Below are 57671 nucleotides of genomic sequence, written 5' to 3' on the forward strand. Positions count from 1 at the left end.
CCTAAACAACATTCGCGAAAGCAAAAAAGTTTGGAGCAACAGTGGCGCAATCATTCAGGATTTAGGAGACGGAATCTTAAACTTAGAATTCCAATCTAAAATGAATACAATTGGCGGCGACGTTCTTGCCGCAATCAATAAAGCAATCGACTTATCTGAAAAAGAATATCAAGGTTTAGTTATTGGTAACCAAGCAGCGAATTTCTCTGTTGGAGCTAATATCGGAATGATTTTCATGATGGCAGTTGAGCAGGAATACGACGAATTGAACATGGCAATTAAATTGTTCCAAGACACCATGATGCGTGTTCGTTACTCTTCTATTCCAGTTGTAGTGGCGCCTCACGGAATGACTTTTGGAGGTGGATGCGAAATGAGCTTACATGCTGATAAAGTGGTTGCTGCGGCAGAAACTTACATGGGATTAGTTGAATTTGGTGTTGGAGTTATCCCTGGCGGTGGTGGTTCTAAAGAAATGACTTTAAGAGCTTCAGATTTATTCCGCAAAAATGATGTGGAATTAAACGTTCTTCAAGAGTATTTCTTGACAATCGCTATGGCTAAAGTTTCGACTTCTGGTTATGAAGCTTTTGACACTGGACTTTTACAACATGGAAAAGACGTTATTGTAGTCAACAAAGATCGTCAGATTGCTGAAGCTAAAAAACATGCTTTGCTAATGGCAGAAGCTGGTTACACACAACCAATCAGAAGAAACGATATTAAAGTTTTAGGAAAACAAGCTTTGGGTATGTTCTTAGTAGGAACAGATCAAATGCAAGCTGGAAAATACATTTCTGAGCATGACAAGAAAATCGCTAACAAACTGGCTTACGTAATGGCTGGTGGTGATTTATCTGAAGCAACTTTAGTTTCTGAACAATATTTATTAGATATCGAACGTGAAGCTTTCTTGAGTTTATGTACAGAACGTAAGACTTTAGAGAGAATCCAGTACATGTTGACTAAAGGAAAACCGCTTCGTAATTAGCATTGAGTATTAAGATTTGAGTATTAAGATTAAAAGAATTATGCATCAATTTGAAAAGTTGAAAATCTGGCAAAAGGCTATGGATATTGTAGAAAACGTCTACAAAGTTTGTGCAGAATTACCCTCAAATGAAAAATTTAACTTAATAAGTCAAATAAAAAGATGTGCAGTATCTATCCCTTCAAATATAGCTGAAGGTTCTGGTAGAAATTCTAATAATGAGTTTGCTCATTTTTTAGGAATTGCAAATGGTTCAACTTATGAATTAATCACTCAATTAATGATTTCAAAACGTTTGAAATTAATAGCTGAAGAAAAAATATCAACTATAATAAATGAATTAGTAGAAGTCAGCAACATGAATTTTGCGCTTCAAAGATCTCTAAAAAAATAATAACTATATCGATTGGCAGTCTTAATACTTAATACACCAATCTTAATACATTTTATAAATGAAAACAGCATATATAGTAAAAGCATATAGAACAGCAGTTGGAAAAGCTCCAAAAGGTGTTTTTAGATTTAAAAGACCTGATGAATTAGCTGCAGAAACGATCCAGTTTATGATGGATGAACTGCCTAATTTCGATAAAAAACGTATCGATGACGTTATGGTAGGAAATGCCATGCCGGAAGCGGAACAAGGTCTTAACGTTGGACGTTTGATTTCTTTAATGGGATTAAAAGTAGAAGACGTTCCTGGAGTTACAGTAAACCGCTACTGCGCATCTGGATTAGAAACTATTGGAATGGCGACTGCTAAAATCCAATCAGGAATGGCAGATTGTATCATTGCGGGTGGTGCAGAAAGTATGAGTTATATCCCGATGGGAGGTTACAAACCAACTCCGGATTATAAAGTTGCTGCAGCGGGTCACGAAGATTACTATTGGGGAATGGGCTTAACTGCTGAGGCGGTGGCTAACCAATACAAAATCTCTAGAGAAGATCAGGATGAGTTTGCTTACAACTCCCACATGAAAGCGTTGAAAGCGCAGGCAGAAGGAAAATTTGACAAACAAATCGTTCCAATTACTGTTGAGCAGACTTTCATCAATGAAAATGGAAAAAAAGAAACTAAGTCATACGTTGTAAATAAAGACGAAGGTCCAAGAGCAGGAACTTCTAAAGAAGCTTTAGCAGGTTTAAAACCGGTTTTCGCTGCTGACGGAAGTGTAACTGCAGGAAACTCTTCTCAAATGAGCGACGGTGCTGCTTTCGTTTTAATCATGAGCGAAGAAATGGTAAAAGAATTAAATCTTGAGCCAATTGCACGTTTGGTAAACTTTGCTTCTTCTGGTGTTGAGCCAAGAATTATGGGTATCGGTCCAGTAAAAGCTATTCCAAAAGCCTTAAAACAAGCAGGATTAACATTAAACGATATCGAGTTAATTGAGTTAAACGAGGCTTTTGCTTCACAAGCTTTAGCAGTAACCCGCGAATTAAACATAAATCCAGAAATCGTAAACGTAAACGGTGGAGCAATCGCTTTAGGTCACCCTCTGGGATGTACAGGAGCTAAACTTTCTGTTCAGTTATTTGATGAGATGAAACGCAGAGGTAATAGATACGGAATCGTTTCTATGTGTGTGGGTACTGGGCAAGGAAGCGCGGGGATTTACGAAGTGTTGTAATAAGTAGTATTAAGTAAAGTATACGTCCAGTTTGGTCATTGCGAGGAACGAAGCAACCTCGCTAACAATTGCGCAAAGCAAGTGTGGTTGCTTCGTTCCTCGCAATGACAAGATTGAGCAAAAACAAAATATAAAAAAACATAATCATGGCAGATACAATCGAAAAAAACGTGACTCGTGGTGGTCAGTTTTTAGTTAAAGAAACAAAATGCGAAGATATCTTCACACCAGAAGATTTCTCAGAAGAGCAGTTAATGATGCGTGACTCTGTAAAGGAGTTCGTAGACAAAGAATTATGGGCGCACAAAGATCGTTTTGAGAAAAAAGATTATGCGTATACAGAATCATCTATGCGTAAAGCTGGTGAACTAGGACTTCTGGGAGTTGCAGTTCCAGAAGAATACGGCGGATTAGGAATGGGATTTGTTTCTACAATGTTGGTTTGTGACTACATTTCTGGAGCAACAGGTTCTTTCTCAACTGCTTTTGGTGCTCATACAGGAATTGGAACTATGCCAATTACACTTTACGGTACTGAAGAACAAAAGAAAAAATACGTTCCGAAATTGGCTTCTGGAGAATGGTTTGGAGCTTATTGCTTAACTGAACCAGGCGCAGGATCTGATGCTAACTCAGGAAAAACTAAAGCAGTTTTATCTGATGATGGAAAGTACTACTCTATTACAGGACAAAAAATGTGGATTTCGAATGCAGGTTTCTGCAGCGTTTTCATCGTTTTTGCTCGTATTGGAGATGATAAAAATATTACAGGTTTCATCGTAGAAAACGATCCTTCAAACGGAATTTCTATGAATGAAGAAGAACATAAATTAGGAATCCGTGCTTCATCTACTCGTCAGGTTTTCTTCAACGAAACAAAAGTTCCGGTTGAAAATATGTTATCTGAAAGAGGAAACGGTTTCAAAATTGCAATGAATGCTTTGAATGTTGGTCGTATTAAACTAGCTGCAGCTTGTTTAGATGCTCAAAGAAGAGTTACTTCTGGAGCTGTAAAATATGCTAACGAAAGAATTCAGTTCAACACTTCTATTTCATCTTTCGGAGCTATCCGCTCTAAATTAGCTGAAATGGCAACTAATGCTTACGCTGGAGAGAGTGCCTCTTACCGTGCTGCAAAAGACATTGAAGACAGAATTGCTGCTCGTGAAGCAGAAGGAACTTCTCACCAAGAAGCTGAATTAAAAGGTGTTGAAGAATATGCTATCGAGTGTTCTATCTTGAAAGTAGCGGTTTCTGAGGACGTTCAAAACTGTTCTGACGAAGGTATTCAGGTTTTTGGTGGAATGGGATTCTCTGAAGATACTCCAATGGAGAGTGCCTGGAGAGATGCTCGTATCGCTCGTATCTACGAAGGAACAAACGAAATCAACAGAATGCTTTCTGTAGGTATGTTGATCAAAAAAGCAATGAAAGGACACGTTGATTTACTTGGACCAGCAATGAAAGTTCAGGAAGAATTAATGGGAATTCCATCTTTTGATACGCCTGATTTCTCTGAATTATTCTCAGAAGAAAAAGTAATCGTTGCTAACTTGAAAAAAGTTTTCTTAATGGTTGCCGGAAGCGCTGTTCAAAAATACGGTCCTGAATTAGATTCTCACCAACAATTATTAATGGCTGCTGCTGATATCTTAATCGAAATCTACATGGCTGAAAGTACTATTCTTAGAACTGAGAAATTAGCTAAAAAAGAAGGTGAAGATAAAGTACAAGAGCAAATCGCTATGGCAAAATTATACTTGTACAAAGCGGTGGATATTGTAAACTTAAGAGGAAAAGAAGGAATCGCTTCTTTCTCTGAAGGCGACGAACAGCGTATGATGTTAATGGGACTTAAACGTTTCACTAAATACACTAACCTGCCAAACGTAGTGGCATTAAGAGAAAAAATCGCAGAAAAATTAGTTGCAGAAAATTCATACTGCTTCTAATATCAAAATAGTTTTTAGCTTTTAATTTGTTTAAACCCGCACAAGTCCGAAACTGTGCGGGTTTATTTTTTTATCAATTTTTGAAAGCCGTAAAAGCATTACACGCAATATTTTTGCAACGATTTGCAAAATATTCGTTAAAATTAACTTTTCGAAGCAGGCAGGATAGTAAATCTTAAATTCTAATGTTTTAAATTTAGCGTTCTAAAACTTCAAAAAACATAAAATGAAACAAATTAACCTAATTGCACTTTTATTTTGCTGCATCTTATCCACAACAACTTTTGCGCAGAAAAATAAAAAATTCGACATTATTGCTTATTACACAGGCGATTCTCAATTAATTGACCAATATGAAGTCAGTAAATTAAATCAAATTATTTTTAGTTTCTGTCATTTAAAAGATGGAAAACTAAGTGTAGACTCTGCTAAAGATTCTCTTACTATTAAACACTTAGTATCTTTAAAAGCTAAAAATCCACAATTAAAAATTATTGTATCACTTGGCGGCTGGGGAGGCTGCGAACCTTGTTCAGATGCATTTTCAACCGCTGAGGGACGTTTGAAATTTGCTAAATCTGTAAAAGAAGTAAGTGATTATTTCAAAGTAGACGGTTTAGATTTAGACTGGGAATATCCTTCAATCGAAGGACTTCCGGGACATTTATACCAAGCTGCTGATAAACCTAATTTTACTGAATTGGTAAAAATATTACGTTCTACTTTAGGTAAAAAATACGAATTGAGTTTTGCTGCAGGAGGTTTTCAAAAATGTTTAGACGAATCTATCGATTGGAAAGCTGTTGCTCCATTTGTAAACCGTATCAATATTATGAGTTATGATTTAGTAAACGGATATTCAAAAGTTACTGGTCATCATACACCATTATACAGCACAAATCCTAAAGAAGAATCTACAGACAGAGCTGTTGAATTTTTATTAAAACAAGGCGTTCCGGCTGAAAAATTAGTAATTGGAGGCGCATTTTATACCAGACAATGGAAAAATGTAGAAAATATCAATAACGGATTGTATCAGGCTGGAGAGCATTTTCAAGGTGTTGATTTTAAAAACTACGCGACAACTTATACCGAAGCTAATGGCTGGAAATATTTCTGGGATGATAAGGCAAAAGCTCCATATTGGTATAATGCACAGACTAAAACTTTTGCTACATCTGATGATCTTAAATCCATCAAAGCAAAAACTGAATATGTAAAAGAGAAAAAACTGGGAGGAATTATGTTCTGGGAACTTACTCTGGACAGTTTCCGTAACGGAATGGTCGATGAAATTTATAAAGTTAAAACGGCTAAATAAGTTTTTGAAAAGCAGATAAAAAAAGGCAGTTATTTAAAATAACTGCCTTTTTTTATATATCAAGAGATTTTATTGGATTTTAGATTTATCTAATTCGCCAATAAACGGAATTGCTTCCAGAATTTCAGATCGAATTATGGTTTGAAGATATACTTCTAACTGAATAAATTTAGCAGCATTTATACTTCCAATCGCTTTCTTTGCTTTTCCATATGTTTTACTATACAACTTTTCATAATCTATGTGATTTTTTAAAGTTGCTTTTGCCAATTCATCTGCTTTTGCATCAGTAAGCGTTTCATAATTAGCTGCATAATCATTAATTAATTGAAATTTAGTCTGACCAAGGGCTTTACGCTGTACTTCATAATCGTCATATACTTTTGTAAAAGCTGCCGATTGTGCATCAGACAAATTCATATATTGTTTTACGAGATCACTTTTTGATTTTCCGTAAAGACTTTGTAAAACATCTACATCTTCTTTAAATGAAGACTGTGCATAAGATGAAAACGCGGCAAGGGCCATAATAAAAATAAGACTTAATTTTTTCATAGTTTCAATTTTTAAATTTGTTTCTAAATAATTATGCATTCAAAATATATTGTTTTTAAAATCGTAATTCATTTCAAAAGAGTTTTATAAAGCATAAAAACTATGCAGATGTTATTTTTTATTTTCATCTGTTTTTGGGGCGCTTATTTCGCCATCATAAAAAATTGGCGCGCGATTATTACTATTTACCGAAAGTGAGGTGCCTCCATTATAAAAAATAGTAAACATCAAATCGTAAACATCATCTTTACCTTTAACAGAAGCCTTAATAGTTGTGTTTTTCTTCTTTTTCTCTACTTTAATATTTTCGGGTATTCCTTCAAATTTAATTCCGCCGTCGCTTCCGTATCCTACATTATAACCCCTTCCAAAAAACGGAAGATCTGCAGTAGTTTTTTCGGTATTAAACTTTAAAAAATACATATTATAGTCTAGATTAATGAGCCTTCCTCCTTGCGGGGTAAGCTTTTGAGCCTCAAAAACAAAATTTTTAGAATCAATAAGCGCTTCAATTTCTTTTTGCTTTTGCGCCTCACGTTCGGCTTTTAATTCTTTTTTCGTTTTTTCCTGAGCAAAGGCAGAAAAATTCAAAAAGGCAGATAAAACGAGTAAAATGAATACTTTATTTTTCATATCAATTCAATTTTTATTACTTAAAAACAGAAGTTTACTTTTTGGTAAATCTCATCATGGCAATATCTCCCGAAATTAAATTCAGCGTTTTACCATCATCTGTTATATCATAAGAAGTTATTTTTTGAAGCGTGCTCATATACGTCTGCTCGCCCTGCTGTCCGTTTAGGCACATCATTTTTGTCATTGCCATTGGCTGTGTAAAATCTATTTTGTTTCCGTCTACAACCAATTTACCTGTATAGTTATTACAACTGCTATTGCCGGAAACCTGATTGTCTTTTGTATTAAAAGTAATAGTAGGCTTTTTATTGGGATACAAACCATCAAAAGTAATTCGCGGTCCGGTAATAAAATTTAGTTCCCAGGTTCCATCAAGTTTTGAAACGGCATCTGTTTTTTTACATTTAAAAACATTGCAGGAAAGCAATATTGAACTAATAAAAACGAGAGTAAAAATCTTTTTCATCATAACATTAAGAATTAAATATGAATGAATTAGGAAAGTTAGTTTTCAGAAAATATCTACAAAAACTATCACGAATTTAAGCATATTTTTTGGCTTTTGTGCTCAATCAATCTTAAATTATAAAGTATAGTTTGACTTTTTTTTAACTTTTAGAGTTAAACTATTCCGTTATTTTATGTTAAATTTACTTAATCTTTAATTTAAAATGCCCGTATTTATGAAAAAACTAATCGTATCTTTCGCTATAATTACAGCTTTAATTGTTGGCTGTAAGACAAATACAAAATCAAACGATGCAAAAACCATAACGGTTGCCTTAGAGCCAAAAAGTAACAGTAAAGTAGCAGGAACTGCTGTTTTTACTGAAAAAAACGGCAAGGTTACCTTTACTGCAAAAATGACTGGACTAGAGCCGGGAGTTCATGCAATACATATTCACGAAAAAGCTGATTGCAGCTCTGCTGATGGAAGTTCTGCAGGCGGACACTGGAATCCTACTTTCAAAAAACATGGAAAATGGGGTGTTGGAGAATATCACAAAGGTGATATTGGAAACTTTACTGCAGATGCAAATGGTAACGGATCTATCACATTTACTACAGACGAATGGTGCATAGGATGTGAAGATGAAACTAAAAATGTACTTAACAAAGGTTTAATTGTTCATCAGGGAACTGATGATTTTACTACTCAGCCAACCGGAAATGCCGGCGGACGTGTAGCCTGTGCAGGGATCATTAAATAAGCAAAAATTTACAATAACCACTATTTTCACAAAAATCTAGTGGTTATTTTATTTTAATATATTCTGTAACAAGAAAAAGATATAGCTTTGCAGCTATAAATTTAATGCAATGATTAACCCATCAGCACACGGCTGGATAGATAAATTTTTTAGTGAGCAGAAGTTTTCAGAGGCCATACCTTTTGAAACTACAGATTCTTTTTACTATAAAGTGAGAGAAACAGGGTTTATTTATGGCCACATCATTGCTATTGATTCTCAAATTCCAATTCCTATAAAAGGCTGGTTTAAAACCGAAATTTCTAAAGTTGCCTTATTAAATACACTTTACCATGTTTTTTGTTTAGAGAAAAGAAGCTCTGAACCCAACAATTTTATTACCGAAGTTGTAAAGTTCTATAAACAAATGAACCCGGAAGGCTTTAATTTGTTTAAAATTCTGCTTCCAAAAGACAGTCCTTCTCATTCATTAGAAAGCATAATTGATGAAAGAGTACAGACAAATGACAGTATTATAAGCAAAAACTTTTCGCATTTAGTAACCAATGCACTTTTGTTTATTGATGTTCTGGCTTTCAGACAATATTTAGAACATGGTGAAATTCCAGAAAAATATTTAAAACGTATTGAGGAAACCGTTCTGGGCATAGTAGGTTTGGCTTTAAAAACCAAAACTATAAAATCGCAGCACGACGATTTATTAATTAAACTTTTTGAAGCTTCTATTCGTTATTCTAAATTTTCAAAAGTTACTGTCGAGACTTTAGAGACTTTACAATTGGATTATTTCAAAAATAAATTAGAACATTATTACCTGATTGATATGGCCGGAATGGCTTTATGGAGTGATGGTGTTGTTGAAAATGAAGAATCGTATTTCTTGTATTCCTTAGGTTCTACAATGGGTGTTGGCGATGATTTTGTAACCAAAAGTATTGACACAACACATACTTTTATTACAACACATAAAAAGAAAATTCCATACTTTAATTATTCAAATCCGGTTAAGCATTTCTACGATCAAATGACGCACAGCGTTGTAAAACTGATTATAAGAAACAAAAACAGATTGATTAAAGAAATTGTTCAAAGTAAGGAATTAATGGTTTTACTGGCCTACTCTACAACAAGAGATTTAGATGCAAAGGAAAAGAAAAAGGTCAAGAAACAACTTTTAGACATCTGTAAAACAATTCCGTCGCTCACTATATTTTTACTTCCGGGAGGAAGTTTATTACTGCCGATTTTAATTAAGTTTATACCAACCATGTTACCATCTGCATTTAATGAAAATCTAGACGAAAACGAATAAAAAAAATCGCCCTTTTGAGGCGATTTTCTTTTTATATTAAAGATCAAGCTGATAAACCTGATCTAGTTCTTCATTTGAACTAATGGTAACATTTAAATCGGTTACAAAACCAGAATTTAATCCGTAAACCCATCCGTGAAGCATTAAATCCTGACCGCTTTTCCAAGCTCCCTGCACAATCGAAGTTTTAGCTAAATTGTAAACCTGCTCTTTTGCATTGATTTCAACAAAAGCATTAAAACGCTCAGTTTCGTCAGTAATTGAATTTAAATATTTGTCATGCAGACGGTATTCATCTTTAATATGACGAAGCCAGTTGTCGATAATTCCAACAGACTGCTGTCCCATTGCTGCTTTTACACCACCGCATCCGTAATGTCCGCATACAATAACGTGTTTTACTTTTAAAACGTTTACAGCATAATCCAGTACACTTAACATATTCATGTCTGAGTGAACTACCATGTTAGCAATGTTTCTGTGAACAAAAACTTCACCTGGTTTTGCTCCAATAATTTCATTTGCAGGAACACGGCTGTCAGAACATCCAATCCATAATAAAGGCGGTGATTGTCCTTTAGCTAAATCAGCAAAGTAATTCGGGTCTTTTGCTAAAGAATCTTCAACCCATTTTTTATTGTTCTCTAGTATTTGTTCATAAAACTTTCTCATCCTTTTTTTTGTTTTTTTGGAATTATCAATGCTTAAGCATATCAAAAACACCTTTAATTTTTGTAAAGTTATTTAAATTTTGATAGTTCTCAAACCTGATAAATATCTTTATTTATATAATTTGTTTTAAAAACCTTCTTTAACTTCTTCTTTTCTTACAACTTCTCTTTTTACAATATCATAATAATGCTCTATTGTTACATGATTATTGTTTTCCGGAGTATTTTCTAATTCGTAAGCTTCTTTAAAACCAGTCAGTTTTACCTTAATGTTTTCGTCGACTGCACGGGTTTCTTTAAATTCACGAATTAAATCCAGAACATCGTGTGCAATATACTCTGTATCGTGAGCATTAATAACCACTTTTGAATTTTCAGGAATTTCGCTCAATGTTTGTTTTATCGCAGCTTTGTTTAAAAACGAAACTTCCTGCGCTAAATCGATATGAATAATATCACCGTCTTCGTATTCTTCTTTCTTGAAGTTATACGCACGTTTTAAGTTTCCTCTTAAAACAAAGATGATACTAATAACAATTCCTAACGCAACTCCTTTAAGCAAATCTGTCGCAACGACAAAGACCAAAGTTGCAATAAAAGGGATAAACTGGTATTTCCCCTTTTCCCAGAAATGCATAAAGGTTGCTGGTTTTGCTAATTTATATCCAACTAAAATTAAAACGGTTGCCAAAGTTGCCAATGGAATTTTATTTAAAATTACCGGGATAGATAAAACGCTTATTAATAAAAGCACACCATGAATAATGGTTGACATTTTTGATTTTGCACCTGCATTATTATTGGCAGATGATCTAACAACTACAGATGTCATTGGCAGTCCTCCTAAAAGTGAACTTATAACATTACCAACACCTTGCGCCTTAAGCTCAATGTTTGTATTTGTATAACGTTTTTGGACATCCATTCTGTCTGAAGCTTCAATACATAAAAGTGTTTCAATAGAAGCAACAATGGCAATTGTAACAGCTACAACCCAAACCTGCGGATTTGTAATAGCAGCAAAATTTGGCGTAACCAGAATAGACTTGAATTCATCAAAAGATTTTGGAACAGGCAAAGAAACCAAATGTTCTTTTGCAATTGCCAAGGAGCTTCCTGTAGATATAAAAAATTCGTTTAACAACACTCCTAAAATTACAGCAACAAGCGCACCCGGAACTAATTTCAATCTCTTTAAAAACGGAACTTTGTCCCAAGAAATTAAAACCGCAAGTGAAATTGCCGAAATTAAAACAGCACCTAAATGAATGTGATTTAAAACGTCAAAAAGAAATGAAAAGGAGTTGCTTCCATCGTTTTGAATAAAAGCCTGATCACCTTCAAAATCAGCATCGTAACCAAAAGCGTGCGGTATTTGTTTTAGAATAATAATAATTCCAATACCCGCCAGCATTCCTTCGATTACGTTGGTTGGAAAATAATTGGATATACTTCCGGCTTTTAAAAATCCTAATGCTAATTGAATTATTCCTGCAATAAATACAGACAATAAAAACACATCAAAAGCGCCAAAATCAGTAATAGCGGTTAATATAATAGCTGTTAATCCAGCTGCAGGTCCCGAAACGCTGATGTGTGACTGGCTTAAATAACCTACCACAATACCACCGACAACACCTGCAATAATTCCAGAAAATAACGGCGCTCCAGAAGCCATTGCAATACCTAAACACAATGGAAGAGCCACCAGGAAAACCACTAAACCTGAAGCAAAATCAGATTTAAGGTTGGCAAAAAGATTGATTTTTTTTGTCATAATACAATACTAAAAATGAATACATTAAAGACCGGCCGTATTTATTTCAAATACAGCATCTTTCAAATAATCGGAAGTATTATGCTAAATTGGGAGGTGGAGCAAATATGCTCGGAGAAATATTATCTAGTTTTACGATGTTTTCAGAAACAATCGTTTTCTTTTCAATGTAAACCGGTATCAGCACTTCATGTTCTAAAACAACAGGATGCACAATATTTTTAAGTTCTTTATGAACTTCTTCTTCAGTAATACTAAAAGACACGCAGGTATTATTCCCTTTCTTTATCGCCTGAACAATTGTCGGGGTCGATAAGAAGGCAATAAATATGAATAATAATATGCGTGCAAGTATTTTCATCGAAACAAAAATAGCGTTAAACAAATAAAATCAAAGCCGGAAGGCAAAATTTTTATACAATTTTAACAAAAATAAAAAAGCAGAATGACCAAACTTGATCATTCTGCTTTTTAACACATTAACAAACAACTTATTACAAGCTTTCGTCTAACCATGCATTCATCATCCAAATGGTTTTTTCCTGCTCTGCAATAAAGTCACTCATCATAGAATTCGTACCTTCATCGTTAATTTCATCAGATTTTTTCAAAATTTCTCTTTCAATTTTCAATAAATCCGATAATGAATTTACAATTAAGTGAACTGCTTTTTCGTCGTTTGAAATATTTTTTCCAACTGTTAATTTGTTGTTTTTAATATAATCTTCAAAAGTATGTAATGGAGTCCCGCCAATTGTCAAAACTCTCTCGGCAATCATATCAATTTTTAATTGTGAATCTGTATATAACTCTTCAAATTTTACATGAAGATCAAAGAAACGTTTACCACGAATATTCCAATGAATTCCTCTTAAATTTTGATAGTAAACTTGAAAATTTGATAATAACACATTTAATTCTTCTACTAACAATTCTGACTCTTTTACAGGTAATCCTAAAATATTTGTTTTCATAATCTTGTATTTTAATAACTAAGTTACTACAAATTTAAAGTAACTTGATTAAAAAAATTATAAAAAAAAATTATATTTACCTATTTTTGCATCAAAAATTACTATCAAAATGACGATAACTCAATTACAATATGTATTAGCTGTTGCAGAGCATAAAAACTTTACACTTGCCGCCGAAAAGTGTTTCGTAACACAGCCAACATTAAGTATGCAGATTCAAAAAATTGAAGAAGAACTTAATATTTTAATTTTCGACAGAAGTAAAAAACCAATTCAGCTTACAGACATTGGACAAAAAATTGTAAATCAGGCTAAAAATATTGTAAACGAAGCTGACCGAATCAAAGATATTGTAGAACAGCAGAAAGGTTTTATTGGCGGAGAATTTCGATTAGGAATTATACCTACTATTATGCCAACGCTTTTACCAATGTTTTTAAATAATTTCATTAAAAAATATCCAAAAGTTAAGCTTTTAATTGAAGAGCTTAATACAGATGAAATTATTGTAAAATTAAAAAACGGTCATCTGGATGCTGCCATTGCTGCCACGCCTCTTGAAGATGAAAAGATAAAAGAGATTGTTTTGTATTTTGAGCCTTTTGTGGCTTATATTCCGGAACATCATCATAGTTTTCAAAAAGAAGAAATTGAAGTTGCCGATTTAAACATTAATGAAATCCTGCTTTTACAAGACGGACATTGTTTTAGAGACGGAATTTTAAATTTATGCAAAAACGGCACTGATATCGACCAAAACAATTTTCAGATTCAAAGCGGCAGTTTTGAAACTTTAATAAAATTAGCCGATGAAGGTTTGGGCACAACGTTACTTCCGTACTTGCACACTTTAGACTTAAAAGAATCCGATAAACTAAAATTACGAAACTTTAAGGAACCAAAACCTGCCCGAGAGGTAAGTTTAATTTACCCAAAGAGCGAATTAAAAATGCAGATCATTGATGCCATTCGATCTACAATTGCCGGTGTTGTAAAAGGCGCTATTGTTTTTCAGAATGTGCAGATCATCAGTCCGCTGCAAAAAAAGTAATCATAAAAAAAGGAGCCAAATTGGCTCCTTTTTTTTATACTTTAATTAGCTGTAGACTTGGTTTTAATTCTGGTTTTTCGATTACAAAACTTAATAACCATTCTTGTAATTGTTCCATTTCGTAAGGCAACAGTGTTTTGATAGCTTTTTCTAACTCTTTGCAGAAAAGTACCGGATCGAAACTTACTCTTTCAAGTATTGATTTTGTGTAATCAAACATCATTTTTGACATAATAAAATAAGATTTTTGGGGGTTATCTATATTTTTAAACTCGCAACAAATGTAAACAAATAACATTCACAGACACTATTTTTAACTTATTTTTTTAAAAATTTTAGCAGCGAATACGTTTTCTTAATGCGTTTAAATCAATATAGAACTATTCTAAATAACTCACTTAAACCTTTTTAAAGGCTCTAAACATTTCTCGTTTTCCCGGAGGCCCTGCCAATTTTTCGACCGTAAATCCAACAGAAATCATACTTCTTTTAACAACTCCACGAGCTGCATAAGTAACAAGAACTCCATTTGGTTTTAAACTATTGTACATTTTTTGAAAAATTTCAGTACTCCAAAGCTCCGGCTGAACACGATATCCAAAGGCGTCAAAGTAAATCAAATCAAAAATTTCTAAATCGTTTATTTCATCAAAAAATTGTTTCCTTTTGGTTAACGAGAAACGGCTGCTAATTTCTATTTTTTCACCCCATTCTGATTTATGCATTTCTTCGAAAATATTACGAAATTCCAATGCTTCGAGTTCTTCGACATAATTCATAGCCAAAACTTCTTCTGCATTTACCGGATATCCCTCTACTCCAACATAGTCAATTTTTTGATTTTTATTTTCAGACTCCAAAAAAGTAATAAAAGCGTTTAGCCCAGTCCCAAAACCAATTTCCATTATACTTACCGGATTGTTCTCAAATAGAGAAAGTCCATTCATTATAAATACGTGTTTTGCTTCCTGTATTGCACCATGTTTAGAATGATAACTTTCATTCCACTCTTCCAAATGAATTGTCGTTGAACCATCTAGCGTTTTAATTATTTCCCTTTTCACAATTTTCGAATTTTACAATGGTGTTTTATTGATTTTGAGTTTATTTTATCAGTCAAATTTAATTAAAACAAATGCGTAAAGCCTTAAAAAAAGACAGTTTTTTCATAAATTCTTTATAAAACTCCGCTAAAATTTTAGGTTTATTGTAAGATAAATAAATCTCAGTCAAATGCAGGAATTAATGCAGTTTTACCAAGTAAATTATATATTTTTCCGTAATTTTGCATTCAATAAAACCTATTCTTCATCAGATCATTACGTTAGATTTTCATCTGAAAGAATACAAAATAGATAAAAACTTTACATAATTATGAGTACAACTCAAACAAGCAAAATTGAAATCAGAAAAGCTGAATCGTCTAAGATAAGCTCTGTAGACTTTGAAAACTTAAGCTTTGGTGCTGTATTTACAGACCATTTATTTGAATGTGATTACAAAAACGGACAATGGCAGACTCCGGTCATTAAGCCTTATGCGCCTATTTTAATGGATCCTTCTTCTAAAGTCTTTCATTATGGTCAAGCAATTTTTGAGGGAATGAAAGCTTATAAAGATGAAAATAATGATGTTTGGTTGTTTAGACCTGATGAAAACTACAAACGTTTTAACAATTCTGCTGTTCGTATGGCAATGCCAGAAGTTCCGGAAGATATTTTCATGGACGGTTTAAATGAATTATTAAAAATTGACCAAGAATGGATTCAGAGAGGAAACGGAGCAAGTATGTACATTCGCCCTTTTATGATTGCTACAGGACCTGGAGTAATTGCTAATCCTTCTGACGAATATAAATTCATGATTTTACTTTCTCCTGCAAAAGCATATTACGGAGGTGAAGTAAAAGTTATTATTGCTGAGCATTACAGCCGCGCTGCAAATGGCGGAATTGGTGCTGCAAAAGCTGCAGGAAACTATGCTGCACAGTTTTACCCAACTAACTTAGCAAACAAAGATGGTTTCCAGCAAGTTATCTGGACTGACGATGCAACTCATACAAAGTTAGAAGAAGCTGGAACAATGAACGTTTTCTTCAGAATTAACGATACTTTATTAACTGCTCCGACAAGCGAAAGAATTTTAGATGGTGTTACCAGAAAAAGTTTAATTGCTATGGCAGAAAAAGAAGGATTAAATGTTGAAGTTCGTCCGGTAATTGTTTCAGAACTAGTAGAAGCTGCTAAAAACGGATCTTTAAAAGAAATTTTCGGAGCCGGAACTGCCGCTGTTATCAGCGTTATTAAAGGCTTCTCATACAAAGATGAGTATTTTGAATTAACTCCAATCGAGAATTCATATGCTTCATTCTTAAAAGAAAAATTAACAAGTCTTCAAAACAAACTTTCTGAAGATACTTACGGATGGACAGTTAAAGTTCAATAATCCATAATTAGTTAAAAATATAAACCCGACAGATTTTAAAAATTTGTCGGGTTTTTTATTTTACAACAACTTCGAAAAGTCAGGTTTAAAATAATTTGGACCTTTCATTACTTTTCCGTCTTCACGATAAATAGGCTGTCCGTCCTCACCTAACTTACTCATATTACTGCGTTGGATTTCATCAAAAACAGCTTCAATTTTATCCTGTAAACCATGTTCAATGATAGTACCGCATAAAATATACATCATATCCCCAAGAGCATCAGCAATTTCGACTAAATCATTATTTTTAACCGCTTCAAGATATTCTTCGTTTTCTTCTTTCATTAAATTATAACGAAGCAGTTTTTTAGTTTCTCCCAAATCAGCAATTGGAGTCTGGCTGTGTCCTATTTTAAAAGCAGTATGAAATTCAGTAACCGCATCAAGTTGTTTTTTCATGTTTTTATTCTATTAAATGAGACGGCAAATTAGCAGCAAATCGTATACAATTCTCTAAATTTGTCAAAAATAATTTTTAACTATGTTTAGTCAGGGACAATTAATATTCGGAGTTTGTTTTTTTATTGCATTTGTAATCGTTATGATTTTTGCTTACCGCAGAGATCTTAAACTTCATAAAGTTTTTTACAAAGGAAATTATAAGGTATTATTAGTATTTCTGCTTTTTATTGCCCTTTTGTTTGTCATCAAAATATTTTTAAAAAGATAACAATCTATTATTTAATTTTTAGTTATTAGTTTAGTCTCCCAATAAAATTTATAACTTTACGAAAAACCTGCACGATGAAGATTTTAAAATACTTATTTCTTTTACTATTATTAAGTTTAGTTGCCCTAACCGTTTTTGTTGCTACCCAAAAAGGAATTTTTTCTGTAGAAAGAAGCAAAGTCATCAATTCGCCAAAAGCTGCTGTATATAATTATGTAAATGATTTTAGAAATTACGAAGATTTTGAATCGTGGGCAGTTGAAGATCCAACATTACAATTTACTTTCCCAAATAAAACTTCCGGTAACGGAGGTTCTTTTTACTGGTCTGGCGAAGAAGGAACAGGAAACGCTGTTACCCTAAAAACAAAAGATGGGGAAAGCATTGAGCAAAAAATGAAATACGACGGTACAGAAGCTGATGTTACCTGGACTTTTAAAGATACTTTAGCAGGAAAAACAAAAGTTACCTGGAAAGCAAAAGGAACAATGAGCTTTTTATTTAAAGTTTATGCAGCTTTAAACGGCGGTTCTGATAAAGTTATTGGAACTATTTATGAAAAAAGTCTTGCCAACATCGACAAGAATCTGGATTACGAAACTAAAACATATGCCATACAGGTTAACGGAGTAGTAAAGAAAACTGAAACTCCTTATATCAAACAGACTTTTACAAGTGAAATTCCGAAGATTAATAAAAATGCCCGAATTGTAATTCCAAAACTTATTCACTTTAGCGAAACTAACGGCTTAAGCACAAGCGGGAAACCTTTCATTATCTACCATACTTATGATACTGCAAAAGGACTGGCGAAAATTTCTATTTGTTTACCAATAAACAAAGAAATTTCTATTAGTTCAGGAAGTGATATTTTATCTGGAAAACTAAACGCTTTTGATGCTGTAAAAACTACTTTAAAAGGCGATTACAGCCATACAAATGAAGCAATTGCAAAAACTACAGCTTATATTAACAATGAAAAAATAATCCCTGAATTAAGCTGGTCACATCTGGAAGTTTTAGAAGCAAGCAGACTAGATGTAAAAAGTCCGTCTAAATTAATTACAGATATTTATTTCCCAATTAAACCAAAAGTGGTTCCTGCTGCGGTTACCACACCAGATTACTCAACAGAAACAGGAACCGAAACTGCTCCGGCAAAACCAGCGGTGCAAAAACCTGTTACACAAAAGCCAGCAGCACCTGCAGCGACTACTCCAGCCGCAAAACCAGAAGAAGAACAGTCTGAATTTTAATTTTTTTTAAGGTTGATTAAACCTTTTGTATAAATTGTATTCTAACTGATTATAAAGTTTGATAAATCAAGAAGTTTGATCGACGAGAAGGAATTTATACAACAATTATTAGATCCTAAAACGCAGAACACAGCGTTTCAAAAACTTATATCTGATTATCAAAAACCTTTGTATTCTCATATTCGAAACATTGTTTTGAATCATGATGATACAGATGATGTTTTGCAGAATACTTTCGTAAAGGTATTTCAGTACTTAAAAAACTTTAAGGGAGAAAGTAAACTTTTCTCGTGGATGTATCGAATTGCAACAAACGAAGCGTTGACTTTTTTAAATCAAAAAGCAAAATTAAAAGGCATAACTTCTGAAGATTTACAAAATAAAACTATCGACAATTTAAAGTCTGATGTTTATTTTGACGGCGATGAAATCCAGATCAAACTTCAAAAAGCAATTGTTACACTGCCCGAAAAGCAACAATTGGTTTTTAAAATGAAATATTTCGAAGAATTAAAATACGAAGAAATCGCAGAAATTTTAGGAACGTCAGTTGGCGCCTTAAAAGCATCTTACCACCATGCGGTAAAAAAAATTGAATTATATGTTACGTCAAATTAAACCTTTTATAGCTAATATTATCTTATAGACATTATGAAAGAATTTAAATTAGAAAACGAACCGAAAATAGCAGCTGGATTTAAAACTCCAGATCATTATTTTGATACTTTTTCGGCAAAAGTTTTAGAACAGATAAATGAAAGAGAAGTAAAAGTAATTCCTCTTTATAAACGAAAAAAAGTCATTTCGATCGCAGCGGCGGCCGCAATTTTTATTGCCTTTATGATTCCAACTGCGAACCATTATTATAAAGCATCAAAAGAACTCGACGAAGCAACTTTAGAAACTTACCTTGCTTATCAGTCAAATTTAAATCAATACGATTTAATTAAAGAATTAGACACAAAAGACATTGACAAACTAAATAAAAATGTTGCATTAGAAGAAGAAACCTTAGAGGATATTTTAGCAACAAATCCAAATATTGAAAATTTAATTTCTGAATAAAAAACAAAATTATATAAATATGAAAATCAAAAATATATTAACGGTAGTTCTGTTTTTAGCGACTTTATCATTTTATGCTCAAAGTGATAAAATCGATGAAAAGCGAGAAAAAGTTAAAGCGTTTAAAGTTTCATTTTTGACAACAGAACTTGAGCTTACTTCGACAGAAGCAGAAAAATTCTGGCCAATTTACAATGCATACGATGACAAACAGTTTGAACTGCGTCATGATAAAATGAAAACGTATCTGCGTAAACTGGATGACGATAATTTGAATTCTCTTTCAGAAAAAGAAGCGGTAGTATTGCTGTCACAAATTGAAAGCACAGACAAAGAATTATATCTTTTACGCGAAAAATTCATGTCAAACCTAAAAAAGGTGCTTCCGGCAAAAAAGATATTAAAGCTTAAAAAATCTGAAGATGATTTTAATCGAAAATTGCTAAAGCAATACCGGGATAAAGCAGGCAAAAATTAATTGCCATTACAATACAACAGCGATAAGAACCCTATATAATAATACTTACTTTATTATTTAGGGTTCTTGTTTTTTTATTTAAAGTTAAGACGGACAACTTTGTTATATCCGGCTGCAATTGCAGTATTTCTATTTACGAAACGAATCGTAAAAAACTTTGAATCTGTAGAAAGCTGTGTCCAGTTTTCTCCTCCATTTTGAGAATATTGTATCCCCTCAGAACCTACGCAAATGATTTCTCTTCCATTTCCTCCCGGAACATACTGTACACATGATGCGTAACCAAAGCCCATTTCCTGCCCTATCAGCTCCCAGGTTTTTCCGCCGTCTTTAGTAAAAGCTTTATTATTAATTTTACTATTTGGTTTATCATAATCTCCTCCTGCAATAAATCCTTGCTTAGAATCGTAAAAATCTGCTGTAAAAATACCGGTCATTTGTTTGCCCTGAACAATTGGAGTTTCAACCACTTTCCAGGTTTTTGCTTTATCAGGAGAATAAAAAACACGTGCTTTTTTTCCTCCCGAAACCAGCCAGGTATCATTTCCTTTTATCACTATATTAGTATTACTTGCAGCAAAAGCGGCTTCACCGGCTGCATTTGTCGGCAGTTTATCTGACAATAATTTTGTCCAGGTTTCTCCACCGTCACGCGTTACAATTACTGAAAAAGTATCTTCTGTTGGATCGCCAATAGCAATTCCTTCTTTATCGTTCCAAAACTGCATACTGTCGTAAAACACCTTTGGGTTAACTTCTTTATAAACCAATTTAACTTTATGGTCTTTTTTGGAAACAGAATATAGGAGTGCTGGATTTGCAACACTCAGCAAAAAAATATCTTTAGAAGTTTGTGCAATGCTTCTAAATTCTAATTTAAGCGTGTCACGGTAAATATGCTCTTCAAATTTTTCTTTTTTATCTAAATCATAAAATCCAAAACGAGAGTTATCTCCGCCATACCAAACTTTATTTTTGTCTATTACAATTGCTCTTATACTAATTCTATCATTAAACAAAGTATCAATTGTCATAGAGGTAAATCCGCCGTAAAATGCTTTTTTACTGTTGTAATTAAATGAAGTAAAAGACATTAACAAAACAAAAAGACCACAAAATAAAATCAGTTTTTTCATATAAATTAAAATTTGTTTCATGCTAAAATACGATTATTTATAACATCTCAAATAGGTTTCCTTTTTTTTCAGAAAATAATAATTTTCAGACCTTATTTGTTCAATAAAATCAAGTCCAAAATTCAACAAATCAATAACACCTTAAAAACATGATAGTTAACACCACAAAAGTCTATAAATAAAATTGTGGCACAGTAATTGGATATCTCCTAATACAAATAATTTAATATGATTTTATCATGAAAACGAAATTACTTTTAATAGCCTTTACAGCATTAGTTTTTGGTTCTTGTGCCGCACAAAATCAAACTACGGTGTATGCAAAAAATTCAGATATAAGCGATAATTTAGATTTAAGAGCCGTTGCTTCTATGTTTGGTGAATCTGCAAATCTTCAGGATTTTGAAAGAAGATTAAACGATCCTAAATATCAAATTTCTAACCTTGACTTAAATGGTGATGACCAGGTAGATTATTTACGTGTAATCGAATCTGTAGAAGACAGAACTCACGTTGTAATTATACAAGCGGTTTTAGATCGTGATGTTTATCAGGACGTTGCTACAATTGATGTAGAAAGAGACAACTACAACAAAGTAAGTGTTCAAGTTGTAGGTAACACCTATTTATATGGTGATAATTACATCTACGAACCCGTTTACAGTGTTGCTCCGGTAATTTATACTTCATTCTGGGTTACAAATTACAGACCTTATTATTCTACATGGTATTGGGGATATTACCCAACTTATTACACAGCGTGGAGACCTTATCCTGTTTATAGATACAGAAATAACATAAATGTATGTATTAATGTTCATAACAGCTATAACTATGTAAATACAAGAAGAAGTTACAGAGCTCCTGTTATTTATGAAACAAGACGTACATATGGTTACGAAAGAATGAGACCAAACTACAGCTTTGCTGACAGACACTCAAATGTAAGCAACAGATATGACTTAGATCAAAGAAGAGTTGCCAGCAGAGACCTAAACAGAACTCAAAATACGTACAACTATAACAGATCTAACTCAGGAAGAGTTTCTGCAGAAAACAGAAATTATACTGATAACAGATCAACAACTAACAGAAGTTATAATAATACAAATCGTGTAACCAGCAGAGAAAATTCTGCAACTGTAAACACACCAAGAACTGATAATACTCCAAGAGCAGATTACGGAAGAAATAATTCTAATGCAACTGCGCCAAGAGGAAATTCAGAAAACAGAAATTACACTAACAGAACATCTTCATCAGTAAGTGAATCGCCAAGAAGTTATTCTGAAAACAGAAACACTAACAGATCTTCATCTGCTGCACCAGTTCAAAGATCAGAATCTCCAAGAAGCTATTCTGAAAGCAGAGGAAATTCTGAAAACAGATCAAATGCATCAAGATCTCAAAATATGCAGCGCTCTGAATCTCCTCGTGCAAGCCAGGAGTCAAGAGGAAACAGCCAGCCGCAAAGAGAAAGCGGTTCTAGTTCTAGAGGAGGCGGGAGAAGAGGATAATAAATATATTTCAATTTTTACTTAAAATTAAAAGCACAATTTGGGGATTGTGCTTTTTTTTATCTTTTTAATTATTATTGTCGCTAATTTGTTTTAAAACAGTAAATTTGCAACCGTCTTTTATTAAAAATATACATGAGCGCATCGCATAAAAACTTACATAGTAAGTTGTCTATAGGGGGTTTATTGATAACATTAGGGATAATTTATGGAGACATTGGTACTTCTCCATTATATGTAATGAAAGCCATACTTGGCAATCATACCATTAATGCCGACATTGTTTTAGGAGGTATTTCATGTGTATTTTGGACTTTAACATTACAAACTACAATAAAATACGTTCTTATTACTTTAAGTGCTGATAATCATGGCGAAGGTGGTATTTTTGCACTTTATGCCTTGGTAAAGAAAACTAAAATTCAATGGCTCATTGTACCCGCCATAATTGGAGGAAGCGCACTTCTTGCCGACGGTATTATTACACCGCCAATTTCAATTTCATCTGCTGTTGAAGGAATCAGGGCGTTTTATCCAACAATGCAGACACAAACTATTGTTTACATTGTAATTACAATTCTTTTTATACTTTTTACCATACAACAATTTGGAACAAAGCTTGTTGGAAAGTTCTTTGCTCCAATGATGCTGATTTGGTTTGCCATGCTTGGCACTTTAGGTTTTATCCAAATTATGCATTTCCCGGAAGTTATTAAAGCTATAAATCCTTATTATGCTTATCATCTTCTTTCGGTTCACCCTGACGGATTCTTCGTATTAGGTTTTGTATTTTTATGTACTACAGGAGCTGAAGCTTTGTACTCAGATATGGGACACTGCGGACGAAAAAATATCCGAATCAGCTGGATGTTTGTAAAAACAACATTAGTATTAAACTATTTCGGTCAGGCTGCTTATTTAATTCATCACGAAGGAAGCACTTTACAACAATTAGGTGGAGAAAATGGAAATCCGTTTTACCTTATTATGCCGCATTGGTTTTTACCATTTGGAATTGTTGTAGCAACTTTAGCAGCCGTAATCGCATCTCAGGCTCTTATAAGCGGATCATTTACTTTGATCAACGAGGCAATGCGTTTGAATTTCTGGCCTAAAGTAAAAATTAAATACCCTACTGAAGTTAAAGGACAATTATACATTCCGTCAATCAACTGGCTGTTGTTTTTTGGCTGTGTTGGAATTGTATTACACTTCGAAAAATCAGGAAATATGGAACATGCTTATGGTCTTGCCATCATATTATGTATGATTATGACGACCATTTTGCTGAATTATTACTTAATTATGAAGCGTGTAAAATTGTACTTTATGGTACCGCTTATCACGATTTATTTATTAATCGAATTTAGTTTCCTTATTGCAAACATCACCAAATTTGCTGAAGGCGGTTATGTAACATTAATCATTGCGATCTTGCTTATCTCAATCATGACGATTTGGTATTTAGCTAAGAAAATCAATAAAAACTACACAAAAGTTATCAAAATTGACGATTATAAAAAGGTATTAATGGAATTAAGTGAAGACTTATCAATTCCTAAATATGCTACGCATTTAGTATACATGACAAATGCAAATCGTGTTGATGAGCTGGAGGAAAAAGTAATTTATTCTATTTTACAAAAACGCCCAAAAAGAGCCGATATTTATTGGTTTGTACACGTAAACATCCTTACGGAACCTTATAAAACACAATATAAAGTTACCGAAATTGCTAAAGACGATATTTACAGAATCGATTTTAACTTAGGTTTTAGAGAGCCAACTAAAATCAATTTAATGTTTAGAGAAGTAATTCGTGATATGGTAAAACGCGGCGAAGTGGATATTACCAGCCGTTATGAGTCATTAAACAAAAACAATATTATTGGAGACTTTAAATTTGTATTGTCTGAGAAATTCTTATCTAATGACAATGATTTAAGATGGCACGAAAATATTATTATGAACTCTTATTTCTTCATTAAAAAACTGAGTTTATCTGAAGAAAGAGCTTTTGGCTTAGACAGCAGCTCTGTAAAAATAGAGAAATTCCCAATGGTGCTTCATGCTCCGGAAAACATTGGACTGACAAGAATAACAAAATAAAAACTGCCTGCAGAAATCTATTTACAAAACACTCTTTTAAAACTTTATCAGAGTGTTTTTTGTTTTGAGAATGAAAGCTAAACAACAATCCTAATTAAAAATTTAACTTTCAACCAATTAATAGTACCTTTGCAGCTCAAATATTAGAAATGAGATTACACAGAAATTTAGTTTATACTACCATCGACTCTTTGAATGCAATTTTCAATGAAGGAGAATATGCAGATAAAGTGGTAGCCAGAGCATTAAAAAAAGACAAACGTTGGGGAAGTTCTGACAGGAAGTTTGTTGCTGAAACGATATATGAGATTGTTCGCTGGAAACGTTTATACGCAGAAATTGCCGAAGTAAAAGAGCCTTACGACAGAGATAATTTATGGAGAATGTTCGCGGTTTGGGCAGTTTTAAGAGGATATCCAATTCCAGATTGGAGACAATTAGAAGGAACTCCTGAAAGAAAAATCAAGGGACGTTTTGACGAGCTTTCAAAAGTTAGAGCTTTAAAGGAATCTATTCCGGACTGGATGGACGAATTGGGCGTAAAAGAACTTGGAGAAAAAATCTGGTCAAAAGAAATTACGGCTCAAAATCAGCCGGCTAAAGTTATTTTAAGAACAAATACTCTTAAAGGAACTAAAGAAAGTCTTAGAAATACTTTAATGGATTTAAATATTGAAACAGAATATTTAAAAGATCAGCCGGAAGCTTTAGTTTTAAAAGAAAGAGCAAACGTATTCTTGACAGATGCTTTTAAACAAGGACTTTTTGAGGTTCAGGATGCTAACTCACAATTAGTTGCCGGTTTCCTTGATGTAAAACCGGGAATGCGTGTTGTAGATACTTGTGCAGGAGCTGGAGGAAAAACATTGCACATTGCTTCTTTAATGGAAAATAAAGGGCAGCTGATTGCAATGGATTTGTACGAAAGTAAACTAAAGCAGTTAAAGTTAAGAGCCAAAAGAAATGGTGCTTTTAATATTGAATACCGCATTATTGACACTACAAAAGTGATCAAAAAACTGCATGAAAAAGCTGATCGTGTTTTAATTGATGCGCCTTGCAGCGGATTAGGTGTTTTAAAAAGAAATCCTGATTCTAAATGGAAATTACAACCTGAATTTATTGATAACATTCGCAAAGTTCAAAGTGAAGTTTTAGAAAGCTATTCTAAAATTGTAAAACCAGGAGGAAAATTAGTTTATGCGACTTGTTCTGTTTTACCATCTGAAAATCAGGAACAAGTAGAGAAATTCTTAAAAACAGAAATAGGACAGCAGTTTACCTTTATTGAAGATCGTAAATTACTGGCTTCAGAATCTGGTTTTGACGGATTTTATATGGCACTTTTGGAAAGAAAAAAATAAGATTAAATTCCAATTTACTGGAAAATCCCAATACAACAAATCCCAAATTTCAATTGTAAAAATTAAAATTTGGGATTTATTTTTTATGTGGTTCTTATCTAGATCTACAACTCCAAACGGATTTCTCAAAATATCTCGTAGAGATTGTATATTAATAAAAAAGAATACTCCTCAAATTGAAGTTTTAAACTTTAAAACTAGATTTGCGTAATAACTTCCCGTTTTCGTTTTCTTTAAATTTTGGGACAAAAACAATTTCTTTGGGTTTTTCAAACTTTCCTAAAACATCAAAAAAATCAGCCGAAAAATCATACTTCTCCCCTTCAATTACTAAAATCAATTTTTCTCCTAAAACTGTATCAGGAACACCAGTTACAAAAAATCGGTTTGTAATTCTGCCTGTTAATTTAGCTTCAATTTGCTCAGGAATCAGCTTTACTCCTCCGCTGTTAATGACATTATCGATTCTTCCCAAAAAAACAAACTGATTTTCATTTACTAAATCAACTAGATCATTGGTTACAATTGGTTCATCAGAAATCGAAGCAACATAAATAACTAAACAGCCTCGGTCATCTTTCTCAATTTTAACATTTGGCAGAATCGTAAAAGCAGTTTCACCAACTTTTTTAGCCGCAATATGCGTAATTGTTTCTGTCATTCCATAGGTTTCGTAGATTTCTGTTTTCTTTAATGGCAAAAGCTTTTCTTCGAGAGCACTATCCATTTTTGCACCGCCAATAATTAGCTTTTTGATATTTCCCAGCTTTTCAATTGAATTTTGAACTTGTAACGGAACCATTGCCACAAAATCATATTGCTTATTATTATAAGCTAAAGGCTCTGTACTTGGCACTGTGACATCTAACTCCAGGCCTAAAATCAAACTGCGCACAAGCATCATTTTTCCAGCAATAAACTGAGTCGGCAGACACAATAATGCTTTATTTCCCGGCTCTAATCCGAAGAAATCTCCTGTTGCCAATGCAGACTGAATCATGGCTTGTTTTTCCAACCTTACTAATTTAGGAAGTCCGGTTGTTCCGGATGTTGTCATTTCGATATAGTCCTTATGATCGAACCAATCCAGAAAAAATTCACCAATTGCGCGCTGATAGGCATCGCCTTCTTTAATAAAACTGTAGCCAATTCGGCATAAATCAGCTGCGTTTAAATGGTAACCGTCGAGCTTAAAATAGTTATGGACGTTTTTATGAGTTAAGTTTAGCATAATAAATTTTAATTTAAGTTTAAAAATTCTGCTGTTTCATTATTTTTTTCGTCAATTGTTCTGGTTAGTTTTTCTTTCCAGTTCGTCCATTTGTATTTTTTGCTGAAAATAAAAAGCAAAATAGGATAAACTATAACAACCGGTAAAATGACATCGGCGCCAGCAGAAGGCTCCGACATATCTTTAAAAATAGAATGTGTTTGAAAAACAGACCAGTCTGAGGTTACTAATAAGGCCCCAACAAGATTATTAGCGGCATGAAACCCCAAAGCAAGTTCCATTCCTTCATCCATCAATGTAATTACTCCAAGAAACAATCCGGTTCCTATATAATAAACCATAACCACGTATCCCATTTTTTCAACCTCAGGGTTCAAGATGTGCATTGAACCAAATATAACCGAAGTCATTATTAAAGGAAACCATTTATTACGGGCCAGATTAGCAAATCCCTGCATTAAATATCCTCGAAAAACATATTCTTCGGTACTGGTTTGAATAGGAATTAAAACTGTACCTAACACTACTAAAATCAAAAAAGGAATCAGTTTAAAATTCCACACAAACTCTTCAGGAGATTGAAAATATAAAACGGAAAAACTTATAATCGAGAAAAATGCCCATAACAAAAAAGAAAAAACTATTCTGCCCCAATCTACTTTTGCTCTTGACGTTGTTACTGACAATAGTGTTTGATTGTGCAGATATTTTACCACAAAATAAATTCCGGCAAAGGCAAAAAGAAACGAAATCATAACTAAAAACAAAGTCAAATTAGGTTCAAATATTTTTAATGCAGCATCATTATCTGTTGGAAAACCTTTTTTGTCCTTAAAATTTTTAAGAAGAACTGCTGCCGAAAAAGGAATCTGACCAATAAATGAGGCTGTTATAATAAAAACTGATCCTATAAGATATTTCCAAAATTTATTTTCTGGTTTAACTCCTTGCTCTAAAAACATATAATTAAAAGTTTTAAAATGAGATTTTAATTTAAATAGTAAGTTCTATTTTTGTTATTCCTAAAATGTAATTTTTAATAAATCTATTTAGTAGACTTTAAATATAAGAAAATGATACAAATTTACCATAACCCACGCTGTGGAAAATCAAGAAATTGTCTGGCTTTTGTTGAAGATACAAAACAAGAGTATGAAATAATTCCTTATTTAACAGAGACCCCAAGTTTTGACGATCTGAAAGAACTTCTTAAAAAACTAAATCTAAAACCAGCTGAATTAGTTCGAACAAAAGAAAAAATATGGATTGAAAACTACAAAGGGAAAGATTTAACTGAAGATGAAACGATTCAGGCTATTGTCGATAACCCAATTTTAATTGAAAGACCTATTGTTGTAAAAGACGGAAAAGCTATTATTGGACGAGATTTAGACAAAGTTGCTTCTTTTTTAGATTGATTCTAAAATAGACTGTTAACATTTTTTTGTGATCTTTCTCTTTAAACCAAAAGGTACATTTGCCGTCTAAGAAGAAAAAGAAACCAGAAAAAAATGAAACAAATCAATTTTGCTGTAATGCTTGTGCTGTTTTTAACAGGCTTTTACAACTATGCACAACAAGGACCTCCTGCAAAAAACAAAGTTAAGGTTACCGGAAAAGTTTTTGAAAAAGTAACTAAACAGCCTCTAGAATATGCTACGATTTCGATCATGGCACCAAATGATACAAAAGTTATTGCAGGCGGTATAACCAACCCTAAAGGAGAATTTGAAGTTGCCGTTGCTCCGGGAACGTACGATATAAAAGTAGAATTCATTTCGTTTAAATCTACTGAAATTAAACAAAAAAGCATTCAGGACGACACTAATTTAGGTGTTGTAAACTTATCTGAAGATGCTGCACAGCTAAATGAAGTTGTGGTTCGTGCCGAAAAATCGACAGTAGAAATAAAACTTGATAAAAAAGTTTACAACGTTGGTCAGGACATGATGGTAAAAGGCGGAACAGTAAGTGATGTTTTAGATAACGTACCTTCTGTTTCTGTCGATTCTGAAGGAAATGTAAGTTTAAGAGGAAGTGACAATATCCGTATTTTAATTGACGGAAGACCTTCACAAGCCATAAACGTGGCTGAAGCATTGCGTCAGCTTCCTGCAGATGCTATCGAAAAAGTAGAAGTTATCACCAATCCATCTGCACGTTATGACGCCGAAGGTGGATCAGGGATTATTAATATAGTTCTTAAAAAAGGTAAAAATCAAGGTTTCAACGGAACTTTTATTGCTTCAACAGGGCTTCCTGAAACGTATGGTTTAAGTGCCAACGTAAATTATAAAACTGAAAAATTAAACTACTTTACTACCGCAGGTTACAACTACAGAACCAACGAAGGCGGTGGTTTAACAAACACATCTTATTATAATGCCGACGGGTCTCCTAAAGGTTATTTAGATGAAGATCGTGACACTAAAAGAATTAGAAATGGTTTTAATGCCAGAGGCGGTGTTGAATGGACAATTACTCCTACTACATTCTGGACAAACGCTATCAATTATCAAAAAAATACAGGAGAAGACAAAGACCTGATTAACTATAATAATTTTGATGCCGCACGTGCTTTTACAGGAAGCACTTATCGATTAAATAATACTGATACTGGAAGCGAGAACGTAGAATTTACGTCGAACTTAATCAAAAATTTCAACGATAAAGGACATAAACTTACTGCTGATTTATCAGTTTCCAGAAACACAGATAACAGTGATGGTATCATTACAGCTTCGCCAAGTTTTAATACAACTTTAAACGATCAGGTACAAAAACAAGTTTTACTGCAAGCTGATTATGTACTGCCTTTAGGAAAAGGAAGCCAGTTTGAAGCAGGTTATAAAGGAAGTTTTGGAGACTTAAACAACGAATATTACGTTACAGACGAAAACTATGTTAAAGATCCAAACAAATCAAATACTTTAGAATACAAAGAGAACATCAATGCACTTTATGCACAATATGGTTTAAAAGTGAACAAATTCTCTTATTTATTTGGTTTACGCTGGGAAGACACAAATATTCAGGTAAACTTATTAGATAACAGCCAATTCAATACAAAAAAATACAACAATCTGTTTCCAAGTGCTTTTATCAGCTACGAAATTTCAGATCAGAGTAACTTGACTGCCAGCTATAGTAAACGTTTAACTAGACCTAGAGGACGTTTCATGAATCCGGCGCTTAACTATTCAAGTAACATTAATATTTTTCAGGGAAATCCTGACTTAGATCCATCATTAACAGACAAATATGATGTAGGATATATTAAAAGATGGGAGAAAGTAACTTTCAGTACTTCTGCTTATTTTGAAAATACAAAAGATGTTTTCAGTTTTGTCAGAACTCCAAATGGTGATAATGTAGACGGAATTCCAGTTATTTTAAGCCGTCCAATTAACTTAGGAAGAGAGCAAAAATATGGTTTCGAATTTACGTTTAACTACACTCCGTTTAAATGGTGGAGATTAAACAGTAACTTCAATCTTTACAATGTAAAAACAACCGGAGAAAACACTTATACAGATACACAGGGTAACTTAGTTGTGCAAAATCTTGACAATCAAGCCAACACTTGGTTTGCAAGAATCAATTCAAAAGTTACATTGCCATACAAAATTGACTGGCAGTTAAACGGAACTTACAACGGAGAACAAAAAACTGCACAAGGAAAAAACCTTGATCAGTTTTCAATGAATACAGCTTTAAGCAAAGATATTTTAAAAGACAAAGCTACTATTGCTTTTAACATCAGCGATATCTTTAATTCAAGAATTATGAGATCATATACGTATCTTCAAAATGATACTACTCTTGAAAGTCAAAAATCGTATAGTGAAATGCAGTTCCGTAAACGTCAATTTAACTTGTCATTTACCTATCGTTTCAACAAACCGAAAAGCGAAAGAGACAAAAACGCACAGCCTAAAAATGATGGCGGCGGTGAAGGCGGCGGAGATTTCCCTGGATAACATTTGCTAAATTCCAATATAAAAAATCCAAATTCCAATTGATTAACTCTCATTGGAATTTGGATTTTTTTTGGCACAAAAAAAAGAACCCAAAAGGGTTCTTTTTTAATGAAATCAATTTTAATTAAATTGATTGTTCTTCTTGTCTTTTTTTAGCTCTCTTTTCTTTGATCATTTCCCAGCTAGCTCCCGTAACCCAATAAGATACGAAACCAACCAAGAAAAACATTAACCAAAACCCTATAGTTAGTATGGTTAAGAAAAGTAAAAAGCCTAAGTACTGTGAAAATTCAAACATGTTTTCCGGAATTTTTGAATGTTACCACAAATGTAGGGTATATATTTTTCCTCAGCAATAAAATCTAAATCAATTTTCGTGAAATAACATTTATCCGTATATTTATACTCATTTTAAATAAGGATTTTTTCCGCATATTATTCAACTATCTAAATTAGAAGAACATGAGTATTTTAAGGAGCTGAAACCTGCTGTCTGCTATATCTTTTGCGGCGAACACCGCCACAAAAGGATGCCGCTTCCATCAGGGCTAGACCATCCTTTTTCAAAAGAACTTCATTTTTCAACTCAGAAAATCAAACATTTAAACTGAATACATTTTTACAAACAACATATTTACAACAAAATGAAATACAGAATAGAAAAAGACACCATGGGCGAAGTTCAGGTCCCAGCCGATAAATATTGGGGTGCGCAGACAGAACGTTCTCGAAATAATTTTAAAATTGGAAATTCAGGATCGATGCCTCAGGAAATCATCGAAGGTTTTGCATATCTAAAAAAAGCGGCAGCTTACGCTAATTATGATCTAGGTGTACTGCCAATAGAAAAAAGAGATGCTATTGCCGCTGTATGCGACGAAATTCTGGAAGGAAAACTGGACGATCAATTCCCTCTTGTAATCTGGCAGACAGGTTCAGGAACGCAAAGCAACATGAATGTCAATGAAGTAATTGCTAACCGCGCTCAGGTTCTTAAAGGCTTTGAAATTGGTGAAGGCGAGCAATTCATCAAAGCAAATGACGATGTCAATAAATCACAGTCATCAAATGACACTTTCCCAACCGGAATGCATATTGCTGCTTACAAAATGGTAGTTGAAACGACAATTCCTGGAGTTGAAAAACTGCACGCAACTTTAGTAAAAAAAGCAGGTGAATTTAAAGACGTTGTAAAAATTGGACGTACACACTTAATGGACGCTACGCCTTTAACTTTAGGACAGGAAATTTCAGGTTACGCAGCTCAATTAGCATTTGGATTAAAAGCTTTAAAAAATACTTTAGCACATTTGTCTGAAATTGCTCTTGGAGGAACCGCTGTTGGAACCGGACTGAATACTCCAAAAGGTTACGATGTAAAAGTTGCCGAATATATTGCAAAGTTTACAAATCATCCTTTTGTAACAGCTGAGAATAAATTTGAAGCACTTGCAGCACACGATGCAATTGTAGAAACACACGGCGCTTTAAAGCAACTGGCAGTTTCGTTAAATAAAATTGCAAACGATGTTAGAATGCTGGCATCTGGCCCGCGTTCCGGTATTGGCGAAATTCACATTCCTGAAAACGAACCGGGATCTTCTATTATGCCTGGAAAAGTAAATCCAACGCAATGTGAAGCTTTGACAATGGTTTGTGCTCAGGTTATTGGAAACGATATGGCAATTGCGGTTGGCGGTATGCAGGGACATTATGAACTAAATGTTTTTAAACCGGTTATGGCAGCCAACTTTTTACAATCTGCACGATTATTGGGAGATGCCTGCGTTTCATTTGATGAACATTGTGCGCAAGGAATCGAGCCAAATCACAAACGCATCAAAGAATTAGTAGACAATTCACTAATGCTCGTTACAGCTTTGAATACTAAAATTGGTTATTATAAAGCAGCAGAAATTGCGCAAACCGCTCACAAAAACGGAACAACTCTTAAAGAAGAAGCGGTTCGCTTAGGTTATGTAACACCAGAAGATTTTGACGCGTGGGTTAAACCCGAAGATATGGTTTAATTTAATTGTGAATTGTTAATGGTGAATTGTTAATTATCATCATTCAGAAAAAAATGATTCATTGTCAAACTGAGCGAAGTCGAAGTTTTTTATGTGTAAAGCCCTTCGACTTCGCTCAGGATGACAAAAAATAAAAGCCTGAAATATCAATTTCAGGCTTTTTAATTTATAATTTACAATTCACAATCAACCATTATTAACATAGTCTTGCAGATAGCTAAATCTCTCCGTCAATTTTCCATTTTCAGTGATTTTGGCACGTTTTAAGATTCCGTCTTTATCTCCGTTGAAAAAAGCCGGAATAACATGTTCCATAAACTGTTCGCCAAAACCTTCGCTGGCGTCTTTTGGAATTTCACACGGCAGGTTATCAACCGCCATAACAGCAACAGCTGCAGGATGAAAAAAGTCTACTTCTTTATCTTCAAAAGGGAAATAACCGTATAAAGGCTCTTCAATTGTCGAAGAACGAATTGTACAGGCAATAGGTCCGTTTACATCGCAGGAAATATCGGCTACAACTTTTAATTTACAATCGCTCGCGTTCAGCATTTCTCTGGTTAAAATCATTGGAGCGTTATTTGCATGAAAATGACCCGCAAAATAAATATCAGACACTTTTGTAAACTTCTCGAAATCTGAAGTATACTCTTGCGGATGATCGACAAAATCCTTGAAATCTAAAACCTGTCCGTCAAGACGTTTATTATATTCTAAAACATCTAACTGAACATATACAGCTTGTGTATATTTTTTCGTCAGATAATTATCAACTGTAATTTCTTTTACTTTAATAGCATCGAGAATTTCTTTTGCTCCGCTCCCAACTTTTCCAGTTCCGGTAACTACAAATTTTAAAGCTGGCATTGTAATACGTTTCAGCTGCGCAATTAATGCATCTTTTCCTGAAAGAGATTCAGCTTTTGGCAGTTTAAACAATTCAAACTTAATTCCAAAAGCACGGATTCCGTTGTAAACCCCAACCATTCCAGCATATTTCCCAAAACCAATTAAACGATGATCATGTGCATCAACTATGGTTTCGTGATCGTATAAATCAATATTTTTCTCTAAAACTGCCTGAAGTAATTTTCTGTTATGAGGCTGTTTTTTAATCGTATGCGAAAAGAAAAAATAGGCTTTATTGGGAATTAAATTTTCTACAGGAACTTCTTTTACTCCAAATAAAACGTCACAGTTCGAAATGTCATCAGTAACCGTTATTCCCATATTTTTATACGCTTCATCAGAGAATATCCTGATATCTGAGCTTTCTACCTCAACAGAGGCTTCGTGATAAGACTGCTTTAATTTTGTCAGTTCATTAGGAGAAAAAACAACTCTTCTATCCGGCGGATTTTTTCTTTCTTTAATAATTCCAAACTTCATTTAAATAGGTTTTTGATAGTTTAATAATATAACTTTTTAAAGGTTATTTGTTTCAAATATAACAAATATAGTTAAAATTTTGTTTCGAAAATGTAATTTAGAATGTTTCGAAACCGTTAGTAGCTGAAAAACAAAGCGCTAAAAAAACAACCTGTTAAAACTATGTTAAAAAGCACGTTTTTAAGCCTCAAAATTGAGAAAACAACAAAATTGAATTCGATATATTTGTTTTTAAAGAACGATGCAAATGATTTTCCTTAAAAAAACAAAGATACCACAAATACTTTTTACAGTATTAGTTTTAAGTTCTTGTGGCAATGACAAAAAAACACAAACAGCTGCTGCCCAAACAGTCGAAGATACTTTACCTAAAATGAAGCCGTTAGGTCCTGAACCTAAAGTTTCACAAGCTTATAAAAACTCCGTTGTTGGAAGAATAAATCATTTTTACAACAAAAACTGGCCTAATAATACAATGAACGGAAGCTTTTTAGTTGCCCGAAATGGTCAGATTATCTTCGAAAGATATAATGGTTTTGCTAATAAAAACGAAGGGACAAAAATAACGCCCGAAACTCCGGTGCAAATTGCCTCTGTTAGTAAAGTTCTAACTGCTACAGCAGTTTTAAAACTGGTTAATGCCGGAAAAATAGAATTAGATCAAAAAGTAAATACGATTTTAAAAACGTTTCCTTACGAAGACTGCACGATTAGAATGCTTTTAGACCACCGTACCGGAATGCGTAATTATGCTTATTTTACAGATAGAGATAAATCTATTTGGGACAGACATAACCAGCTTACAAACAAAGATATTTTAGATATTCTTGCCACGAAAGATATTGGTTTAGAATCTAAAACGGGAACACGTTTCAGCTATTGCAATACTAATTATGCAATGCTGGCACTTATTATTGAGAAAATTACAGGTTTAAGTTATAAGGAAGCAATGTCTGAAATGATTTTTAAACCTTTAGGAATGACTCATACCTATGTTTTTGATGATGACAAAGACAGAAAAAAAATTGTTCCTTCTTATAAAGGAAATGGCGTAGAAATAGGTTTTGATTATTTAGATAATGTTTATGGAGATAAAAACATTTTCTCGACTGCACGAGATCTGTTAAAATTTGACCGCGCTAGACAATCACCTGACTTTTTGAAACCTGAATTACTGAAACAAGTATATACCGGCTACAGCAACGAACGCAAAGGAACTAAAAATTACGGTTTAGGAATTAGAATGATTAATTGGGAAACCGGACAGAATTTTTATTTCCATAATGGCTGGTGGCACGGAAATACCTCATCTTATATTACTTTGATAAAAGAACATGTTACGATAATTGCATTGTCTAATAAGATGACAAGAAACACTTATGCAGTACGTAAACTGGCTCCTATTTTTGGCGATTATCCTTTTAATTTTAAAGACGAAGAGTAAAATTATAGTCGTAAAGACGAAAGTAAAAAGTTGTAAAGTCTTAAAAACATTGCCAATGCTGACTTTGGACTTTCGAGTTTGGACTTTATGACTTTTTTTTAAAAATTTTAGCAGAAAGTAATTTCAAATACTCTAAATTTGCAGACTTATTTTTTGGGGTCGACTGGTTTTGACAGCAAGTCGAATTGAACAGTAAGCACGTCGAGCATTGAGACCTTGCTCGTAAATATAAGATCTCAAACTTTTACACGGCGAAAATAATTACGCTTTAGCTGCATAATCCGAATCATAGTAAGATTGCGCCACGTCTCTACAAGGTAGAGAAGCTGGATTCTCCTGGAAAGCCTTGGTTTGTGGCGTTCCGTTCAGGGGAACCGTAAAAATAAACCTAGATATCCATGAGCTTCGGGTGGGTTTCGAAAATTAAGAAGATAAGTGTTCGGTGGCTGTTTCTGGCCTAGCTTAACATCGAAAATCTAATCAGGAAATAAGCGTGTAGAAAGCTCTTTAGTTGCTTGTTTGGACCCGGGTTCGATTCCCGGCGACTCCACAAAAAAGCGGAAAAACAATATGTTTTTCCGCTTTTTTTATATCATTAAAACAACGTTATTCCAAAACTCCAGCCTATCCATCCAATAATGTCTTTGCTGTTATTATTGATTATATTATAACGTTTGGTACGATCCTGAACAAATGTAGAAGTATTTACACTGCCGTTTTTATCTTTCTTTTCAGACCAGTATAAATTAAAAGAAGGTCCTGCAGATATAGCTAAACCTTTGAATAATTGAAAAGAAAAAGCTGAATCGAATTTAGATAAGGAATTGTATCGATCCCAATTTCCCAAATAAAGATATTGTGAACTAAATTCGGGATTATAAGTAAAACGTTTCCCTAACGGAATGCTTTTTCCTACTCCAATTCCAAAAGAAAACATTTTTTCTTCTTCTTTTTGTTCGCTTGCTCCCGCCATCAAAATAGTATACATTTTGTGATCTCCGGTTTTTATAGACAGATTTATATCTGAAATTTCATTACTTGTAATGCTGATTTTTTTATAACCGCCTTTTTTAAAGTTTAATAAGCCAAAACTATATCCAGATTCTGAATCTGTAATATTTACTAATCCAAACTGAACTCCATGTAATTCTTTGGCATAATTAAAAAGTCCGGTAATTTGAGCACCACTTACGGTATCTTTTCCAATATTATAAATACCCGATAACTGCAATCCGTTTTGAGAACCATTTACAGTATTATGAATTCCTGCAATTTGAAGTCCTTTTGAATCTTTATAAACATTGTTATAGATACCACTCATTTGCAGACCAATTTGTGAACCTTTTACACTATTATGAATTCCGCTTATTTGTAAACCGTTAAGATTGCCAAAAACATTATTATAAATTCCGGCCAATTGAAGTCCGTTTACTGATCCTCCAACAGTATTAAATATTCCTGCCATTTGAAGTGCTTCGACATTCATACGGTTAATATTGTAAAGCCCTGCCATTTCTAATCCGCGCACACCGGCATTATAACCGCCTAACACATTTAAAGAAAAATTGTTGACAATCTGCGTATTCATCATACCTCGTGTACTGATACTCGGAATTAGGGAAGCCTGTACAGGAACTTTAGAAATAAACCCTCCCAAATTAAGCGATTGTATTTTTTGTTTAGAAGAAATAAAAAAACGGCCAATTCCTGATCTTTCTATTGCCGAAAAATCCCCATCGATATAATCTGATGACGATTTTCTATTTCCCATCTGAATCTTAATTTCAGAAAGAAACAGCATCGTCACGGTTTTATAATTTTCTTTCACTGCCGTAAGTTCTATAGTCTGGTGAGCATTTTTTAATCGGAGTTCAAAAGCCCCATCTTTATTGGTTAATGTAGACTGTAGCACATTCTTCTCCAGTACACTCACATTTTCGATACGATTGTTAGTCTGTGTATCTATAATATAGCCACTGACGATCTGCTGTCCGTCGCTGGTACTATTGTTCTTTTCTAGCTCAAGAGCCAGCTCTAATGGAGCATAACGTACAATAATAAACCCCGGCGATTCTTTGTACTCGTATTTATTGCTTAACAGCTGGTCTAAAACTCCTTTTATGGTATATTTATCGGCATGAATACTGACAACACTATCCTTTACAACTAATTTGCTGTAATAAGCAAATCTAAAATTTCCTTTTTCTTCCATTAAGTCCAAAATACTGCCTAATGGTTTCTTATCTGCATGAACAGATATTTCGTTATCTAATATAGATTGAGCATTTACTTTAAAAAAAACACCCGAAATAAGTAGAAACAAAATGGGTGCAAAAATAAACTTTGTGTTGCTGAGCATATAAAAAAGAATTACTCTAATAGTATTTGATTATTTGTACGTTCGATTTTAATGGTAAATGTTTCCTGAATTACTTCTAAAATCTGATCTAATGATTGATCTTTAAATGTTGTCGTTAATGGTTTTTCCTGTAAAGACGTTGATTTAATAACAATGTTAACATTGTATATTTCGTTAAGAGCATCTGCTAATTCCTGCAGCGGTGTCTCATCGCAGACTAATTCTCTATTGCGGTAAAAATTGTATAAACGGCCTTTGCTGACACTTTTAAATAATCCTGCCTGCTGATTGGCAATAACTACTTTTTCTCCATGCATTAATTCTACCTCATCTTTATTTCTTCTCACTTTTACAATTCCAGTTTCAACATTTACGGTGGTTTTTCCGTTTTTGTTTTTCACATTAAAAGATGTTCCTATTACTTTTACTGTGACATCATTAATATGAATAATAAAAGGTTTTGTTTTATTGGGAGAAACCTTAAAAAAAGCTTCACCTTTTAGAGTAACAGGTCTGGTACTGCCTGTAAATTTTTTATAAGACAATAACGAGTTTTTGTTCAGTGTGACAATTGTACCATCTGGTAAAGTATCATTTTTAGCCGTGTTTGATGCATATATCTGAATTATTGTATCATCTGATTTATTTTTAAAATAAGAATAACCAAACCATCCTAAACCAATAATTAAGATAATCGAAGCAGCTATCTGCCAATAACGGTATGATTTGTTTAGAATAACCGATGTTTCTTTTTTATGGATACGGTTTTGAAATCGCTCCCACGCTTCATTTTCATTTACAGTTGTATTTTTGGCAGCAATTAAAAGACTATCTTCCCAGATTTTCTTAAAATCGCTGTAGTATTTTAAATTGTTATCACTGGCATCCAGCCATTTTTTTACCATTGCATTTTCGTCTGCATCAGTTTCGCCAACTAGATATTTCACTAGTACATCATCATTCATATTCCTATTATTTTGGCTCATGATCTTCGAATTAAATTGATTAAGAACAATAAAAAAGGAAGATATTCAATTAGTTTTAAACGCATTACTTTAAGAGCTTTACCCATTTGATTTTCAACTGTTTTGATAGAAATATTCAATTGATCTGCAATTTGCTGGTATTTAAGTTGCTCAAAACGGCTCATTTGAAAAATGATACGGCACTGCTGTGGTAATTCATTAATTGCTTTTTGAATTTCGGTTTCAAGTTCGGCGGCAATCATTTGATTTGATGCATCTTGATTTGAAGGTTCCATATTACCTGAATACTCTAATTGAAAAGAAGTTTTTACTTTTAAATGTTTAATATGATTTAAACTTTCGTTATGAACAGATCGATACAAATAAGACTTTAATGAATCATCAATCTGCAATTGTTCCTTTTTTTCCCAAATTCGAAAGAATACATTCTGCACGATTTCTTCTGCAATAATTTCATCTTTCATAAAAGTATAGGCAAATGCATGAAGGCTTTTGAAGTAGGTTTTAAAAACCTTTTCAAAAGCAGCTTCATTTTTGTTATTCATAAAATTAATATGATCTGTATTACTATACTTCACAAAAACAGTTTGATATTCAATCAAAGATAGATACTTTTTATATTTTATATATTTTGATTAATTGAAAATTGAATCAGACTGTTGATGAATTAAATTATGATTAACCAGAAGTTTAATAAAAGTATCAATCGTTGTATCGATATCGAGATCAGTATTCAAACTAAATTCGTAACAGTGTATAATACAGCTGTGATCAGAAAGATACGTAAATGTTAATCCTTTATCTGTTCCTTTTGTAATTACCATTTCATTCTCCAGAATGGTTACACTATTATCTTTTTGGCTAAAGTATTCGAATAACTGCTGCTGAAATTGCTGCTTTTGTTTTTGACTTGTCTGCATGGTATAATTACATTTATGGGTTGATCAGTTTTGTTTTTATCGTGGTCTTTCTTTTCCAGAAAATAAAAGATAATAAAATCAAGAGCAGCAAAAAGCAAAATAACCGGCAGTGCACAAACAATTACGTTTAGATTGCTTTTTTCGACTTCATGGATTTTTTCTATTGCATAAGGCTGTGAGCCAAAAAATGTCAACTTAAAAAATAGATAATTAATGATTTTAACCATGATCGAGAATAGGTTTTAATTAATTCTGCTTTTGTTACAGAAATAATACAACCGAATCTTATTTTACCCCTATTCTATTTTTTTATTTTTTTCAAGTTTTTATAAAATAATTAGAATTAAAAACTCGATTACAATCTCATTAATGCATAAAAAAGCCCGTAAACATTAAGCTTACAGGCTTTTTATATAAAATAAGCAGAAGACTAAACCTGCTCAAAAATACTTTTGAACTGATATAAAATCCTTTCTATTAATCTTAAGTCTTCTGTCAGGATTTCTGCTTTTCCTTTCATTTCCTGCTGAAATGGTATTTTTTTCCTGTAAGATGTCTGCAAACCATCTGGAAGTGAAACGTCTAATAATAAGTTTCCATCTTTGTCCGGAACCAGCGAAATATTATGAATTTTGCCTCTTAATACTCCAAATTCCCTATCTGGAAAATTAGCCAGTCTTATGTTTACGTTTTGGCCAACTTTTATTTTTCCTGAATTTAAAGGTGTTGCTTTTACTTTTCCAACAAAACCATTTTCTTTATCGGGAATAATCGAAAAAACATTATCTCCCTCATTAATCGTTTGGTTTTCTGTCCAAACCTGCAAAAAAGTAACTACGCCGCTAACCGAAGATCTTAAGGTATTCGTAAGCTCCCATTCCTTTATCACTTTTTTCAGCTGATAAAAAGACTGTGCCATGTTCCTGTTTAGATTCACTTCTTCTTTAGTGCTGCTTATCTGCAAATTATGCCCCATTTTTGTATTATCGATCAAAGAAGATTTTAACTGGGAAATCGATGACAATAAGGTTTTGTAATTTTTCTGAGCCTGCAGATAGCTGAGCTTTTTAGTTTCCATTTCCTGAGCCGATATAATTCCTTTATTAAAAAGAATTCCAAATCGGCCTATTTCGTTTTTTTGAAGCTGTAACTCGCTTTCATTAATTTCTTTTTGCTGCTGTAAAATTTCTAACCTTTCTTTAATTTGAGTTTTTTCAGAAACCTGAGCTTTATTTTCAACATCAAAAGGATGTAAATTTTCATTTAGTTTTTCAACTTCATAGTCTTTTTGAAAAATAGCAAAAGCACTTTCAATTTCACCCAGTTGTTTGTTTTTCATTACGGCAAAAGGAAATTCTTTTTTTGTATCGTTAATATCAAAATCAGCAATAATCTTTTTGAGTAAAAAGACATCTTTATAATTTGCCGAATTTTCAATAACTGCCAGCGTCGTATTTTTTTTAACTGTTGCTTTATCGCTTATAAGTATGGCTTCTATTCGTCCGGATGATTTAGAGACTAATTTTTCCGGCGGAATATTAGTTGTAATGACAATTTCTGTACTTACAACATCCGGATATCTTATAATGTATGATACATAAAACAGTATAACGATTATTGCAAATATTACAATCGTCCCCCATCGAATCATCCAAATGGGTGTTTTTGAAAGCACATCCTGAATTTCTTCACTTCTTAATTCTAGTGTAATATCCTGCTCCATAATTTAATTTCCAAGCTGTAATTGATTTTTAACCAACTCAAAATAATTTCCTCTCTGCTCTACAAGAGTAGTATGATTTCCTATTTCGATAATTTTTCCTTTGTCTAAAACTACAATCTGATCGGCATTCATTACCGTGCTTAATCGGTGTGCAATAACCACAACGGTTTTATCTTTAAAAAAAAGATTCAGTTTCTGCATAATTTCTTTCTCATTATTCGCATCAAGTGCAGAAGTAGCTTCATCAAAAAACAACATTTCGGGATTTTTGTAAACGGCTCTTGCAATAAGAAGTCTTTGCTTTTGTCCTGTACTCATTCCTATTCCTTCAGAACCGATCATAGTATTAAAGCCCAAAGGCTGTTCATTAATGTAACTCATTATATTAGCCACATCTGCCGCATACAGCAGTCTTTTTTTATCAATCCTGTCTTCACCAATTGCAATATTGTTTGCAATTGTATCATTAAAAATAAACCCTTCCTGCATAACAGCTCCAATACTGCCGCGCCATGCTTTTTGTGCTATCATTGAAAGAGATGTCGAAGAAAAGGCATTTTCACTTTGAGCTGCAAGAATTATATCTCCTTTATCCGGCTCGTAAAACTTAAGCAGCAGTTTCATTAAAGTTGTTTTACCGCTGCCGCTTGTTCCTACTATAGCCGTTATTTTATTGGCTGGTATGGTAAGATTTAAATCTTTAAGAACAGGAGTATCTGATCCTGTATAACGAAAAGACAAATTATTAATAATCATATCAAAATCTTTTGGAACATCATGAGTCTGATGCTGTTCCTGCTCAACCTCATCCTCTCTTTGGTGTATTTCAGATAAGCGCCCCATCGATATTTTAGCATCTTGAAATTCTCTCACAAAATCAACCAGCTGCGTTATCGGGCCGTTTAAACTTCCCACAATTGAACTAATTGCAAGCATCATACCTAGTGTAATCGAACCGTCAATAACCAGTTTTGCCGAAAAGAAAATTATAATTATGTTTTTTAATTCATTAATAAAGTTTGAACCTACGGTTTGTGTCTGTTCTAATATTAATGCTTTCATAGAAACTCTAAAAAGTCTTGCCTGTATATATTCCCAGCCCCATCGTTTTTGTTTTTCGGCATTATGAAGCTTTATTTCCTGCATGCCGTTTACAAGCTCAATAACTTTACTCTGTTCGTTACTTATTTCAGCAAAACGTTTATAATCGAGAACTTCTCTTTTTTTAAGAAAAAGCGCCATCCAAAGAAAGTAAAAGAAACTTCCAAGAAAGAACACTACAAAAATCTGGATATTATAATACGCCAAAACACATCCCATGATTACCATATTAATTGTAGAAAACAAAACATTAAGTGACGAAGTGGTTAATATACGCTCTATTCTGTGATGATCATTGATGCGCTGCAGAATATCTCCAGTCATTCTTACATCAAAAAATGAAATGGGAAGATTCATTAATTTAATAAAGAAATCTGAAATAAGCGAGATGTTTATTCGGGTAGAAAGATGCAGCAGTATCCAGCTGCGGATAAGATCTAAAGCTGATTTTCCAAAAAACAGAAATAACTGCGCAAAAAGAATTAAATAAATAAAATGAATACTTCTGTTTTGTACACCAATATCTATAATACTCTGCGTAAGAAAAGGAAAAATAAGCTGCAAAAAACTTCCCGCTATTAAGCCAATAACCAGCTGTACAACAAAAGACTTATAAGGCAGTATGTATTTGGCTAATAAAGAAAACCCCACTCTATTTCTTTCTTCCGTATCAAATTCACTTTGATAAAATTTTGGAGTAGGTTCTAAAAATAAAGCAATTCCTTCTGCTGTGTTTTCATTAGCATTTTTTCCAAGCCAATTTTTTATAAAATCTTCTTTAGAATATTTCACCAAACCCATCGCCGGATCAGAAATGTAGTAAAAATTATTTTTAATATTATACAATACAACATAGTGGCAGTTATCCCAAAACAAGATACAAGGCAGAGGCATTTCATCAAGTCTTTTTAAATTTAACTTAATACCTATAGACCTAAACCCTATTTTTTCGACAGCATCACTTAATGATAATAAATTACTCCCGCCTCGATTTGTCTCACTGTAATCACGAAGTTCCTGAATATTAACAGTTTTTCCATAATATTTTGCAATCATTTTAATGCAGGTTGGCCCGCAGTCTTTAGACTCTTCCTGTTTAAAATTCGGAAACTTTTTAAATTTTTTCATTTATTCTACACTTATCTTGAATGATAAATTTTGGTTTTACTTAAATAGTATTTGTTTGGAATTTTTCTCTGTGTTTTCTCAGGTATATAATCTTTTTTAAACCAAAACAAATGATACATTATTCCTTCAAATTGATTTTTATAGTAAATCCGTCCATTATCAAAAGTTATTCTGCCGGTTAATCCTTCAAGAAGAATAAAATCAAAATGAGCTTCAATCTCTTTTTCCTGCTCTGCTTTTTTAATAAGATGCGTAAAACTTTCAACCTCTGTTTGTAAATCAAATATTGACATTCCGGCTGTCAGCGCATCCCAGGCAAAACTGCATTCGTCAAAACAAAAGTGTTTTGATTCAGAAAATACTTTCTTGTAATCTTTACTTCTCATAAAAAAAGTATTCATTACTTCATTATTTCTGTATAAAGCAAAACATCCCGTTGTATAATCATGTCTCACGCTGATAAAATCAAACTTATCGAGCATTTCGTCTGTTATAAAATCCCTGACATTTCCATAAATAATATCCAAATCGCTCTGACCCCAAAAATCATAACCTTTAATAATTTCCGGAAAAAAGAAACCATACGCAGGTTTAAAATCACAAAGCTTGTAAGGGTCGTCAATATTTACAGTAAATCCCAATTTTTCAGAAGCATTGGCAATTATCTCGGCTTTTGTTTTATATATAATGATAACATTATCCGGTTTTCCGGGTATAAAGTCAGTATTGTCTGTTATAATATAAAAATCCACAGTTGGATTAAATGTGCAGGAGTGTATAAAATAGGGAAAATACCAAGGATATTTTCCATACCAGCATGTTAGTACAGCTATTGATTTCATTTTGTCAATATTTAAAATTCGTCTTCGATGAAATCCTTTATAAAAAATGGCAAAGTCTTTCTATCATACATTTTTGGATATTCATATCCGTTTATAAGAATAGCCGGCGTGAAATTAAAATCGTTTTCTTCGCACCATTTGTATTGAAAATCAAATATTGAATCAAATTCTGATGTTATATTTCTAGGAAATCTTTCAAGCCATACTGTCAGGTTCGTATTTTCAAACCATGCCTGCAGTGCTGTTAAAAAGCTTTTTTCGCCTTCATTCATATAAATATTAATCAGACTTCTAAACAATTTTACAGAATGTTCGTTTTCGCGTTCCAGATCTGCTTTTAAAACAAGTTCTATTTGTACATCATCTGAATATTTTTCCAGAATAGTTTCTATAACAGTGTGTGCATCTTTGCAATAACCACAGAAAGGATTTGATATAAGAACGATTTTTGTTGAACTTTCTCTGTTGCCAAATAGCAGCGGACTTTGCAGCATCTCTGTTTTTTCTTTTGCGAGCAGAGAATTTCTAAAAACATCATAATTTTTTTCAAATCGAATGGCTTTTAGCTGATATTCTTTTAATTCTTTTTGTTTGATAAGTATTTCTTTAAGCGAAATCCAAATGGTTACAACAGTCAGAACAACCAATGAAAAAACAATTATGGAAACAGGAGAAAAAGCAAAAACAGTATTCTCAAATACAAACAAATAAGTTAACTCCAGCAGTACAACACTCATTATAGTGAGACAAATTGGGCACCATTTTTTTTCTACCATTTTTTGAAAGTACAAAGACAACAATAAAATAGGCAGTGCTCCTAAAAGCAGGACTTTTTGTATTGAAAAATAGGCTGCTGTGTCACCCAGAAGCAGTAAAGAAAAAAAGCCTGTTAATTGAGAAACAAAGAAAACTACACTTAAATCACTAAAATTTATGACTTCAAAAATTTTCCATTTATCAGAATTTACAACCGTCGAACAGCTTGTTGACGAAGCCATATTGCAAAAACTATTCAACAGTTTTATTTTTGTTCCAAATAAATCCTTAAGCGCCGCAATAGAAAACAAAATTCCAATAGCAGGAAAAACAAAAAACAATTTAGTTATCAGATTACTTGGCGTATAAAACAAATAAGAAGAAAACAAAACAAAACATAAAACAGGTAAAACCCAGCTAAAACTTTTTTTAGAAGCTGTTGGCAATACTTCATTTTCTGGTTTTTCCAATAACAAAACAAATCCGCTCCATACTTCGGGTGTAAGAGTATACTCATCAGTTGTATTACTTACTTTTTTATAAATATAGTTTTCGCCTTTTTTTTCTATAAAACAAAGCTGCTGCCCGCCCAGATTTAAGAGTGCGACGAAATGATCCGGTAAGGCATCAATTTCTGCATAATCAACCTGAAGAACACCATTTTTAATATTAAAAAAACTTAAAGTATCAACCACAGATAATAAAGTTGGGTAATCCGGATGTGACTGTATCTGAAAATCAAATTCAGATTTATCAATAACTATATTTTCTTTTTCTAAATATTGAAAAAGGTAATTAAAATCTTCATTCATAAAATTTTATATTTCTGTGTGGCAAGGAATATTTAACAGCATTTTGCCCAGTGACTACTGGCATCTTTATATTAAATAAGCTATAAGCAAAATTGTGAAATAGTGCTTATAGCTTAAAAAATTATCAATTAGTAAGCATTTAAAAATTCTTGACTTGTTTAAGTATAATTTAAAAGCACTTTACTAAATATTAACTTTAGAAGTTAACTGTCACTTATTATCTAGGACAAGCATCCCAGCATTCTTGTATACTGCTTCTGCATCCGTTATAATTACCATTACAGTAGCAAGGAAAAGTTCCAGAAGGACATCCGCTTCCTGCCATAATTGTTTTCATTTCGTTTCTTGATAATTTTCCCTGTGCGTTAGCAAGGCTCATTTTTTGAGTTTTCATAATCTGATTTTTTTGTTATTGTTAATAATAATATTTAAAAAATGTAGTATTGAAAATTAAAAAACGACTCTGCGCACAAATCATTAGAAAATTAACAGTTGTTACATTTTTTCCAAAATTGAAATTTAAATATTTCTCCTACAATGCTTTTTCAAGCATAAAATATGCTTATTCTGACATATTTATTGTCAATATTAAATTTTTAATGGTGTTTGATGTGTTTTTGTAGTGCTTTTTATCTTATATATCCTACGTTTTTTTTCTTCGATAAAATAAAATTTTCTAAGTTTCCACTCTCTTAAAGTCAGAAAAAACACAGAAAAACCACGTGATTTTTAGAGAAACCCAAAAAACAAAATATCAAACAATAACCACTATGATTAAACAAAAACTAATTACTAAACGAATTGAGAAAAATAAAACGCAGGAAGAAATTGCGCATCTTTTAGGAATGACACAATCGCAGTACAGCCGCAGAGAATCTGGAATAACTAAAATTACCAAAAGTGAATGGGACAGTCTTGCAAAAATTTTGGGAACAAATATGGAAGCAATTTATGAACCTGAAGACGGCATATATATTCTAAACAATGAAAAAAATACCAGCAATACAAACAGCCAAAACAGTGACTACAATAACTTTACACTTGATGTAATGAAAAAATATATTGAAAAATTAGAATATGAAAACAGATATCTAAAATCACAGCTTGAAAAATTCTCATTATAATGTTAAAATAAATCAAGATTTCTAAATTTAAAGCATAATTAGTCCTTTAGTAAGCATAAGCAACTCTAGAAAAAAGCCTGTAAACAAATAAGTCTACAGGCTTTTTTTTATAAATCATAAAATAAAATACTTTTAAACAGGTATGATTATCAAAGTATAAATTAATTATTGTGTTTTTTAGATTCAGTACTCTGCATTTTAAATTAAGTGTGTTTTTCATACTTAAAAACTATCACAACAAACCCCCAAAAGCGGACTATTTTACCCCTAGTTTTTCATCATTTTTCTCTAACTTAGCAGAGTCAATCTTAAATAGTAAGATTAAAACAAATCTTGTTTTTCTGCAAAGAACTGATTGAAAAAGCATTACTGATTTTTTTCTTACTTTTTTCCAGAAAAACATTCTTTAATAATTTTAGTTAATTGAAAACTATGAGCAAATTTGATTTTGGAATTGTAGGACTCGGTGTAATGGGCCGTAACTTACTTTTAAATATCGCCAGCCATAACTTTGCGGCTGCAGGTTTAGACTTAGATACCGAAAAAGTCAACTCTCTTCAACAAGAAGCTGACGCCGCCCACACAATTGAAGCGACAACAGATGTAAAACATTTCGTAGAGCTTATTCAACAACCTAGAGCGATTATGCTTTTAGTTCCTGCCGGAAAACCGGTCGACAGCGCTATAGCCAGCTTATTACCACATTTAGATAAAGGTGACATCATAATCGATGGCGGAAACACTTATTTTACAGATACTGACAGACGATTTATAGAATTATCTGAAAAAGGTATTCATTTCTTCGGAATGGGAATTTCAGGCGGAGAAAAAGGTGCAAGATTCGGTCCTGCTATGATGCCGGGCGGTGATCAAAAAGCATACGAAAGACTTCGTCCTATTTTTGAGGCTATTGCTGCAAAAGTAGACGGTGAACCTTGTGTAGAATATTTAGGAAACGGTTCTGCAGGAAACTATGTAAAAATGGTTCATAACGGAATTGAATACGGAATTATGCAGTTAATTTCTGAGATTTATGACCTTATGAAAAGAGGTTATAACTTAGACGATGAAACGATTCAAAAAACTTTTGAAGAATGGAATCAAACTGATGACCTAAGATCGTATCTGATTGAAATTACCGGAAAAATTTTAAAACAAAAAGACGAAGACGGAAGCCTTCTTATCAATAAAATTTCAGATTGGGCAAAATCTAAAGGAACAGGAAAATGGACTTCTCAAAACGCAATGGATTTACAGGTTCCGGTTCCAACTATCGACGCCGCTGTTATAATGCGCGATATGTCTAAAACAAAACCTGAAAGAATTGAAGCTGCAAAAAACTTAGTTTGGAATACTCCTGAAAGCAATGTAAATACAAGCGAAGCAATTGCTGCTTTAAAATCGGCATTATACCTTTCTATTGTTGTAACGTATGCTCAGGGATTAGCTCAGCTTCATACTGCTTCTAAAGAATACAATTACGGATTAAACCTGGAAACTGTTGCTAAAATCTGGCGCGGAGGCTGTATCATTCGTGCGACTATTCTGGAAGATTTCAGAAAAGCGTATGTCGCAAAATCTGATTTACCAAACTTACTTTTAGATTCTGGAATCGCTTCAAAATTAACCGAAAACCAAGCAGGAATGAGAGCTGTAATTCAGTTTGCCGTTCAAAAAGGATTACCTGCGGCTGGTTTGATGAATTCGTTAGCTTATTTTGACTCTTACAGATCTGCAAATCTGCCTACAAATTTAATTCAGGCACAGCGCGATTTCTTTGGGGCTCATACATACGAACGCATCGACAAAGAAGGTGTTTTCCACACACAATGGGCTGAATAAGCAACTTAAAAAAGCAACACAACTACACACAATGACTAAAAATAAACTTAAAAATCCAACAATCATTGTCATTTTTGGAGGAACCGGAGACTTAGCAAAAAGAAAGCTCTTTCCCGCATTTCAAAATCTGTATCTTGACGGACGTATGTCTGAAAAATTTCAGATTATTGCACTTGGAAGAGCTGAAAAAACCGATGAAGATTTCCGCAGTTATGTTTTAGAAAATTTAGAAAATTTTTCAAGAAAAAAAGGCAAGTCAGATCCTGAAACAGAAAAATTTCTGTCTCACATAACATATCACAGCCTTGATATTGATAAAGAAGAATCTTATCTAAGTTTAAACGAAAAGATAAAAGGTTTTGATGAAGCGTTTGGAGAACGTGCCAATCGTCTTTTCTATCTTTCTATAACACCTTCTTTTATTTCTACTATTTCCAGCAATATCAAGAAAATTGGTCTTGCTGCAAACCCTAAGCAGGATCGTATTATTATTGAGAAACCATTTGGTTATGATAAAACTTCGGCGATTGAGCTGAACGAAATGCTTTCGCAGACCTTTAAAGAAGAACAGATATACAGAATCGATCATTATTTAGGTAAAGAAACAGTTCAGAACATTCTGGCTTTCCGATTTGGAAATTCAATGTTTGAACCTTTATGGAGCCGTAATTTTATTGACTTTGTTCAGATTACAGTAGCAGAAGAAGTGGGTGTAGAAGAACGAGGCGGTTTTTATGAAGGCGTAGGTGCATTAAAAGATATGATTCAAAATCACCTGCTTCAAATATTATGTATGACGGCAATGGAAGCACCAGCATCATTAAGTGCCGATGATATTCGTAACCGTAAAGCCGATGTTTTAAAATCTATACGACGCATTAAACCAGAAGAAGTAGATCATTATATAGTAAGAGGCCAGTACGATGCCGGTACTATAAAAGGAAAACCTGTTCCCGGATATCGTCAGGATAAAGGAATTGCTCCAGATTCTAATACTGAAACGTATGTGGCAATGAAGATCTATCTGGATAACTGGAGATGGCAGGGAATCCCGTTTTACCTTCGTACAGGAAAAAGAATGGAAGAAAAACAATCATCCATTATAATTCAGTTTAAACCAGTTCCGCATTCTTCATTTTCTTATGGGAAAGAAGGCATGACACCAAACCGACTGATTATCAACATTCAGCCGGCAATGGATATTAAACTGCAGTTTATGACCAAAAAACCAGGTCTGTCACTTTCTTTAAGACCGGCAGAAATGATATTTGATTATTTTTCTTGTTCTACCATGTCGCCGGAAGCTTATGAAACCTTAATTGCAGATGCTTTATTGGGCGATCCTACCCTATTTATGCGCTGGGATCAGGTAGAAGAAGCATGGGATGCAATCGATACTATCCAGCAGGTATGGAAAACTACAGCTCCTGTAAATTTCCCAAATTACAAAGCCGGAAGCTGGGGACCAGAAGAAGCTGATGAACTATTGGCACGTCAGGGACACAAATGGATTCCGAATACACAAACAAAAGAAGAACTTTTAGATGATACAGATATATAATACTACAGAAGAAATTAATACAGCAGCAGCAGATCTTTTTACAGCAGCAGCACAAGATGCCATTGCTAAAAGAGGAAAATTTACAGCTGTTCTTACAGGAGGTTCTTCTCCTGCAGGAATTTACAAACTGCTGGCTTCTGATGCATACAAAAACAAAATAGACTGGAGTAAAGTCTATATATTTTGGGGCGACGAACGCTGGGTGCCGCTAAATGATGATTTGAGCAACGCAAAAATGTCTTATGCAGCATTATTAAGCCACGTTCCTATTCCGCCTGAAAATATTTTTGAAATGTATAAAGACGGTGTAACACCAGAAGATTATGCAGTTACATACGAACAATCAATTCGAAAAATTTTAGGAGAAGAAGGAAAGTTTGACTTTATCTTTTTAGGAATGGGAGATGACGGACACACGGCTTCTCTTTTTCCGGGTGAAGCAGTATTAAACGAACAAAACAAGTGGGTTGATGCCTATTTTCTGGCACCGCAGAACATGCACCGCATTACGCTTACTGCTCCATTAATTAACAAAGCCGAAAAGATTATTGTAGTCACTTTTGGAGAGAAAAAAGCACATGCTTTAAAAGAAGTAACAAAAGGAGAATACAATCCTTCACTTTACCCTACGCAGCTAATTAAACCTGTCTCTGGAGAATTAGTATTTCTCGTAGATAAAAGTGCTGCAGGAACCAATTAAAATACCAGAAAGTCCGAAAATGTTTTTCGGACTTTTTTTATGCTTTATCTTCATCCTTTATTTTCGTATTTTATCAAATCCGGAGTTATCTGCTAATCGTAAAGCTTTAGCATTCAAAATTCAAACTCCTCATACGTAATATCTTATAGTTTTTTACCTTTAAAAGCAGTCAAGTTCAGGCAAAGATTACAAATATGTCGTATTTGACCATGCAAAAGCCCTTTTATCGTTTATTTTTGCCAGCCTATCTTATTATAAAACTTTAAAATTTAATTAAAAAGAATGCGTTAAAAAAATTAAGTAACAAATCCCAAATCAAAACAAAACCACATGAAAAAAAACTTTTATTATTTTTTACTTACGCTCTCGGCAGGTATTCTATTAAGCTCCTGCAGCGACGACAATGAAGACGGCAAATACCAACCTACTTATCTGCCTTCCATCGACGCAAGTGCTTTACCTGACGGAAACAAACCTATGACAATGTTTGAAGATGACGAAAATTCATCTAAAATGTACGACAATAAAGACCGCTGGTTTCGTGTCAATCAGCCTATGCAGGTAATTCAAAAAGGAAAAGATTCTGTACAGATTTCCCTTTATTCGCCTGTTGGCTTAACCGACGTAAAAGTCTACGCAAAACTGCCGAATTATGACAAACGATTTGTACTTTTTCATTTTTCTAAAGTTCCGGCTTTTCACAGATCTTTTCATAAAATTCCGTTGACGGAAGGCAAAAATGATTATGAACTCGAAAAAGGAAATACGGTAACTATTGATAAAATCGAAGGGTTTTCATCTGGTGCAATCGAGTTTTCTGTTGAATCGAGCGATCCTTTATTCCAGAAATTCAAAAAAATAAAATCGGCAAGATTGGTTCAGTTCAGCGATCAATATCACAAAAACGAATATGGAAAATACCTGCCAATGAATCCTGTTCTGGCAAAAGAAGCGATAACGATGATTATCAATTTCTCGTATGCAATCAGTCATCCTATGTATTACGATACTTTCATGAATTTTGACCGATACAAAAAAGAACAGGCAGAAACAGCAGGAACAGCAATAAACGGTGCTTTAAACTGGCACGGAAATGCCGATGATGCTGACGGTGTTTATGATTATTTAACTAAAGTTCAAATTGAACAGGCATACGGAACTTATATTGACAGCCGAACTCTGAATATGGCAATGGTTGGCGGAGATTCTGCCTGGGGAGGCGGGCCTTTGGCTTCACAATGGGAATCTGGTTATGTAACCGGCCACTGGGTTGGCGAAATGTCGGTTTGGTCACACGAATACTCACATCACAGCGGCTATAACCACAGCAGTAATTTAGCAAACAGCGGCGAAGGCGGCGGACAGCAGGAAATGCTTACGGATTTTTATAAGTATTTAATTTATTTAAATGATCTTCCGTTTACAGATCCTGATATTTTAAAAGGATATACAAAAACAAGCTATCTGTCTGGAAGCTACAAAAAACCTGTGTTTACAATTAGTCAAAAAAATCCATTTTTATTAAAATATAAAGGAGAAGGAAAATGGAACTAAACAATATAATCAAGATGAACAAACTGCCATTTTTACTATTATTGCTTTGTTTTTTTACAAGCTGCAGTAAAGACAACGACATAGAAGCCATAAACTACGATTACTACTACCCTACCGAAAGCGCTGAAATTACTGCTAAACAAATTGGCGACGGTACGGGAACATTAGATCCAAAAGGAATTGCAATATCTAAAGAAAAACTGTATGTATGCAACGGCAGTACTTTAGAAGTATTTGATGCTTTAACACTGGCACATTTAAAAACAATTTCCAATTATACTAAAGGAAGCACCACTATACCATTGACTTTATTAACATCGATAAGTATTGATAACGGCCGAATTTATTTAGGTAGCGAAGAATCAAGACTTTTTGTTTTGGATGAAGCTACCGGCTTAGGAATCAATACAGTTGGAAACGGGCAATGGTGGCAGACTTTTGTTCATGTTTTTGGTGTTGTGGTAAAAGACGGATTGGTGTTTGTAAAAGAAAAAGAAAAAAGCATTAAAGTGTTTGAAACTTCTCAAATTACAGAAACAAGTAATTGGAACTTAACTCCAATCGCCAAACTTAATACCTTAAACGGATGGACAGAAGCTTACTCAATGGATGTACAATCTGGAAATCTAATTGTTGCAGGAAGAGATGCTAAAAGTTATTTATACTATGATATTGCCAATATTAAAGCAAATGCTGCAAACTCTTTAACGACTCCAATTGAACCTTCAACAGCTCCATTTGCCAGTAACAAACCTATTTCTGTAACTTTCAGTAATGATTTTGCTGTAACTTCAGAAAATTCAGGAAACACAAATTATGTGCGTTTGTATTCAAAAGAAGCTTTTATGAATAAAAATTATAAAGCTGTAATGAGTGCATCTGATATTTTAGGACAAAATCCTTTTGGGGTTATTGTAGGCAATGCACAACTGGACGATCGTATTTTCTTATCGGATAATACCAATAAGAAAATCAGAATCATCAAACTCAATAAATCTACAATTGCTGAACAGAAAAACTAATCAATTTTAGAAATTCTGGATTTATAAAAAACAAAAGGGAAGACATAAAAATCTTCCCTTTCTTTATTTACAGCATTCTGAAAATAGTTTTATATGTTTTCGGTCTTAAGCTTTGATAGTTTTTCTTTTCGTTTATCGCTTAAATATTTCCTCAGCGGGATATCATAAACCACCATTACCAAATAAGCAAATCCAACAAGCAGAATCACTCCAGATATAACAACAAATGTCAATTGTGTCGTATCTGGTTTATAATTGGTATAATAATTTCCGAACATCCATAAAGCTGCATAATGTGTCATGTATAACGGATAAGATATATTGCCAGAGAAAACACAAACCTTTTTCAACCCAGGATTTAAAACCGATCCGGCTCCTAAAGATACCAGCAGAGGAAAATAAAACAATACAATTAAAGGTTCAGTTATCCAATTCATTTCTGAAGAAGGCATTATAAAAGCCAATAACAATAATACAGACAAACCCGCAAATCCAAGTTTGTTTTTAATAATCCAGTTTGAACGGTAAATAAGTAATCCGGCTAAAAATGAATACGATATTCTGGCGAATCCATCCCAAAAAGTCGGCCCGCTCCAGCCTCCTAATAAATTCCCCGAATTATAACCCACATAACAAATCGCTGCTGCAGCAATTATAGTCAAGATCAAAAGATAACTGCGCGCTATTTTGTAAAGTACAAAAGCGTAGACAATATTTGCAATATATTCCCAAAATAACGACCAGGCCGGCGCATTGAAACTAAACAGATTAAAACCGCGATCTGCAATTACAGGCAAAGGAATCATAAATAAGGAACAGATAAAAGTTAAAATAATTTTACCTGTGCTGTACAACTCAAGATTGCCGCCAAACGGATCAAATAAAAAGGCCAGTAAACCCAATACAGATCCTGCCGCAACAAGCGGATGAAGTCTTATAATTCGGGATATAAAAAAATTCCGAAGCCCCATTTTTGCAATACGATCGTCATAAGCATAACCAATTACAAATCCTGAAAGACAGAAAAAGAAATCGACAGCCAAAAAGCCATGCCCGATAAAATTCTTGCTTGGGTCTGTAAAAATCCATTCCATAAAATGGAAAATAACAACTGCAAGTGCTGCTACGCCTCGCAGTCCGTCTAGAATTTCAAAATGTTGTTTGGTTTGTAAAATAGGAATTGAAGAATTGTTTGCAGTCATTACTAAGGTTTATGCGAAATGGTTAAGTTAATTTATGATTTGGTTTAATTAATTGGCTGGTTTTAAATTGTCTCCGTCTTTAAAATGCAATCTTCTAAAAACCAATCCTGATAAAATGGTTAAAGAGCCCACTACCAGAAAAGTATATCGAAATGCATTGTGAATTTCGTGATGAATAAGTTTTACATCTCCCTGAAAAACCTTTAAAACCAATAATCCGAAAGCGATTCCAAAACCAATTGCCAGCTGTTGATTTACTGAAATTAAAGAATTACCGCTGCTGGTATGATACTGTCTTAAATCGGCAATAGAAATAGAATTCATAGAGGTAAACTGTATCGAGTTAAAGAAACCCAATATCGAAATTATAGGAACGTACCAATAAATTGAAGTATGAATCGATGGAATAGCCAGACAGCAGATTAAAAAACCAATAATAAAAGTATTGACCATTAAGGTTTTTCGATAACCAAAAGTATTTAAAATCCCAATTACAGCCGATTTTCCAAACATCGCTGTCAGAGCCATTGGCGCTACAATCCACCCAGACACAACTGCGGACTGACCATAAGCGATCTGGATCATCATGGGCAGTAACAATGGAATAGAACTGATTCCCAAACGTGTAGCCAGATTACCAACAATACCCACTCGAAATGTTCTTACCTGAAACAGATTTAAAGGAAAAATAGGATTGTTGTCTTTTGATGCATGACGATAGTACCAATACAGCATTAAAAATCCCGACATTAAAATCATTAAGACAGGCGAAACCCGAACTGTATTGCCAAATAATTCCAATGAAATAGATAATAAAAGGGAAGCTGCCGCAAAAATGAAAAAGCCTTTTAAATCAAAATCGATTATTTTAGATTTATAATTAGGCATATATTTCAAACTTAAAAGAATACCGATAAGGCCAAATGGAATGTTTATTAAAAAAATCCAGTGCCAGGATAAATAATCAACCATATAGCCTCCAACCAATGGTCCTAATACCGGCCCAATTAAAGCGGGAATAATAGCAAAGTTCATGGCTTTGAGTAATTCTTTTTTAGGAAATGTTTTAATTAGAGCCAGCTTTCCTACCGGAGTCATTAAACTTCCTCCCACTCCCTGAACAATTCGGGCTAAAACTAAATGCATCAGGTTTTGAGAAAGTGAACAAAATAAGGAGCCGAGACTGAACAAAACCAAAGCAACAATAAAAACTTTCTTGGTCCCGAATTTATCTGATAAAAACCCGCTCACGGGCATAAAAAGCGCCAGAGTCAAAACATAACTGATAATTGCGTTCTGCATATCCAGCGGTGATTCGTGCAGATCTTTGGCAATAGAAGGCAGTGAAGTATTCAAAATTGTCGAATCAAGCATCTGCATAAAAATAGAAGTCGCTAAAATAATGGGTAATACCTTTTTTATTGCTTCATTATTTTGCTCTGTAATCACTGTCATCCCGTTTATTTTAAGACTTTATTTTTTATTTTGTCAGGAAAAAATTTGATCAGCAAACTTCTATTTCATCCTAAAAATAAAGGTACGAAAACATTCTTGTCTATCTATCCTATCCTTACTTACAATTTGATTAATGTAAACAGTACGTATAATTAATTAATACATAATCCCTAAATTTTATGCTCCAGAGGAGCTAAATATTTATGGTATAATTATTTTCCAATACATAAAGCTCCAGCGGAGCGGCATCTATGAACAATATATATCGCTCCTCTGGAGCTTGAAATCAGAGGGTGCTTAATTGTTATAAATATTATGCTCTTCCAGAGCATTTTTTTTAATG

Annotated in this window: 53 protein-coding genes and 1 other RNA gene (2 of these 54 running past the window's edge); 27 read left to right on the plus strand and 27 right to left on the minus strand. The window is 33.5% G+C overall.

Annotated features, from left to right (window positions below):
• The 5 genes from ACTJIW_RS11415 to ACTJIW_RS11435 all read left to right on the plus strand — a co-directional run.
• A protein-coding gene (locus tag ACTJIW_RS11415; protein WP_274250957.1) for a 3-hydroxyacyl-CoA dehydrogenase/enoyl-CoA hydratase family protein crosses the window boundary here: on the plus strand, positions 1-991 show its 3' portion. 1400 nt of this gene lie to the left of the window's left edge; only the last 991 of its 2391 coding nucleotides appear in the window; its start codon lies off the left edge, out of view; it ends in the stop codon at positions 989-991.
• A gap of 40 nt (positions 992-1031) precedes the next feature.
• Positions 1032-1385 (plus strand): four helix bundle protein, encoded by a 354-nt coding sequence (locus ACTJIW_RS11420; RefSeq protein WP_274250958.1) that lies wholly within the window; start codon positions 1032-1034, stop codon positions 1383-1385.
• A gap of 58 nt (positions 1386-1443) precedes the next feature.
• Complete coding sequence (locus tag ACTJIW_RS11425) at positions 1444-2625, plus strand: thiolase family protein (RefSeq protein WP_440715092.1); 1182 nt, start codon at positions 1444-1446, stop codon at positions 2623-2625.
• A gap of 146 nt (positions 2626-2771) precedes the next feature.
• Positions 2772-4577, plus strand: a complete 1806-nt coding sequence (locus ACTJIW_RS11430) for an acyl-CoA dehydrogenase family protein (protein WP_440715093.1) — start codon at positions 2772-2774, stop codon at positions 4575-4577.
• Between the two features lie 226 nt (positions 4578-4803).
• The gene (locus ACTJIW_RS11435; RefSeq protein WP_012026722.1) at positions 4804-5898 is read left to right on the plus strand and encodes a glycoside hydrolase family 18 protein; all 1095 of its coding nucleotides are present in this window, start codon (positions 4804-4806) and stop codon (positions 5896-5898) included.
• A 69-nt stretch (positions 5899-5967) separates the two neighbouring features.
• Here ACTJIW_RS11435 and ACTJIW_RS11440 read toward each other — a convergent pair whose 3' ends face one another.
• From ACTJIW_RS11440 to ACTJIW_RS11450, 3 genes are all read right to left on the minus strand, one after another.
• Positions 5968-6453, minus strand: a complete 486-nt coding sequence (locus tag ACTJIW_RS11440; protein WP_044048586.1) for a hypothetical protein — start codon at positions 6451-6453, stop codon at positions 5968-5970.
• A 111-nt stretch (positions 6454-6564) separates the two neighbouring features.
• Positions 6565-7086, minus strand: a complete 522-nt coding sequence (locus ACTJIW_RS11445; protein WP_440715094.1) for a DUF4251 domain-containing protein — start codon at positions 7084-7086, stop codon at positions 6565-6567.
• Between the two features lie 34 nt (positions 7087-7120).
• Complete coding sequence (locus tag ACTJIW_RS11450) at positions 7121-7558, minus strand: META domain-containing protein (RefSeq protein WP_440715095.1); 438 nt, start codon at positions 7556-7558, stop codon at positions 7121-7123.
• A 214-nt stretch (positions 7559-7772) separates the two neighbouring features.
• Here ACTJIW_RS11450 and ACTJIW_RS11455 point away from each other — a divergent pair, with 214 nt between their 5' ends.
• Together ACTJIW_RS11455 and ACTJIW_RS11460 are read left to right on the plus strand one after the other, a co-directional pair.
• Positions 7773-8300 (plus strand): superoxide dismutase family protein, encoded by a 528-nt coding sequence (locus tag ACTJIW_RS11455; protein WP_044048110.1) that lies wholly within the window; start codon positions 7773-7775, stop codon positions 8298-8300.
• A 109-nt stretch (positions 8301-8409) separates the two neighbouring features.
• A complete protein-coding gene (locus ACTJIW_RS11460; RefSeq protein ID WP_012026727.1) occupies positions 8410-9612 on the plus strand; it encodes an LETM1-related biofilm-associated protein in 1203 nt (400 codons plus the stop codon).
• 36 nt (positions 9613-9648) lie between these two features.
• Here the strand turns inward: ACTJIW_RS11460 and can are convergent, their stop codons facing one another.
• From can to ACTJIW_RS11480, 4 genes are all read right to left on the minus strand, one after another.
• Entirely contained in the window at positions 9649-10284 is a 636-nt protein-coding gene (can, locus tag ACTJIW_RS11465; RefSeq protein ID WP_012026728.1) for a carbonate dehydratase, read from the minus strand.
• Between the two features lie 126 nt (positions 10285-10410).
• Entirely contained in the window at positions 10411-12060 is a 1650-nt protein-coding gene (locus ACTJIW_RS11470) for a SulP family inorganic anion transporter (RefSeq protein ID WP_440715096.1), read from the minus strand.
• Positions 12061-12139: 79 nt separating this feature from the next.
• Positions 12140-12421: a hypothetical protein gene (locus tag ACTJIW_RS11475; protein WP_440715097.1), complete on the minus strand. Its 282-nt coding sequence runs from the start codon at positions 12419-12421 to the stop codon at positions 12140-12142.
• A gap of 133 nt (positions 12422-12554) precedes the next feature.
• A complete protein-coding gene (locus ACTJIW_RS11480) occupies positions 12555-13034 on the minus strand; it encodes a Dps family protein (RefSeq protein WP_012026731.1) in 480 nt (159 codons plus the stop codon).
• A gap of 109 nt (positions 13035-13143) precedes the next feature.
• Here ACTJIW_RS11480 and ACTJIW_RS11485 point away from each other — a divergent pair, with 109 nt between their 5' ends.
• Positions 13144-14085 carry a LysR substrate-binding domain-containing protein gene (locus tag ACTJIW_RS11485; RefSeq protein WP_274250968.1) on the plus strand — a complete coding sequence of 314 codons (942 nt, stop codon included), beginning with the start codon at positions 13144-13146 and terminating at the stop codon, positions 14083-14085.
• Positions 14086-14119: 34 nt separating this feature from the next.
• Here the strand turns inward: ACTJIW_RS11485 and ACTJIW_RS11490 are convergent, their stop codons facing one another.
• A complete protein-coding gene (locus ACTJIW_RS11490) occupies positions 14120-14317 on the minus strand; it encodes a hypothetical protein (RefSeq protein WP_044048114.1) in 198 nt (65 codons plus the stop codon).
• A 166-nt stretch (positions 14318-14483) separates the two neighbouring features.
• Positions 14484-15149 (minus strand): tRNA (5-methylaminomethyl-2-thiouridine)(34)-methyltransferase MnmD, encoded by a 666-nt coding sequence (gene mnmD, locus ACTJIW_RS11495; RefSeq protein WP_149206556.1) that lies wholly within the window; start codon positions 15147-15149, stop codon positions 14484-14486.
• A 310-nt stretch (positions 15150-15459) separates the two neighbouring features.
• On the opposite strand from mnmD, the gene ACTJIW_RS11500 reads away from it, so the two are divergent.
• Positions 15460-16530, plus strand: a complete 1071-nt coding sequence (locus ACTJIW_RS11500) for a branched-chain amino acid aminotransferase (protein WP_012026735.1) — start codon at positions 15460-15462, stop codon at positions 16528-16530.
• 60 nt (positions 16531-16590) lie between these two features.
• Here the strand turns inward: ACTJIW_RS11500 and ACTJIW_RS11505 are convergent, their stop codons facing one another.
• Positions 16591-16971, minus strand: coding sequence for a nucleoside triphosphate pyrophosphohydrolase family protein (locus tag ACTJIW_RS11505; protein WP_012026738.1), 381 nt, complete (start codon positions 16969-16971; stop codon positions 16591-16593).
• Between the two features lie 345 nt (positions 16972-17316).
• Here ACTJIW_RS11505 and ACTJIW_RS11510 point away from each other — a divergent pair, with 345 nt between their 5' ends.
• The 4 genes from ACTJIW_RS11510 to ACTJIW_RS11525 all read left to right on the plus strand — a co-directional run bounded on the left by ACTJIW_RS11510 (position 17317) and on the right by ACTJIW_RS11525 (position 20041).
• The gene (locus ACTJIW_RS11510) at positions 17317-18498 is read left to right on the plus strand and encodes an SRPBCC family protein (RefSeq protein WP_440715098.1); all 1182 of its coding nucleotides are present in this window, start codon (positions 17317-17319) and stop codon (positions 18496-18498) included.
• Positions 18499-18573: 75 nt separating this feature from the next.
• Complete coding sequence (locus ACTJIW_RS11515) at positions 18574-19116, plus strand: RNA polymerase sigma factor (protein WP_012026740.1); 543 nt, start codon at positions 18574-18576, stop codon at positions 19114-19116.
• Between the two features lie 33 nt (positions 19117-19149).
• Positions 19150-19563 carry a hypothetical protein gene (locus ACTJIW_RS11520; RefSeq protein WP_433812981.1) on the plus strand — a complete coding sequence of 138 codons (414 nt, stop codon included), beginning with the start codon at positions 19150-19152 and terminating at the stop codon, positions 19561-19563.
• Positions 19564-19582: 19 nt separating this feature from the next.
• Entirely contained in the window at positions 19583-20041 is a 459-nt protein-coding gene (locus ACTJIW_RS11525; protein WP_012026742.1) for a hypothetical protein, read from the plus strand.
• 74 nt (positions 20042-20115) lie between these two features.
• On the opposite strand, the gene ACTJIW_RS11530 is transcribed toward ACTJIW_RS11525, so the two are convergent.
• Positions 20116-21177 (minus strand): WD40/YVTN/BNR-like repeat-containing protein, encoded by a 1062-nt coding sequence (locus ACTJIW_RS11530; RefSeq protein ID WP_073408818.1) that lies wholly within the window; start codon positions 21175-21177, stop codon positions 20116-20118.
• 239 nt (positions 21178-21416) lie between these two features.
• Here ACTJIW_RS11530 and ACTJIW_RS11535 point away from each other — a divergent pair, with 239 nt between their 5' ends.
• From ACTJIW_RS11535 to ACTJIW_RS11545, 3 genes are all read left to right on the plus strand, one after another.
• Complete coding sequence (locus ACTJIW_RS11535; protein WP_440715099.1) at positions 21417-22694, plus strand: hypothetical protein; 1278 nt, start codon at positions 21417-21419, stop codon at positions 22692-22694.
• Between the two features lie 135 nt (positions 22695-22829).
• On the plus strand, positions 22830-24803 hold the full coding sequence (locus ACTJIW_RS11540) for a KUP/HAK/KT family potassium transporter (RefSeq protein ID WP_073408589.1): 1974 nt from the start codon (positions 22830-22832) through the stop codon (positions 24801-24803).
• 149 nt (positions 24804-24952) lie between these two features.
• Positions 24953-26167 (plus strand): RsmB/NOP family class I SAM-dependent RNA methyltransferase, encoded by a 1215-nt coding sequence (locus ACTJIW_RS11545; RefSeq protein ID WP_073408590.1) that lies wholly within the window; start codon positions 24953-24955, stop codon positions 26165-26167.
• A 184-nt stretch (positions 26168-26351) separates the two neighbouring features.
• Here ACTJIW_RS11545 and ACTJIW_RS11550 read toward each other — a convergent pair whose 3' ends face one another.
• Together ACTJIW_RS11550 and ACTJIW_RS11555 are read right to left on the minus strand one after the other, a co-directional pair.
• On the minus strand, positions 26352-27398 hold the full coding sequence (locus ACTJIW_RS11550) for an AMP-binding protein (RefSeq protein ID WP_440715100.1): 1047 nt from the start codon (positions 27396-27398) through the stop codon (positions 26352-26354).
• 8 nt (positions 27399-27406) lie between these two features.
• On the minus strand, positions 27407-28360 hold the full coding sequence (locus tag ACTJIW_RS11555) for a lysostaphin resistance A-like protein (protein WP_440715101.1): 954 nt from the start codon (positions 28358-28360) through the stop codon (positions 27407-27409).
• Between the two features lie 111 nt (positions 28361-28471).
• Here ACTJIW_RS11555 and arsC point away from each other — a divergent pair, with 111 nt between their 5' ends.
• Complete coding sequence (arsC, locus tag ACTJIW_RS11560) at positions 28472-28816, plus strand: arsenate reductase (glutaredoxin) (protein ID WP_440715102.1); 345 nt, start codon at positions 28472-28474, stop codon at positions 28814-28816.
• Between the two features lie 93 nt (positions 28817-28909).
• Positions 28910-31378, plus strand: coding sequence for a TonB-dependent receptor domain-containing protein (locus tag ACTJIW_RS11565; RefSeq protein ID WP_440715103.1), 2469 nt, complete (start codon positions 28910-28912; stop codon positions 31376-31378).
• Between the two features lie 124 nt (positions 31379-31502).
• On the opposite strand, the gene ACTJIW_RS11570 is transcribed toward ACTJIW_RS11565, so the two are convergent.
• The gene (locus tag ACTJIW_RS11570; protein ID WP_044048118.1) at positions 31503-31676 is read right to left on the minus strand and encodes a hypothetical protein; all 174 of its coding nucleotides are present in this window, start codon (positions 31674-31676) and stop codon (positions 31503-31505) included.
• A gap of 346 nt (positions 31677-32022) precedes the next feature.
• Here ACTJIW_RS11570 and fumC point away from each other — a divergent pair, with 346 nt between their 5' ends.
• Positions 32023-33408, plus strand: coding sequence for a class II fumarate hydratase (gene fumC / locus ACTJIW_RS11575; RefSeq protein ID WP_440715104.1), 1386 nt, complete (start codon positions 32023-32025; stop codon positions 33406-33408).
• Between the two features lie 186 nt (positions 33409-33594).
• Here fumC and ACTJIW_RS11580 read toward each other — a convergent pair whose 3' ends face one another.
• Positions 33595-34797, minus strand: a complete 1203-nt coding sequence (locus ACTJIW_RS11580) for an NAD(P)-dependent oxidoreductase (RefSeq protein WP_073408597.1) — start codon at positions 34795-34797, stop codon at positions 33595-33597.
• 241 nt (positions 34798-35038) lie between these two features.
• Here ACTJIW_RS11580 and ACTJIW_RS11585 point away from each other — a divergent pair, with 241 nt between their 5' ends.
• On the plus strand, positions 35039-36241 hold the full coding sequence (locus ACTJIW_RS11585; RefSeq protein WP_440715105.1) for a serine hydrolase domain-containing protein: 1203 nt from the start codon (positions 35039-35041) through the stop codon (positions 36239-36241).
• Positions 36242-36396: 155 nt separating this feature from the next.
• Positions 36397-36794, plus strand: a transfer-messenger RNA (tmRNA) gene (gene ssrA, locus ACTJIW_RS11590).
• Positions 36795-36836: 42 nt separating this feature from the next.
• Here the strand turns inward: ssrA and ACTJIW_RS11595 are convergent.
• From ACTJIW_RS11595 to ACTJIW_RS11635, 9 genes are all read right to left on the minus strand, one after another.
• The gene (locus ACTJIW_RS11595; RefSeq protein WP_440715106.1) at positions 36837-38600 is read right to left on the minus strand and encodes a hypothetical protein; all 1764 of its coding nucleotides are present in this window, start codon (positions 38598-38600) and stop codon (positions 36837-36839) included.
• Between the two features lie 11 nt (positions 38601-38611).
• Complete coding sequence (locus tag ACTJIW_RS11600) at positions 38612-39586, minus strand: FecR family protein (protein ID WP_440715107.1); 975 nt, start codon at positions 39584-39586, stop codon at positions 38612-38614.
• Positions 39583-40188, minus strand: a complete 606-nt coding sequence (locus tag ACTJIW_RS11605; protein WP_440715108.1) for an RNA polymerase sigma-70 factor — start codon at positions 40186-40188, stop codon at positions 39583-39585. The genes ACTJIW_RS11600 and ACTJIW_RS11605 overlap by 4 nt, the downstream gene beginning before the upstream one ends.
• Positions 40189-40221: 33 nt before the next feature.
• Entirely contained in the window at positions 40222-40506 is a 285-nt protein-coding gene (locus ACTJIW_RS11610) for a hypothetical protein (protein ID WP_073408601.1), read from the minus strand.
• A gap of 430 nt (positions 40507-40936) precedes the next feature.
• Positions 40937-42229 carry an HlyD family secretion protein gene (locus tag ACTJIW_RS11615; protein WP_121360474.1) on the minus strand — a complete coding sequence of 431 codons (1293 nt, stop codon included), beginning with the start codon at positions 42227-42229 and terminating at the stop codon, positions 40937-40939.
• 3 nt (positions 42230-42232) lie between these two features.
• Positions 42233-44458 carry a peptidase domain-containing ABC transporter gene (locus tag ACTJIW_RS11620; protein ID WP_440715109.1) on the minus strand — a complete coding sequence of 742 codons (2226 nt, stop codon included), beginning with the start codon at positions 44456-44458 and terminating at the stop codon, positions 42233-42235.
• An 11-nt stretch (positions 44459-44469) separates the two neighbouring features.
• Complete coding sequence (locus ACTJIW_RS11625; protein ID WP_440715110.1) at positions 44470-45300, minus strand: DUF6625 family protein; 831 nt, start codon at positions 45298-45300, stop codon at positions 44470-44472.
• Between the two features lie 11 nt (positions 45301-45311).
• Positions 45312-46868 carry a vitamin K epoxide reductase family protein gene (locus ACTJIW_RS11630; RefSeq protein WP_440715111.1) on the minus strand — a complete coding sequence of 519 codons (1557 nt, stop codon included), beginning with the start codon at positions 46866-46868 and terminating at the stop codon, positions 45312-45314.
• Positions 46869-47085: 217 nt separating this feature from the next.
• Positions 47086-47262 (minus strand): hypothetical protein, encoded by a 177-nt coding sequence (locus ACTJIW_RS11635; protein ID WP_187775498.1) that lies wholly within the window; start codon positions 47260-47262, stop codon positions 47086-47088.
• Between the two features lie 376 nt (positions 47263-47638).
• Here ACTJIW_RS11635 and ACTJIW_RS11640 point away from each other — a divergent pair, with 376 nt between their 5' ends.
• The 6 genes from ACTJIW_RS11640 (at position 47639) to ACTJIW_RS11665 (ending at position 54671) form a co-directional block, all read left to right on the plus strand.
• Positions 47639-47992 (plus strand): helix-turn-helix transcriptional regulator, encoded by a 354-nt coding sequence (locus ACTJIW_RS11640; protein ID WP_440715112.1) that lies wholly within the window; start codon positions 47639-47641, stop codon positions 47990-47992.
• Positions 47993-48424: 432 nt separating this feature from the next.
• The gene (gene gndA / locus ACTJIW_RS11645; RefSeq protein WP_012026764.1) at positions 48425-49834 is read left to right on the plus strand and encodes an NADP-dependent phosphogluconate dehydrogenase; all 1410 of its coding nucleotides are present in this window, start codon (positions 48425-48427) and stop codon (positions 49832-49834) included.
• Between the two features lie 31 nt (positions 49835-49865).
• Positions 49866-51395, plus strand: coding sequence for a glucose-6-phosphate dehydrogenase (zwf, locus tag ACTJIW_RS11650; RefSeq protein WP_073408607.1), 1530 nt, complete (start codon positions 49866-49868; stop codon positions 51393-51395).
• Entirely contained in the window at positions 51379-52095 is a 717-nt protein-coding gene (gene pgl, locus ACTJIW_RS11655) for a 6-phosphogluconolactonase (RefSeq protein ID WP_440715113.1), read from the plus strand. The genes zwf and pgl overlap by 17 nt, the downstream gene beginning before the upstream one ends.
• Positions 52096-52425: 330 nt before the next feature.
• On the plus strand, positions 52426-53649 hold the full coding sequence (locus tag ACTJIW_RS11660; protein WP_440715114.1) for a hypothetical protein: 1224 nt from the start codon (positions 52426-52428) through the stop codon (positions 53647-53649).
• Positions 53640-54671: a hypothetical protein gene (locus tag ACTJIW_RS11665; RefSeq protein WP_440715115.1), complete on the plus strand. Its 1032-nt coding sequence runs from the start codon at positions 53640-53642 to the stop codon at positions 54669-54671. Before ACTJIW_RS11660 ends, ACTJIW_RS11665 begins: the two co-directional genes overlap by 10 nt.
• Before the next feature lie 89 nt (positions 54672-54760).
• Here ACTJIW_RS11665 and ACTJIW_RS11670 read toward each other — a convergent pair whose 3' ends face one another.
• The 3 genes from ACTJIW_RS11670 to ACTJIW_RS11680 form a co-directional block, all read right to left on the minus strand.
• Complete coding sequence (locus ACTJIW_RS11670) at positions 54761-55873, minus strand: acyltransferase family protein (protein ID WP_440715116.1); 1113 nt, start codon at positions 55871-55873, stop codon at positions 54761-54763.
• Between the two features lie 48 nt (positions 55874-55921).
• Positions 55922-57328: an MFS transporter gene (locus ACTJIW_RS11675; RefSeq protein ID WP_440715117.1), complete on the minus strand. Its 1407-nt coding sequence runs from the start codon at positions 57326-57328 to the stop codon at positions 55922-55924.
• Positions 57329-57665: 337 nt separating this feature from the next.
• Positions 57666-57671, minus strand: partial view of an exo-beta-N-acetylmuramidase NamZ family protein gene (locus ACTJIW_RS11680; protein WP_440715118.1) — the 3' portion only. The gene runs 1134 nt beyond the window's last position; 6 of the gene's 1140 nt are visible here — the last part of the coding sequence; its start codon lies off the right edge, out of view; it ends in the stop codon at positions 57666-57668.

The sequence above is a fragment of the Flavobacterium sp. 22659 genome (assembly GCF_052044235.1).
In the GTDB taxonomy this organism is placed as follows: Bacteria; Bacteroidota; Bacteroidia; order Flavobacteriales; family Flavobacteriaceae; genus Flavobacterium; species Flavobacterium johnsoniae.

Coding starts and splice junctions, on each gene's coding strand:
- ACTJIW_RS11565 (WP_440715103.1), top strand. CDS start 28,910: ATGAAACAAATCAATTTTGCTGTAATGCTTGTGCTGTTTTTAACAGGC.
- ACTJIW_RS11425 (WP_440715092.1), top strand. CDS start 1,444: ATGAAAACAGCATATATAGTAAAAGCATATAGAACAGCAGTTGGAAAA.
- ACTJIW_RS11510 (WP_440715098.1), top strand. CDS start 17,317: ATGAAGATTTTAAAATACTTATTTCTTTTACTATTATTAAGTTTAGTT.
- ACTJIW_RS11600 (WP_440715107.1), bottom strand. CDS start 39,586: ATGAGCCAAAATAATAGGAATATGAATGATGATGTACTAGTGAAATAT.
- ACTJIW_RS11640 (WP_440715112.1), top strand. CDS start 47,639: ATGATTAAACAAAAACTAATTACTAAACGAATTGAGAAAAATAAAACG.
- ACTJIW_RS11530 (WP_073408818.1), bottom strand. CDS start 21,177: ATGAAAAAACTGATTTTATTTTGTGGTCTTTTTGTTTTGTTAATGTCT.
- ACTJIW_RS11455 (WP_044048110.1), top strand. CDS start 7,773: ATGAAAAAACTAATCGTATCTTTCGCTATAATTACAGCTTTAATTGTT.
- ACTJIW_RS11555 (WP_440715101.1), bottom strand. CDS start 28,360: ATGTTTTTAGAGCAAGGAGTTAAACCAGAAAATAAATTTTGGAAATAT.
- ACTJIW_RS11480 (WP_012026731.1), bottom strand. CDS start 13,034: ATGAAAACAAATATTTTAGGATTACCTGTAAAAGAGTCAGAATTGTTA.
- ACTJIW_RS11550 (WP_440715100.1), bottom strand. CDS start 27,398: ATGCTAAACTTAACTCATAAAAACGTCCATAACTATTTTAAGCTCGAC.
- ACTJIW_RS11475 (WP_440715097.1), bottom strand. CDS start 12,421: ATGAAAATACTTGCACGCATATTATTATTCATATTTATTGCCTTCTTA.
- pgl (WP_440715113.1), top strand. CDS start 51,379: ATGATACAGATATATAATACTACAGAAGAAATTAATACAGCAGCAGCA.
- ACTJIW_RS11660 (WP_440715114.1), top strand. CDS start 52,426: ATGAAAAAAAACTTTTATTATTTTTTACTTACGCTCTCGGCAGGTATT.
- ACTJIW_RS11635 (WP_187775498.1), bottom strand. CDS start 47,262: ATGAAAACTCAAAAAATGAGCCTTGCTAACGCACAGGGAAAATTATCA.
- ACTJIW_RS11615 (WP_121360474.1), bottom strand. CDS start 42,229: ATGGAGCAGGATATTACACTAGAATTAAGAAGTGAAGAAATTCAGGAT.
- ACTJIW_RS11490 (WP_044048114.1), bottom strand. CDS start 14,317: ATGTCAAAAATGATGTTTGATTACACAAAATCAATACTTGAAAGAGTA.
- ACTJIW_RS11460 (WP_012026727.1), top strand. CDS start 8,410: ATGATTAACCCATCAGCACACGGCTGGATAGATAAATTTTTTAGTGAG.
- ACTJIW_RS11525 (WP_012026742.1), top strand. CDS start 19,583: ATGAAAATCAAAAATATATTAACGGTAGTTCTGTTTTTAGCGACTTTA.
- ACTJIW_RS11630 (WP_440715111.1), bottom strand. CDS start 46,868: ATGAATGAAGATTTTAATTACCTTTTTCAATATTTAGAAAAAGAAAAT.
- ACTJIW_RS11620 (WP_440715109.1), bottom strand. CDS start 44,458: ATGAAAAAATTTAAAAAGTTTCCGAATTTTAAACAGGAAGAGTCTAAA.
- ACTJIW_RS11610 (WP_073408601.1), bottom strand. CDS start 40,506: ATGCAGACAAGTCAAAAACAAAAGCAGCAATTTCAGCAGCAGTTATTC.
- ACTJIW_RS11430 (WP_440715093.1), top strand. CDS start 2,772: ATGGCAGATACAATCGAAAAAAACGTGACTCGTGGTGGTCAGTTTTTA.
- gndA (WP_012026764.1), top strand. CDS start 48,425: ATGAGCAAATTTGATTTTGGAATTGTAGGACTCGGTGTAATGGGCCGT.
- ACTJIW_RS11505 (WP_012026738.1), bottom strand. CDS start 16,971: ATGAAAAAACAACTTGATGCGGTTACTGAATTTCATACTGCTTTTAAA.
- ACTJIW_RS11675 (WP_440715117.1), bottom strand. CDS start 57,328: ATGACAGTGATTACAGAGCAAAATAATGAAGCAATAAAAAAGGTATTA.
- ACTJIW_RS11500 (WP_012026735.1), top strand. CDS start 15,460: ATGAGTACAACTCAAACAAGCAAAATTGAAATCAGAAAAGCTGAATCG.
- ACTJIW_RS11545 (WP_073408590.1), top strand. CDS start 24,953: ATGAGATTACACAGAAATTTAGTTTATACTACCATCGACTCTTTGAAT.
- ACTJIW_RS11670 (WP_440715116.1), bottom strand. CDS start 55,873: ATGACTGCAAACAATTCTTCAATTCCTATTTTACAAACCAAACAACAT.
- ACTJIW_RS11470 (WP_440715096.1), bottom strand. CDS start 12,060: ATGACAAAAAAAATCAATCTTTTTGCCAACCTTAAATCTGATTTTGCT.
- ACTJIW_RS11540 (WP_073408589.1), top strand. CDS start 22,830: ATGAGCGCATCGCATAAAAACTTACATAGTAAGTTGTCTATAGGGGGT.
- ACTJIW_RS11580 (WP_073408597.1), bottom strand. CDS start 34,797: ATGAAGTTTGGAATTATTAAAGAAAGAAAAAATCCGCCGGATAGAAGA.
- zwf (WP_073408607.1), top strand. CDS start 49,866: ATGACTAAAAATAAACTTAAAAATCCAACAATCATTGTCATTTTTGGA.
- ACTJIW_RS11485 (WP_274250968.1), top strand. CDS start 13,144: ATGACGATAACTCAATTACAATATGTATTAGCTGTTGCAGAGCATAAA.
- ACTJIW_RS11570 (WP_044048118.1), bottom strand. CDS start 31,676: ATGTTTGAATTTTCACAGTACTTAGGCTTTTTACTTTTCTTAACCATA.
- fumC (WP_440715104.1), top strand. CDS start 32,023: ATGAAATACAGAATAGAAAAAGACACCATGGGCGAAGTTCAGGTCCCA.
- ACTJIW_RS11450 (WP_440715095.1), bottom strand. CDS start 7,558: ATGATGAAAAAGATTTTTACTCTCGTTTTTATTAGTTCAATATTGCTT.
- ACTJIW_RS11625 (WP_440715110.1), bottom strand. CDS start 45,300: ATGAAATCAATAGCTGTACTAACATGCTGGTATGGAAAATATCCTTGG.
- ACTJIW_RS11665 (WP_440715115.1), top strand. CDS start 53,640: ATGGAACTAAACAATATAATCAAGATGAACAAACTGCCATTTTTACTA.
- ACTJIW_RS11420 (WP_274250958.1), top strand. CDS start 1,032: ATGCATCAATTTGAAAAGTTGAAAATCTGGCAAAAGGCTATGGATATT.
- ACTJIW_RS11585 (WP_440715105.1), top strand. CDS start 35,039: ATGCAAATGATTTTCCTTAAAAAAACAAAGATACCACAAATACTTTTT.
- ACTJIW_RS11445 (WP_440715094.1), bottom strand. CDS start 7,086: ATGAAAAATAAAGTATTCATTTTACTCGTTTTATCTGCCTTTTTGAAT.
- arsC (WP_440715102.1), top strand. CDS start 28,472: ATGATACAAATTTACCATAACCCACGCTGTGGAAAATCAAGAAATTGT.
- ACTJIW_RS11435 (WP_012026722.1), top strand. CDS start 4,804: ATGAAACAAATTAACCTAATTGCACTTTTATTTTGCTGCATCTTATCC.
- ACTJIW_RS11440 (WP_044048586.1), bottom strand. CDS start 6,453: ATGAAAAAATTAAGTCTTATTTTTATTATGGCCCTTGCCGCGTTTTCA.
- ACTJIW_RS11595 (WP_440715106.1), bottom strand. CDS start 38,600: ATGCTCAGCAACACAAAGTTTATTTTTGCACCCATTTTGTTTCTACTT.
- can (WP_012026728.1), bottom strand. CDS start 10,284: ATGAGAAAGTTTTATGAACAAATACTAGAGAACAATAAAAAATGGGTT.
- ACTJIW_RS11535 (WP_440715099.1), top strand. CDS start 21,417: ATGAAAACGAAATTACTTTTAATAGCCTTTACAGCATTAGTTTTTGGT.
- ACTJIW_RS11520 (WP_433812981.1), top strand. CDS start 19,150: ATGAAAGAATTTAAATTAGAAAACGAACCGAAAATAGCAGCTGGATTT.